Below are 54,974 nucleotides of genomic sequence, written 5' to 3'. Positions count from 1 at the left end.
CGTTGTTGAACGAGCGCTTGACACTGTTGCGGTCGCCCTTGGAGTTGATCAGCGGGAAACTGCCCGACCACGATGAGCCCTTCGGCAGGGTGTCCTGGTAATCGCCGCCTACGGTCAGCAGCGTATCGGGTGACAGGTCGAACTCCATGATGCCGTAGTACGTCGGGCTCTTGCGCGAGTAGTGGTCCATGAACGAATGCTTGTCCTGATAGGCCGCCACGGCGCGGCCACGCACGTTGCCGCTTTCGGTCATGGGGCCGCTGACATCCAGCTCGCTGCGGTAGTTGTCCCACGAACCGGCGCCGAGGGTCGCGTGGCCCTGGAAGTCTGCGGTGGGTTTCTTGCGCACCAGGTTGATCGTCGCGCCCAGTGAGCCTGCGCCTGTGAGCAGGCCGGTGGCGCCCTTGAGCACTTCGACACGGTCATAGATCGCCATGTCGCTCAGCGTGTTGCCCGCCGAGTAAGCGACGTTGCGTGCGGTCGAGGGGATGCCGTCGTATTGGAAGTTATTGATGGAAAAACCCCGGGCGTAGTAGTTGGTACGCTCGGTGTCGAAGGCCGAAACGGTGATGCCGGGCGTGTGGCGCATCACGTCGTCGACGTTGTTCAGGCCGAAGTCATCCATGTGCTGACGGGTGACAACGCTCACGGACTGCGGGGTTTCCTTGGGCGTCAGCACCAGGCGTGTGGAGGTCGCGATGGTGCCGGGCGTGTAGGAGCCGGTGCCTTCGGTGACGTTGCCCAGCTGGTTGGCGGTGACGGCGGTCGGGCTCAGTTCCATGGTGCCGTTGCCGGCGATGGGGGCGGATTGCAGGGCGTATCCCTGGACGCCTTTCACGGCGCGGTAGCCGCTGCCTTCCAGCAACCTGTCAAACCCGTCCTGAATCCCGTAATTGCCTTTCAAGCCCGGGCCTTTGAGGCCCTCCAGTTCGTGGGACTGGAACACGATGGCCACACCGGCCTGCTGGGCGAAGCGGTTGAGCGAACTGCCCAGCGGTCCGACGGGGATGTCATAGGACTGGGCGGCGACGCTGACGGCGTCCGCCTGGGCCAGGCCGATGCTCAAGGTGCCGGCAGTGAACAGGGCCAAGGAAAGCGGTGCACTTTTCAGTAGCCGAAAGCGTCCGCGTGGGTAGGAAGGGGTGTGCATGGTGAAGGCAGTCCTTTATGTGTCGAATTACCTTCCTTGACGGGCAACCTCGAAAAAACCGGAAGCAAATGCGAATAATTATTTATTGGATGCTGGCTCGGGGCCAACCACGATCAGCCATGGAGTGTAGGACTGCACCCGGATCGGCAGCGTTTGCGCGAGTAATTGCAAAGCCTGGTCGCTGTCGTCCAGGGGGATCACGGCAGACACGCGCAGGCTTTGCAGTGCGGCGCGATCAAACTGCACGCGGCCGCTGCGGTGCCGGGCGATTTCGTCCAGCACGTCGGGCAAGGGCTGGTTCTCCACCACCAATTGATGGCGGCGCCAGGCTTCGTTGATGCTGCTCGGCTCAACAGTGCCGGCCAGGCGCACTTGGTTCGCGTGCATCAGGGCTCGCGACCCTGCCTCGACTTCCAGTGTCTGCTGGCCGTCCACGCTTTGTGCCGCCACGCGAGAGTGGAGCATGCTCAGCACCGTGACATCACCTTCGCGCTTGACCACAAACCGTGTGCCCAGTGCACGCAGGGTGCCTTGGGGCGTCTGCACGACAAACGGCCGGGTGCTGTCGTGGGCGACTTCCACCAGGATTTCGCCTTGCAACAGTTCGATACGGCGCTGCTGGCTATCAAAGTGCAGGTTCGCTGCGCTGATGCCATTGAGCGTCAGTGTCGAACCGTCCACCAGTTGCAGGGTTTGCCATTGGCTCGGGCCATTTCGTACATCGGCCATCCACTGCCGCGGATAGGGGCTGATCAACAAGGCCGCTGCTGGGATCGCCAGGCTGCACGCCAATACCAGCGCGCGCAGGGCGTGCTTGCGGCGACGGGTTTTCGGCTGAGCAAAGGCCGCATTCAATGCGGCGCGGGCAGGGGCTTTTTTACCGCGCAGGGCCTGCATGCGCGAAACCATGGTTTCCATGCGTGCGGCGGCTGCAGCGTGATGCGGGCCTTGTTGCTTCCAGCGCTCGAACGCCTGCTGCTGGGCCTCGTCCCATTCGCCGTCGTGCAGGCGCAGCAGCCATTCGGCGGCTTGTTCTTCGACGTCCGACATGCTCGATCAGGTGTCCATGCTGTGGCTGCAATGCATAAGCGCCTGGATCAGGTACTTGCGCACGGTGCGTTCCGACAACTTGAGCTGCCGGGCGATCTGTTGCTGGGTCATGTCTTCGAGGTAATACAGCACGAAGGCCTGGCGCGAGTATTCGTGCATGCCTTCCAGGATAAAGGCGATCTGTTCGAGGGCTTCGAGGGTGGTGTGGATTTGCTCCGGGGATTGGAACCCTTCGAGCGTGTCCACCGTCAGCGCCAATTCCTGCAGGTAAGCCTGTTCAATCTGCTTGCGCCGCGCCTGGTCAATGAGCAAGCGCCGGGCGGTGGTGCTCAGGTACGCGCGGGGTTCGCGAATGCCGGCGACGGATTCACGCGCGTTCAAGATGCGTGCAAATGTGTCCTGCGCCAGGTCGGCGGCATTCTGTCGACAGCCCAGCTTGCGTCTTAGCCAAGTGAGCAGCCAGCCATGATGCTCGCTGTAGAGCTGGGTAATTTCCCGTTGGAAGGGCGGTTCACCTGCAGACATAGGCGTGGCTCAGGTGTTATTGAGAATGGTTTTTAATTGTGCGGCCAAGGGGCGGGTAAACGCAATAGACTCGCGTTTGAAGGCGTAGAAGCCCGTTTTTGCTGGGTTTTGTCGTACCTGAGAAAATATTTCAAATAAATTGCATTTAAATCAAGACATTGCGGATTTTTGGTGTATGATGCCGCCCACACCGAAACGAAGGGTGATTAGCTCAGCTGGGAGAGCGTCTGCCTTACAAGCAGAATGTCGGCGGTTCGATCCCGTCATCACCCACCATTCGTTTTACGTGTTACGCGCAGCGGTAGTTCAGTCGGTTAGAATACCGGCCTGTCACGCCGGGGGTCGCGGGTTCGAGTCCCGTCCGCTGCGCCATATTCGGTAACCTGGAACACTGAACGCCAGGTCACCACAAGAAGCCCGCTCATTGAGCGGGCTTTTTTTCGTCTGCGATTTCTTCTTCTTATGCCCTGCCAGTGTGCACTGCTTATTCGTCCTGAACTGTACGGGTGCGCCATGACGTGAGGGAATACCCCCATGCTCATTGGTTGATTGCGCCGTCGGACGCTTAAACGTTTATCTATAGCCACGCGAAGACTTCCAGGCGAGTGACCGGCAGCAGGATGCTGCGGGGGCTCGCTCTCCAACATAAAAATAGTCTGCAAGGGGAATGGCTCTCTATGAAATATCCACTGCGTCCGTTGGTGTTCTGGCCAACGTTCCTGATCCTGCTGGCGGCGGTGATCGCCAGCTACGTCGACCTGAATGCGTTCCTTGCGGTCAGCAAACAGCTCAACAACCTGATCCTGAAAAACTTCTCATGGCTGTTCAGTGCCGGCTCGTTCGCCATGGTGGTGCTGACCGCTGTCGTCTACTTCTCTGCACTGGGCAAGGTGCGTATCGGCGGTGAAGATGCCCAGCCTCTGCTGAGCAAATGGCGCTGGTTCATGGTGGCGCTGTGCACCACCCTGGCGGTGGGCGTGCTGTTCTGGACCACCGCCGAACCGCTTTACCACCTGTACGGCCCACCCACCAGCCTGCCGATCGAGGCGGGCAGTTCGGCGGCGAAGAGCTTTGCCATGTCGACGATGTTCCTGCACTGGACCATCACGCCTTACGCCATCTACCTGGTGCCCTCGTTGGTGTTTGCGTTGGTGTTCTACAACCGTCGCAGCAATTTCTCCATCGGCGCCATGCTTGAACCGTTGCTGGGCGAAGCGCGGGTCCGGCGCTATGCCGGGCTGATCGACACCCTGGCGATGTTCGCCCTGGTGGCCGGCATGGCCTCGTCCCTGGGCACCGGCGCGTTGACCCTGGCCGGCGGCCTGGCCCAGTACATCGGCGGTGAAACCACGCCGTTTCGCCTGGCCATCATCATTGCGATCATCGTCATCACCTTTGTCGCCTCGGCCGCCAGCGGTCTACAGAAAGGCATTGTGATGCTGTCCTCGTTCAACACCTGGATCATGCTGGCCCTGGGGCTGTTTGTGCTGCTGTGCGGGCCGACCCTGTACATGTTCAGCCTCGGCGTCGAGTCCTTGGGCGTGTACCTCGACACCTTCTTCAGCCGCAGCCTGTTCACCGGCGCCGCCAGTGGCGACACCTGGCCGCACAGTTGGACGGTGTTCTACTGGTCGGTGTGGTTTGCCTGGGCGCCGGTCAGCGCGTTGTTCCTCGGCAAGATCGGCCGCGGCTACACGGTGCGTGAATTCATCCATATCAACATGCTCTACCCGGCGTTGTTCACGGCGGTGTGGATCTGCATCTTCTCCGGCACCAGCCTGTACTTCGATGCGCTGGGCGACGGCAGCCTCAACCGTGTGCTGAACGAGCAGGGCGTGGAACACGTGCTGTACCAGATGTTCCAGCAACTGCCGGCCAGCGGCGTGATGATCGCGTTCCTGCTGTTCGTGGCGTTCATCTCTTTTGTCACTGCCGCGGACTCCAGCACCGACGTTATCGCCAACCTGTGCAGCAAAGGCGTGACGGCCGATTCTGACCTGGACGGCAACCCGCTGCTGAAGATTGTCTGGGGCCTGATCATCGGCTCGGTATCGTGGGTGATGGTCGCGTTTGTCGGCATTGACGGGGTGAAGATGCTCTCCAACCTCGGCGGTCTGCCGGGCATGATCCTGGTGTTGCTGGCCAGTACCTCGCTGATCTTCTGGTTGAAAAATCCCGCATTGCTGGATGTGAAACGCCTTCAGCGGACCCCCGAGACGGAACTGCGCGGCGCTAGCCCGGTGCCGGATTTCGCCCGCTGATCGATTGAATCGCTGTAGGAGTTACTGATGGAAATCGTCACTGAATTTGCTTACACCGTGCGCGAAATCGAGCACTGCCTGATCCCCTTGAAGGATGGTACTCAACTGGCCGCCCGCATCTGGTTGCCAGAAGTCGCCGGTGTGCAGACCTTCCCGGCAATCCTGGAATACCTGCCGTACCGCAAGCGCGATGGCACCGCCGTACGCGATGCGCTGACTCACCCGTGGATGGCGGGGCAGGGCTACGTGTGTGTGCGGGTGGACATGCGTGGCAACGGCGAATCCCAGGGCCTGATGGCCGATGAATACCTGCTACAGGAACAGGAAGACGCCCTCGAAGTGATCGACTGGCTGTGCCGGCAACCCTGGTGCGACGGCAATGTCGGCATGATGGGGATTTCCTGGGGCGGCTTTAACGGCCTGCAAGTCGCGGCACGCCAGCCCGAGGCGTTGAAAGCAATCATCACCTTGTGCTCCACCGATGACCGCTTTGCCGACGACATCCATTACAAGGGTGGCAACCTGTTGATGGAGAATTTCGGCTGGGCCGCGACCATGCTCAATTTCAGCGCAGCGGTGCCGGATCCTTTGCTGGTGGGCGACGACTGGAAAGACCTCTGGCACCAACGCCTGGAAGCCATGCCGCTGCTGGCCGAAACCTGGCTGCAACACCAGACCCGCGATGACTATTGGCGCCACGGCTCGGTGTGCGAGGACTATTCGAAGATCAAGGCGGCCGTGTATGCCGTGGGCGGCTGGGGCGATGCCTACCGCAACACGGTTTCGCGCCTGATGGAAAATCTGCCGGGCCCGAAGAAAGCCATGATCGGCCCGTGGATCCACAAGTACCCGCATTTTGCCGTGCCCAACCCGGCCATCGGCTTCCTGCAAGAGGCCAAACGCTGGTGGGATCACTGGCTCAAGGGCATCGATAACGGGGTAATGGATGACGCAGCCTGCACCTTTTACCTACAGGATATTCTGTCGCCGAAGGGCAGTTATGCCGAGCGGCCAGGGATCTGGGTGCAGACCTCGGGTTGGCCGGATCCGCAGGTGCAATGGACGGATTTCAGCCTGGGCGATCAAGGCCTGAGCGCGGGCTCACAGCCCTTGGCGGCGCCGCGCAGCCTTTGTTCGCCGCTGACCACCGGCCTGCACCAGGGCGAGTACTGCGCCATCTGGTTTGGCCCCGATGGTCCGACGGATCAACGTCGTGATGATGCCCATTCGTTGTGCTTCGACTCCGAGCCGCTGACCGAGCCGCTGGCGTTGCTCGGCGATGCACGTCTCACGTTACGCCTGGCAAGCGACACTTCCTGTGGTCAATTGGTCGCCCGGCTGAATGCGATAGCGCCGGACGGGCAAGTCACCCAGATCAGCTATGGTGTGCTTAATCTCACACTACGTGAGGATTTTTCCCAGGTAACGCCGGTAGTCCCCGGTGAACCCATGGACGTGCAGTTAAACCTCGACCACATCGGCATGCGCCTGCCCGCCGGCTACCGTTTGCGTCTGGCGCTCAGCACGGCGAGTTTCCCGCTGCTGTGGCCGAGCCGTGAATTGACCACCCTGACGTTGCTACCCACCCTGCAAAGCCTGCAACTGCCGATATTCAAAGGCGAGGCGGTGGACTGCCCGTTCGAAGCGCCGCAGTCGGCTACGCCGGTAGCGATGGAGGTCCTACGCGCCGCTGCGCCGAAACGCACCTTGATCGAAGACGTCGGCAGTGGTGAAGTCTGCGTGAAAATCGAAGATGATTTGGGGGCGGTGCGTTTTACCGACCATGGCCTGTCGGTGGACCAACGTTGCACCGAGCAATACCGCACCTTGCCCTGGGATCCGCTGTCGACGCAGGCTGACATTGAATGGCACTACCGAGTCGGCCGCGACGAGTGGGCCGTGGAGGTGGAAAGCCATTTGAGCGTGCACGCCGACGCCGAGTGGTTCTACATCGAAGCGGAGCAGACCGCCTGGGAAAATGGCCAGCTTGAGCACCGCCGGCAATGGAGTAAACGCGTGGCCAGGGTCGCACTCTGAGCAGGCAACTGGCAGGATGCTCGCCAACGTGATCTCTGCGGGCCTGGGGTAACCTGGGCCCGTTATTGCTAATGGACTTGCTCATGTCGCGCCGAAACGTCGATCTTCCTCCCCTCAATTGCTTGCAGACCTTCGAAGCGGCCGCCCGCCATTTGAGCTTTACCCAGGCGGCCCACGAACTGAATTTGACCCAAAGTGCGGTCAGCCGGCAGGTCAAACGTCTCGAAGAAGACCTGGCCCGTCCACTGTTTTATCGGCTGGCCCAGGGCTTGAGCCTGACACCCGCTGGGGTGCGTTATTTCCGTACCGTCCAACGCCTGTTGCGCGAGCTTGATCGCGAGTCCGCCGAGTTGCGCAGGCGCGGTGCCGATCGCCAGTTGACCCTGGCCAGCACGCCCACCATCAGTTCCATCTGGCTGGCCGGTCTGTTGCCGCAGTTCCAGCACGACCACCCGGACCTGGATATCCGCATCCTGTGCAGCGAAAGCCCCAGCCACCTGGATGTCAGCGAATATGACCTGGGCCTGTTCTATCACCTGGATGAATTGGCCGCGCCCCACGGCCTGGAACTGTCGCCGGTGTTCGACAGCGAGCAGGTCATCACCGTGTGCAGCCCTGGTTACCTTGAGCGTCACGGCCCGATTCGCGACCTGCACCACTTGCTGCACGCTCACACCTTGTTGATCGTCGAGGACCACCACCACGACTGGTTGACCTGGGCCGACTGGTTCACTGATGCCGGCGCCGACTACTACACCCCGCGTCATGCCTTGCGGACCAACAGCTATCAACTGTTGATGCAATCGGCGGTGATGGGGCATGGCGTCGCTTTGGGCTGGAAGCGCTTGCTGGAAAGCGACTTGGAGTCCGGCCGTCTGCAAATGGCCTTGCCCCACAGCATGCACAGTCGCGGTCGCCTGCACCTGATGCAACCGCACCACCGCAACCCGCCGGCGGCGGTGCGTAGTTTTCGTCAGTGGTTGCAGGCTCGAACGGCAGAGGCAGCACAGGCCGGATAAGCGTCAGTGCTGGCCGGTTTTTTTCTTTTTGGTCTGGCGTGTCGCCAGGTGTTCGAAGCAAAAAGAAGCGGTGCCGAACACGGCGATCAGGGTCAGTACGATCATGCCGAGGGTTGAGCTTTCCACGATGACTTCCTACGGGTGTTGGGGTAGGTGCTCAAGGTAGAGGCGAGGTGAAAACGGCTCAATAGACCCGACGCAATCCTTACGCCGTCGGGTCCATTGTTACGCATTCTTTACGGGGCGTTGCGGCTGTGGCGGTAATCGCTGACCGCCTCATACACGGCCTTGCGCAAGCGGTTGATACCGCCGATGGGACGGTGCTCCGCTACACCAAACCAAGGGTTGAACGACTGGTTGTCGCACGCCAGGTTCTGCTCGGGGGTGTCGAAATCCTGCGCCGGGATGCGTACCTTGGCCACGGTTTCATAGGGCGCATCACTCTCCTTCCATTCGATGCTGGTGTCTTCGATCGGCATGAATTTTTGTGGGTTCTGCCGCTGGATCTGCAGCACGAAACACGCAGGCTTGCGGTCGGTGGACAGCTGCTGGCTCAGGGCGCTGCGCAGGAAGTTTGGCAGGTCCTGGTTTTGCTTGGGCAACACATACTCCGGGCAACTTTGCGGGTCGGGCGCGACACGGAACTTGGCGTTGACCGCACCGAACTTGTAGGGCGACACTGAAAAGTACGTGGCTTGCGTCGGGCTGGCCGGTGCCGGCGCCAGGGTCGCCAGGGCGATAAACAGATGTCGCACCTGCCAGGTCCTTGGGTCGACCTTGGGGAAGAACGCCAGGACTTTCTTGCCGTCCGCTTGCGCGCCGATGTTCTGCGCGTACTCCGCCACATCGCTGACAAAGAAGTTCGGATGGCTGAACATCACGAAGTCCTGTTCCGTGCGCGCCTGTTGGTCGGCCAGCAGTTGCTTGCCCGGCACATCCAGCAGCTTGAGCGCCATGCCCCGCGCATCACGGATACTGTCGAACTGCGGGTAGGCGTTGCCGTTGGACAGTCGCATCATCGCCTGCCAGGTCTTGCCTGGCTCGGTGAATACGCCCTGGCGCAGCGCTGGGTCGAGGTCGGCCAACACGCTGACTTCGGCCTTCACGCACCCATGGGCCTTGGCATGGGCATCGCGCAGGTAGCGCGTGCCTTCACGGTGCTGGTCAACGATGCGCACCGCCGTCTGGATGATGCCTTGGGTCATCGCCGCCTCACCGGACGGAATTTGCTCGTTCGGTGACACCGGGCCGCTGTGCTGCCAGGCGTACCAGGCACTGGCGCCCAGCCAACCGAGCAGGCCGAGGCCCACCAGCCACAGCAGGGTCTTGCCGAGGAACGCGCCGATGCGCAGCCACAGGCGGGCGAGCAGGGAAGGTCGGTCGTAGGGTGATCGAATCATCATGGCAGTTGTTGCTCCAGCGGGCCGCCCAGCACTTTGAGGTATTCCAGCAGCGCCCAGCGTTCCTGCGGCAGCAGGCCACGGCCGATTACGCCGTTGCCACGCTGGCCAGCGCGGAATTCGTGACCGCTGTTGTGGTTGCCGGTGATTTTGGTATCGAACACAAAGGCATTCTTGAACGCACCGGTCTCGAAGCCGAGGTGGCGCGGGTCGTAGTTGAATGTGCCTTTATAGAAGGTGGTGCTGCGCTCGTCCTGGGGCGAGAGCAACTGGTAGATCGTCGGCACCGAACCGTTATGCAGGAACGGCGGCGTCGCCCAAACGCCTGCCAATGGCCGCGCCTTGTAGGCACGCAACTCGCGCACACCGATGGGCAGGCCGTAACCGTCGAGGCGCGGGCGCTCGGCCGGGGTCACACCAGCGGCGCGGTAGGCATGTTCTTCGACGAAGGCGGTGACGTAGGCGAGGCCCTTGGCCACGGACATCTTTTTCAGGTCCAGTGGCTCGGTCGGCGTCGGGTGCAGCTCGACGTTGAGCTTGGCCAGTTCCGCCAGGTCCCATTGCAACGCGCTGAGGTCATAGCGCTGATCGGCGATGTTGCTGGCGGTGCCGGGGTCGGTGCCGATGTAGTCCACTGGCAGCATTTTCAGCTGTTGCACCGGGCGTCCGCCTTCCTGGATGACGCTGGGCACGTGGCAGCCGGCGCAGTTTTCGGCGAACAGTGCACGGCCTTGGGCGGCGAGCGGCTTGTCGATACTGCCGAACAGGTCCTCGGGCCAGGTCGGTGGCTTGAGGCGTTGCAGGGTTTCTTCGATCAGGTTGAGGTCGCGCACCCTTACGCTGGACGGGTAACGCGCATCGCCCTGAAGCGGCTGGCCGGCGGCGTCGAAAAAAGTAAGCGTCGCACCGACACCCAGGGCTTCACCGATATTGCGTGCCATGGGTTGCTGGGCCGAACCGTTCCACTGCACCCAATCGAACGTCCAGATATCCCACAGCTGCGGGTAGTCCACCGGTGCGTTGGCGACGCGATAGTTGTCCGCAGAAATGGCATCGCCAAAGCTGGCATTGGCGATACGGCCAAAGGCGTCCGTGCGGCCGGGGCCTTCTTCGGTGGGGTAGAGGCCGCGGTGGGTATCGTTCCAGGCCACCTTGAGGAACTTGTTCAGCGACTGCTTGAAGTCCTGGCGCAATTGCTTGTGCTCGGCGTCGTAGCGATCCCCCAGCACCTGCCGGGCGAAACGCTCGAACTTCCACGGGTTGTAATAGGTGGCGGCGAGGCTGGCAACCAGGGCCTGGCCAAAACTGCCGCCGCGCAAGGTTGGCACGCTGGACGGCAATACGTGCTGGGCGGAACCGCCATCGATACGCAGGGCCTGGTTTTTGTAACGCAGTTCGCCGGTGTGGCAGGCGGCGCAGGTGATATCCAGGTATTCGGCGTTGCTGTCGGCGTTTTTATGCCGGGCGAAACCCACTGGCAGGTTGCCGGGGTTTTGTGCGGTGGGCACTTGTTTGGGGTCGACCAGGAAACCGAAGCGCGCCAGATACGCCGGCGTAGCAAAACGCTGCTCGGAAAACGGCAATTCGAGGGCGGTGAACCAGTCGTAGTGCAGGCCTTTTACCTGGGTGCCCTGGGGCGTGAAGTAATAGGTCTGGCGGTCGGCGGCACTCCATTGGTCCTGGTAGTGCACCTGCTCCACGGGCACGTAGTCCGGCAGCTTGGGGTTGACGGTGTAATAGAGCACCACGGCCAGTACTAGGACCAAAATGGCGAATATCAGGAGTAAAACACGGGAAAAAATGCGCAAGATAACTATCCTTGTCGAGTTGTAGCGCTGTTATGCCACTACGGCACAAGTGCGGCAAGTGGCCATGAGCCCGGTAGTGGGCGGCCCCGCGATCCGTCGCGGGCCTCCATCATGAATGAAAATGCTTTTAAACACGTGAACTTATCAGAAGTTTCCCGCTCACATGCCGGTAGCCATTGGTCGTGGCCGCCTGATAAGCTCGCGACTTTATTCGAATGCCCTTTTGGCGCATGAACAAGGAAATAGCATGAAACAGCATCGGTTGGCGGCGGCGGTGGCCCTGGTTAGCCTGGTACTTGCGGGTTGTGATTCGCAGACCAGCGTAGAGCTGAAAACCCCGGCGCAGAAAGCTTCCTACGGCATCGGCCTGAACATGGGCAAGAGCCTTGCCCAAGAAGGCATGGATGACCTGGACTCCAAAGCAGTAGCCCAAGGCATCGAAGATGCCGTCGGCAAGAAAGAGCAAAAGCTCAAAGACGACGAGCTGGTTGAAGCGTTTGCCGCACTGCAGAAGCGTGCTGAAGAACGCATGACCAAAATGAGCGAAGAGTCGGCAGCCGCCGGCAAGAAATTCCTCGAAGACAACGCCAAGAAAGACGGCGTAGTCACCACCGCTTCCGGTCTGCAGTACAAGATCGTCAAGAAAGCCGACGGCGCCCAGCCTAAGCCGACTGACGTGGTGACTGTGCACTACACCGGCAAACTCACCAACGGTACTACCTTTGACAGCTCCGTGGATCGCGGTAGCCCGATTGACCTGCCTGTCAGCGGCGTGATCCCAGGTTGGGTCGAAGGCCTGCAACTGATGCACGTCGGCGAGAAGGTCGAGCTGTACATTCCTTCCGACCTGGCCTACGGCGCACAAAGCCCAAGCCCAGCGATCCCAGCCAACTCCGTGCTGGTGTTCGACCTGGAACTGCTGGCCATCAAGGACCCAGCCAAGGCTGACGCTCCTGCTGCACCGGCTGCCAAGAAGTAACAGGCGCCTGAACACACAACGCCCCGTCTCGACGGGGCGTTGTTGTTTCTGGGAGGTGCACATTTCTAAATGTGGGAGCTGGCTTGCCTGCGATAGCGGTGGATCAGCCAGCCCCTCTATGACTAAAACGCCGCAATCGCAGGCAAGCCAGCTCCCACATTGAAGCCAGTGCAGATCCAAACGAACGTCTGTGGCAGGTAGCAGTCTGATATAAGACTCGAGTACGGGTAGCCGCACATCAATGCCAAGTCAATGAAATCTTGGGTTTTTTTTCAGTGCGCAAAAAACGCCCGATCTGACTGCAAGCCTTGTAGTACGTGGCTTTCAGCGCAGAAAATAGGCTCTGTTCACAAGGTTATCCACAATTTGTGTGGATAACCTTTTATGTCGCCTGGAACTGGAGTGACCGATGAAACCACCCTTCAATTTCACCCGATTCCTGCCCATGGCTGCACGTCTCCTGGGCCGTGGCCGCTTGCCGACACTGCTGTTCGCCGTCGCTGCCAAGGGCTCCAGCCAGGGTAATCGACTGGGCAAGCTCAAGGATGACCTCAAGTTGCTCCAGGCCTTGTGCCTGGCTTACTGGCGCGGCGAGTACCGGGCGATCAGTCCCAAGGCACTGATCTCGGTGGTGGCAGGCTTGATGTACTTCCTTAGCCCGATTGATGCGATCCCGGACTTTATCCCCATGTTTGGCATGCTGGACGACATTGCCGTGCTGGCATGGGTCATGAAGACCCTGGACGGCGAACTGAGCGCTTTTCGCGCCTGGCGCGACGCCCAGCGTCCGGAAAAGCTTGCCGTGGTTGAGCGCCTACCTGCGACGCCCGCGCTGCTGTCCAAGGAAAGACCGCAAAAAAACGGATGATGTGACTATCCCCCTGCGACCTTTGTGGCTGTTAGGATTACACTCCTAAGGAAAGAGCTTACTCAGTAAGTGTTGTTATCCTACGGGGCGGTCATGGATATTCAGATAATTTCACGCAATGGCGAACCCGAATACGCGGTGTTGCCATGGGACCAGTACCAGGCGCTGCTAAAAGCTGCCGGTCAGCAACAGCCAACGCTACCTCCTCTTTCATCGACTGCCCAAGCTGCCCCTGATCAGGACCTGCGCCCGCTCGCAGCCCTGCGCGGCTTGCGCGAAGCCAAAGGCCTGGCTATCGAGACCCTGGCCCGCACCGTGGGTATCAGCCCCTCGTATCTTGGATTGATTGAAAGTGGTGAACGCCAGCCGGATGCCGCGATCCGCCGCAGCCTGGCCTGGGAATTGGGCGTTGCAGGTTGGAGGGATGAATCTTGAGCCTACGTATCAGCCGTCAACACTGGGATGGGTTACTCAACGAACTGGACCAGGCGCGCCGCCAGCGCCATCTGCTGACCTACCGCGCGCTGCTGGAGCGCCTGCAATTCCCTACACCGGCCATGCAAACCCTGGCCGCCGCCCTGGAACACCTGGCGGCGCTGGACGCCAAGGCCGAGCAGCCGCTGCGCAGCTCGCTGGTGATCAGTCAGGGCGCCAGTCGCCTGCCGCGTACCGGTTTCTTTGAATGTGTCGAGCGCTTGGGCCGCTTCAGCGGGCCGTCCGATGGTGTGGCCGCGGCCTCCTGGCACGCCTCCGAAGTGGTGCGGGTGTTCGAATACGAATACCCGGAATCCGCAGAGGCCTAAAGCGCTTGGGGCAGCGCGTCCATGCTGTCGATCACATGGATGCTATAGCCGGCCATGTCCTTGGCATGGTGCTTGGCCTGCGAGGCCAGCTCCGCCAACTGGCTGGCATCGAGTTGTCCACAGGCCTGTGGATACAAATGCACCACGCCGATGGACAGTGACAGCAGCGCAAACTCCTGGCGCACGCCCTGGCGGTTGAGCGCCACGAAACAACCTGCTTCAAGGTGTTCGGCACGGTAGAAGCGCCGGCATTGGGTGTGGAAGTCATCCAGCAGCTGATTAAGGCGTTTGCGCCAATCCTGCGGGCCCAGCACCAGCAAAAAGTCGTCGCCGCCGATATGCCCGACAAAATCGCGGCTGGGGTCCACGCGGTCATTCAAGCACTGCGCCAGGCACAACAACACCTCATCCCCACGCCCATAGCCGTAGATATCGTTGAATGGCTTGAAACTGTCGATATCCACGTAGCAGATCACCGATTCACGCTGTTGCTGCAACAGGCGCGTCAGGCACTGCTGGATCGGCACGTTGCCGGGTAGCAGGGTCAGCGGGTTGGCGTAGCGCGCTTGTTGGATCTTCAATTCGGTGATCAGCTTGAGCACATCGATCACCCGGCCGAGGCCCAGATAATCGCCATTGAGCGTGATGATGAAGTCTTCTTCGATGCGTTGCCGCGCGCGGCTGGTGAGCAAACGGCTGACTTGTTGCAGGGACTGGGTCAGCTCCACTGCCAGAAAGTCGGTGCTCATCAAGCGACTGATGGGCTTGCGCGCAAACAGGTCCGTGGCGAAGGGTTTCAGCAGCGCATCCGACAGTGAATGCCGGTGGACGATACCGATCGGGTGCCCACGCCCATCCAGCACCGCCAGGGAATTGAGGTTGGCCTGGCGCCGGAACGCTTCCAGCACCTGGGCGGTGGCGGTGTCCTGATCCACCGCAGGCTGTTCGCTGAGTAAGGCGCTCAGGTCGCTGCCTTCGTCGTTCAGCGCCACGTTGGCGCTGTCAGGCTTGGGCAGCATCAGGCGCGCTTCCTGCGGCGGCTGCTCCTGCGGGCGGCAGAGCAGGTAACCTTGGACCAGGTCCACGCCCATCTCCGTCAGTACCGCCAACTCTTCAGGCAACTCGATCCCTTCGGCAATCACTTGGGCACGCGACGCCTTGGCGATTTGCAGGATGGAGCCGACAAATTCCCGTTTGAGCGCGTCCTGATGGATGCCGTCGATGAAGTGTCGGTCGATCTTCACATAATCCGGGCGCAACTCCGACCATAGGCGCAGGCTGGAATAACCGGCGCCCAAGTCATCCAGGGCAATTGAGAATCCCATGTTGCGGTAGTGGTGCAGGGCCGTTTGCAGCAGGTCGATATCGTTGGTGGGGGTTTGCTCAGTGAGTTCGATCACCACTTGGCTGGGTGGGATGCCGAAGTCACGCAGCAATTGCAGGGTACGCCCCGGTTGATGCGCGGTTTCCATCAGGGATTGTGGCGAGACGTTGAGGAACAGCTTGCCCGGCAGCTTCTGTTCACTGAAGCGTCGGCACGCGCTTTCGCGGCAGGCGATCTCCAGCTCACTGAGTCGCCCCGCCTGGCTGGCCACCGAGAAGAGGGCGATGGGGGAGTGCAACGGGCTGTTGGAAGGACCACGACTGAGGGCTTCATAGCCGAGAATGCGCCTTTCAGACAGGCTGATGATCGGTTGGAACAGGCTGTGCAAACTGCCTTGAGCCAGGATAACGCCCAATGCATTCAGCTGTTCGGTCATGGTCATGGCGATCTCGATCGAAAAAAAAGGACCGCAGGCTGGAAACCTGCGGTCCTTCATTTCACGACAGAATGATGTCTATATGATGACACTCTGCTGAGCGATCACATTAAATCGCCATCATTTATTGCTTGGCCACCTGCTTAGTGATCTTCAGGTAGTCCAGCAGGATCCGGCCCGTCTCGGCCAGGTAGGCGTCGTCTTCCGGCTTGGTTTTATCCGCTTCGGTCGGCAACGCATCTTCGTCTTCTTTCTTCAGCTCCTTGAGTGGATCTTCACCCTTGGCCTTGCGGCGGATGTTTTCCAGTGCAAGTTGCTTGTTTTCGATGTCGGTGTGCTGCGCGCGGCGGTCCACTTCGTTGAGGCTGACGGTTTTTTCTTCCATCAGCTTCTTGGCCAGGGCCAGCTTGTCGCGGATGAACACGAACTCGGCATCCTTGGCGGAGCGGGTGTCGTGGTCAGCCTTCAACTGCGCCAGGAATGGCTTGAACGGATCCGAAGCGGGCTTGATCGCCGGGCGGATGGTGTCCCACGGCATGGCTTCCGGCAGGGCGCTTTCGCCGATTTCCTTGGTGTCGATGATCGACGGGAAATCGATGTCCGGCAGTACGCCCTGGTGCTGGGTGCTCTGCCCGGAAACCCGGTAGAACTTGGCCAGCGTCAGTTTCAGTTCGCCATGGTTCAGCGGCTGGATGGTCTGCACGGTGCCTTTGCCGAAGGTCTGGCCGCCGATGATCAGGGCGCGGTGGTAGTCCTGCATGGCGCCGGCGAAAATCTCCGAAGCCGAGGCCGAGAGGCGGTTGACCAGCAGCGCCATCGGGCCTTTGTAGAAGGCGCCCGGGTTCTCGTCTTCCAGCACATCCACACGGCCGTCAGCGTTGCGCACCAACACGGTCGGGCCCTTGTCGATGAACAGGCTGGTCAGCTCCGTGGCCTCCTGCAGGGAACCGCCGCCGTTGTTGCGCAGGTCGATCACTACGCCGTCGACTTTTTCCTTCTGCAGTTCTGTCAGGATTTTCTTAACGTCGCGGGTGGTGGACTTGTAGTCCGGATCGCCCGCACGGAACGCCTTGAAGTCCAGGTAGAAGGCCGGGATTTCAATCACGCCCAGCTTGTAGTCCTTGCCATCCTGCTTGAGGTTGAGGACTTTCTTCTGCACGGCCTGGTCTTCGAGCTTCACCGCTTCACGGGTGATGGACACGATCTTGCTGGTCTGGTCGTTCGGTGCATTGGTGTGCGGAATCACTTCCAGGCGCACCACGCTGCCTTTCGGCCCACGGATCAGCTTGACCACTTCGTCCAGGCGCCAGCCGACCACGTCGACCATTTCTTTGTCGGCCTGGGCAACACCGATGATCTTGTCGGCCGGAGCCACTTGCTTGGTCTTGTCTGCCGGACCTGCCGGCACCAGGCGCACGATCTTGACCTGGTCATTGTCGCTTTGCAGGACGGCACCGATGCCCTCCAGCGACAGACTCATGTTGATATCAAAGTTTTCCGCGTTATCTGGCGACAGATAATTGGTGTGCGGATCGTAGGACATCGCGAAGGTGTTGATGTAGGCCTGGAAGATATCTTCGGCACGGGTCTGGTCCAGACGTGCCAGCTGATTCTTGTAGCGCTTGGTCAGCAGCTCCTGGATGGCCTTAGGCTCTTTGCCGGCGATCTTCAGGCGCAGCACCTCGTCCTTGACGCGTTTGCGCCACAGGTCATCGAGGGCGGCGGTGCTGGTCAGCCAAGGCGCGTCCTTACGGTCGACCAGCAGGCTTTCCTTCTGGGTGAAGTCGAGCTTGTCGACGCCTTTGTCCAGCTCACCCAGGGCGAAGTCCAGACGCGCTTTGACGCGGTCCAGGTAACGCTTGTAGATGGTGAAGCCGGGTTGCAGGTCGCCGCTCTTGAGGAAGTCGTCGAACTGCGTCTTCCACTTGTCGAACTCGGCGATATCACTGGCCAGGAAGTAGCTGCGCGACGGGTCCAGCAGCTTGAGGTAGCTGTCATAGATGATCACCGAGCGCGCGTCGTCCAGCGGCGGCTTGCTGTAGTGATGGCGCTTGAGCAGTTCGACGACGTTAAGGCTGGCAATCACCTCATCGCGATCCGGCTGAAGGTTGTCCCAGCTGTTGGCTGCGAACGTATTGGTCGATGTCGACGCGAAGCCGAGACCAATGAAAAGAGCGAGGGCGGTGCTGGGGAACAAATGCTTCATGCTGATTCGACGCGGGGGCAATTGATAACGCATATTAGGCCGTCTTTGAGGGAGCCGGTTCCATATGGTCCGGTCGCATAATGCAAAAAGCCCGGCGATACAGCTACGGGCTCAGTCCAGACTCACTATGGAGGCACTGTGAAAGCATTGCAAGGCGTTGACGGTCATGTGGAGTGGTTGGAAGAACCCAGTCCTACCTGCGATGTAGGGCAAGTTCGCATTCGCGTGGCGGCAGCGGGCCTCAATCGCGCCGATTTATTACAGCGCGCCGGGCTTTATCCGCCGCCGCCGGGCGCGAGCCAGGTGTTGGGCCTGGAGTGTTCCGGGGTGATCAGCGAAGTGGGGTCGGGCTCATCCTGGCAGGTTGGCGACCGTGTCTGCGCGCTGTTGGCCGGCGGTGGCATGGCTGAAGAAGTGGTGGTGGATGCGCGTCATGTATTGCCGGTGCCAGAAGGTTTGTCGCTGACCGAAGCGGCGGCATTGCCTGAGGTGTACAGCACTGCGTGGCTCAACCTGTTCCAACTGGCCGGTCTCAGGCCTGGCGAAAAGGTGTTGCTGCATGCCGGCGCCAGTGGTGTGGGCTCGGCGGCGATCCAGCTGTGCAAGGCGTTCGGCAGCCCGTGCTGGGTCAGCGTCGGCTCGGCGGAGCGCCTGGCCTATTGCGAAGAACTCGGCGCCCAGGGCGGCGTGGTGCGCACCGATGGCCTCGAAGGGTTGCGGGATTTCGGGCCGTTTGATGTGATCCTCGACCCGGTCGGTGGCAACTATGCGGCGCTGGACCTGAAGCTGCTGGCCCTGGATGGGCGCTGGGTATTGATCGGCTTGATGGGTGGCCGTGAGGCGCAGTTGGACTTGGCGCAGGTACTGGGCAAGCGTATCCAGTTGTTGGGCTCGACCCTGCGCAGCCGCAGTGATCAGTTCAAGGCCGACCTGTTCAGTGACTTGAGCCAGCATGTGTGGCCGTTGTTTGTTGAAGGGCGGCTGAGCCCGCAACTGGCCAAGACCTTCCCGATCAAGGATGCCGAGGCGGCGTTTGCCGAGCTGGCGACCAACCAGATTTCCGGGAAGTTAGTGTTGGTGATCGACGAATCTTTGGCCTGAATTGCAACGCGATCAAAACTGTAGGAGCCGGCTTGCCAGCGATGGCGGTGTATCGATGAAGAATGTTTCATCTGACACACCGCCATCGCTGGCAAGCCGGCTCCTACAGGGAGTGGTGTGTCAGGTCCAATCGTGGATTGGCCAGCCAGCTTTTTCGGCGTGCTCGCGCAATACCGGGTCCGGGTTCACCACCTGCGGATGATCCACCTTCAACAGCAACGGCAAATCATTGCGCGAATCCGAATAGAAATACGCGCCCTCCAGCGTTTCACCTTCCTTTTCCAACCATTCCAGCAACCGAGTGATCTTGCCCTCGCGATAGGTCAGCACACCCACGGTGCGCCCGCTGTACACGCCATGGCTGACATCCAATTCAATACCCAGCACTTCATCAATCCCGATCCGCGCCGCAATCGGCGTGACCAGGTGCGTGCCCGACGCCGAGATCACCAGAATCCGATCACCCTTCGCGCGGTGACGGGCGATGGTCTTGGTGGCGTCGCTGTAGATCAGCGGCTCGATCACGTCCTCGACCCACGGCTCCACCAGATGCTCGATTTCCTCCGGCGTGCGGCCGATCATCGGCTCCAGGCTGAAGTCCATGAAGTCTTCCATCTTCAGTTTGCCCTGGCTGTAGGCGTCCATCAGTTCGTGGTTCTTGCGCATGAACGATTCAGGGTCGACCCAGCCCAGGCGGCCCATCTGCTCGCTCCACAGGGTGGCGCAGTCGCCGTGGATGAGGGTGTCGTCCAGATCAAAAATTACCAATGCCATCGGTCATGCTCTCTCAATCAATCGTTGCATCAGGCTACTTCACACAGGGCGCTTGGGTCGATGGAAAGTGCCAGGCGTTGTCCGTCCGGGTGCAGGTCGTCGGCCGAGCGGTTGAGCACATCCACCACCAGTTCCACGCCGCGCGCTTCGATGCGGTAGCGAATCACGTTGCCCAACAGGCTGTGGCTGCGCACCAGGGCATCCAGTTCGCCGTCGCGGCTCAGTTCGATGGCCTCCGGGCGAATGGCGATGCGGCTGTTGATCGGGCGTTGCAGCAACTGGGTGGCCTTGTCGGCGTCCAGCAGGTTGTAGTTGCCGATGAAACCGGCGGCGAACACATCGACAGGCGCGGTATAGAGGGTTTCGGCATCGCCGCTCTGCACGATCTTGCCCTGGTTCATCAGGAAGATCCGGTCGGACATGGTCAGGGCTTCTTCCTGGTCATGGGTCACGAAGATGGTGGTCAGCCCCAGTTCGCGCTGGATCTGGCGGATCTGTTCACGCAGGTGCTTGCGAATGCGTGCATCCAGCGCCGACAGCGGCTCATCCAGCAACAACAGGCGCGGGCGGGTGACCAGGGAGCGGGCGAGGGCGACGCGCTGGCACTGGCCGCCGGACATCTGGTGCGGGTAACGACCGGCCAGGTCCTTGAGTTCCACCAGTTGCAGCACTTCCTGCACGCGCTTGTGGCTGTCGTCGGCATTGACCTTCTGCATGCGCAGGCCGAAGGCGACGTTCTGCTCCACGGTCATGTTGGGGAACAGTGCATAGCTCTGGAACACCATGCCGATGTGACGTTTCTGCGGGCTCAACGGGACGATGTCCTGCCCATCCAGCAGGATTTTCCCACTGTCCACCGAGGTCAGGCCGGCGATGCAGCGCAGCAGCGTGGATTTGCCGCAACCGGACGGACCGAGCAGGGTGACGAACTCACCCTTGGCGATCTCGCAGTTGATATCACTGAACACCGGAGTGCCGGCGTAGCCTTTTTGCAGGTGTTGGACGCTGACGAAGCTCATTGGCTTTTGTCCTTGTTCAAGATATTGGCGGCCCAGGTCAGCACCAGCACAAAGAAGAAATAGGAAATCACGACGGCACTGGTGAAATGGCCGCTGCTGTTGCGCATGTTGTTCAGGTAGACCTGCAGGGTTTCGTAGCGGGTACCCACCAGAATGTTGGCGAACACGAACTCACCGAACAGGAACGAGAACGACAGCAGCAACGCCACCATCAAGCCTTTGCGCAGGTTCGGCAGCACCACCAGGATCGCCGCTTGCCAGGTGCTGGCGCCGAGCAGTTGTGACGCGTCCATCAGGTCGCGCAGGTTGATCGCCTGCAGGTTGTTGGTGATCGCCCGGTACATGAACGGCAGCGCCACGGTGAAGTAGCAACCGATCAGAATCCACGGCGTGCCGACCATCGCCATCGGCCCGGAGCCATACAGTTGCAGCAGGCCCACTGACGACACCACCGGTGGTACCGCGAAGGGCAGCAGGATCAGGATGTTCATCAGCGCATCGAGCTTGGGGAAGTGGTAATGCACCACAAACAGCAGCGGCAAAATCAGCACCACCGACAGGATCAGCGCGCCGACACACACCAGCAACGATTGCCCGAAGGCCATCAGGAAGCGCGGGTCGCTCCACAGCTGCACGTACCATTTCACCGTGAAGCCGGCGGGCAGGATGGTCGCCGACCAACTGCTGGCAATGGAGTAGACAAAGGTGCCTATCAACGGCAGTACCAGGATTGCAAACAGCAGCCACACCACCACCCGATGGTAGAGGGAGGCCGGGCCGGCTTCAGCGCGAGACATGGTAGCTCCTCTTGAGCAGCAGTTGATGGACCACGGTGACCACGGTCATCAGCGCCACCAGCACCACGGCCAGGGCGCTGGCCAAGTTCGGGTCGAGGGACACATCACCGGAGACCAGCCCGGCGATACGGATCGGCAGCACGTTGAAGTTACCAGTGGTCAAGGCGTACACCGTGGCATAGGCGCCCAAGGCGTTGGCCAACAGAATCACGAACGTACCGAGCAGGGCCGGGGTGAGCACGGGCAGGCCGATATGCCGCCAGAACTGCCAGCCATTCGCGCCGAGCAGTGCAGCCGACTCACGCCAGTCTTCGCGCAACGCATCGAAGGCCGGGTACAGCAGCAACACGCCCAGGGGAATCTGGAAGTAGGTATAGAGGATGATCAAGCCGGTCTTCGAATACAGATTGAAGTCCTGAATGATCCCCGCCTGCTTGAGCATGATCGTGATGCTGCCGTTGAAGCCCAGCAAAATGATGAACGCGAAGGCCAAGGGCACACCGGAAAAGTTGCTGGTCATGTTGGCGAAGGCGGTGACGAAATTGCGCAGCGGCGAATCCACCCGGCGCAACGAGTAGCTGCCCAGCGTGGCGATGATGATGCCGAAGATGCTGGAGTAGAAGCTGATTTCCAAACTGAACTGGATGGCTTGCAGGTAGAACTTCGAGCTGAAGATGCGTACGAAGTTTTCCACGCCCCAACCGGCTTCTTCAGTTTGCAGGCTGTTGATCAGCACCCACACCAGCGGGGCAATTTCAAACACGATAAAGAACAGCGCGAAGGGCACCAGGCACAGCAGCGCCAACCATTTGCCACGGATCATTTCAACAGCTCCCGGCAGACAGGTTTGTCGTGGGGCACGCCCAGCAACTCGCAGACGGTGCCGCAGAGGTCGGTCTGTTTCGGTGTGGCGTTGGGGTCGAGGCTGAAGGCATTGCCGAGAACGAACAGCGGCACTTCTCGCTCTTCCGGCAACAGGCCGTTATGGGAACGGTCGTTGTTCATACCGTGGTCGGCGGTCACCAGCACTTGGTAACCGGCGTCGAGCCAGACTTGCAGGTAGTCGGCCAGGATAATGTCGGCCGAGCGTGCGCTGTTGCGGTATTGCGGGGTGTCGAGGCCGTGCTTGTGGCCGGCGTCGTCGATGTTCATCGGGTGCACCACCAGGAAGTTCGGCGCGTGTTTGAGGCGCAGGCTCTCGGCGTCGGCAAACAGGTGGGAATCCGGGTAATGGTCATTCCAGTAGAAATGCCCGTGCTGGATCGCCAGTGACTTGTCGTCGGTATGACGGTCGCGGGCGGCGATGAAGGGCGTACGGTTGTACAACTCGCTGACCCAATGGTAAGCCGCCGCTGCCGTGGTCAGCCCGGCGTCGGTGGCGTAATGGAAAATGCTGCGCTGGTGGGACAGGCGCGAGACGTTGTTGTGCACGATGCCGCTCTGGATTGGAGGCACGCCGGTGAGGATGCATTCATACAGCGGGCGGGACAGGGCGGGCAGTTCACATTCCAGTTTGTAGAGGGCTGCGCGTCCTGCGCCGACGTAGGCCTGCAAGTGCCCCATGGCGTGTCGGGCAACCTCGAAGTTCAGGCCGTCGAGCACGACAAGGATGACAGTGTGCTTCATGGGGGCTGGGGCTCCGCGACAGTAGGTTTGACTCAATTTTTCTGACTTAACTGGGTCAAAATGTGGGAGCTGGCTTGCCTGCGATAGCGGTCTGACATTCACCATCTATGTCGACTGATACACCGCTATCGCAGGCAAGCCAGCTCCCACACTGACTGCATTTCAGACCTTTACTTCATCTCTACGATGACCTGCTCGTTCCACAACTGAGGCAGCTTCTTGGACGTGGCTTCCCAGGCATCCGCATCCTTGATCGGCTGCGGGTTGGCCTTGGTGTACTGCTCGCCCGGGATCAGGTTCTTGGCGATGTCGGCCGGCAGTTTCAGGTCGGTTTCAGCGCGAATCGGGCGCGCATTGCCTTTCGCCAGGTTGAGCTGGCCGGCGTCGCTGAAGATGTATTCGCGGGTCAGCTTGGCGGCGTTCGGGTGCTTGGCGTATTTGTTGATGATGGTGGTGTAGCCGGATTTCACCGAGCCGTCCGATGGGATCAACACCACGTAGTCATCCGGGTTGGCCATCTTGGCCTTGTAGCTCAGGCCGTTGAAGTCCCAGACCACGCCCACTTCGACTTCGCCTTTTTCCATGGTGGCGATGGTCGGGTTGGACAGCGAGAGACGGCCTTGCTGAGCGATCTTGGTGAAGAACAGCAGGCCGGGAGCGATGTTCTTTTCGTCGCCTTTATTGGCAATGGCCGCTGCCAGTACACCGTTGGCTGCTTGTGCCGCGGTGCTCACGTCGCCGATGGAGACCTTGTACTTGCCGTTCTGCAGGTCCGCCCAACTGGTTGGCACTTCAGAACCGTGCAGCAGCTTCTTGTTGACGATAAACGCGATGGTGCCGGTGTAGGCCAAGGCCCAATGACCGTCTTTGTCTTTAGCCCAATCCGGAACCTGGGCCCAGGTGGACGGTTTGTACGGTTGGGTGACTTCCTGCTTCACCGCGATCGGACCGAACGCTGCGCCCACGTCGCCGATGTCGGCGCTGGCGTTGTCTTTCTCAGCCTTGAACTTGGCGATTTCCTGGGCCGAGCTCATGTCGGTGTCGATGTGCTTGAGGCCGTAGGTCTTGGCCAGGTCTTCCCAGGTGCCTTTCCAGTTGGCCCAGTCATCGGGCATGCCGACGCTGTTTACAGCGCCTTCTGCCTTTGCGGCAGCTTCCAGGGTTTTTAGATCGGTATCAGCGGCCATGGCGGCGGTGCACATGGCAATGGTCGAGCCTAACAGTGATGCCAGGAAAAGCTGTTTCATCCGAAGCTCCTTTGGGCGTTTTCAACGCGGCGGTTTTTTCTGCTGTGTTGTTGGTCTAGGTCAGAGCAATACCTGAGCCAATCTAGACGCGATGGATGACAGTTTCATGTCGATGTCGTTTTCAAAGCGTAGATGTCGCTAAGTTCAGGATGAGCGTAGACCATGTCCAAGTGCCCGCATTGATTGGACTTGGCCGATGTATTGCAGGGTGTGCTGCGGGGGATCGACGCGGACTGTCATCTGTCGGTCATCTGCAATGCCTAGGCTGGCATGCAACCGTAACAGCCCAAATACAGCGCGGTTTATGCACCCGAACGGTGCTGGTCTAGTCCAGATAGGTAACGTTGATGCGTGATGAGGCAATCAAGGCGGTGACATCCATTGGCCTGGCGCTGCAAGAGCAGATCGACCACGGTTTGTTGCCGCCTGCCAGCAAACTACCCGCCGAACGCAAGCTCAGCGAGTTGTTTGGTACCACCCGGATTACCGTGCGGGAAGCCTTGTTACAACTGGAAGCCCAAGGCCAGATCTATCGCGAGGAGCGGCGCGGCTGGTTTGTTTCGCCGCCACGGCTGGCCTACAACCTGATGCAACGCAGCCACTTTCACGCGATGGTCAGCGACCAGGGGCGCGTGGCGTCCACCGAAGTGATTTCGGCGCGCTTGCAGCCGGCGTCGGCTGCGGTGTGTGCGTGGTTGCAGTTGCCGGCGCTGTCCAGTGTGATCCAGATCTGCCGGGGCCGGCGGATCGATGGGCGCTTGGTGCTGTATGTGGAGCACTACCTGAACCCGCAGTATTTTCCCGGGATCCTGGCGTGTGATTTGAATCAGTCGATGACTGAGCTGTATGCGCGCAAATACGATTTGCACTACGGGCGCGTGCGCTTTGAAATCGTGCCGACCTCACTGCCAGTGGAAGCCGCCGCCGCGTTGCGCGTGTCGGTGGGCAGCCCGGGCTTACGGATCGCCCGGGTCAATTATGACCAGCACCAGCGGTTGATCGATTGCGACCTGGAGTTCTGGCGGCATGATGCCATTCATGTCGGTGTGGATGTTACGGGGTCAGCGCCTTGATCACCTGATCCACATTGGTTTCCAGCTCTGTCACCGGCTCCGCACCGTCCACATTCAACACCAACAGCTTCGACCCCCCGGCGCTCACCGCCGCCTTGACCGCCTCACTCGGCTGCCGATGATGCAGCACCACCGCCACCTCGTTGTCCTTCAACTCGGCACTCAGTTTCTGCAACGCCTCAGGCGTCCAATCCGCGTCGGGCCGTGCATCGGTGCTGAGCACTTCCAGATTCAAACTGCTGACCAAGTACGCGAAGTGATCACTCAAGCTGACCACGCTCAGGTTATCCGCCTTGGCCAGTCGTGCTTCGCTGTCGGCGGTGAGCTTGAGCAGGCGCTGTTTGAGGGCGGCGAGGTTGGCGTCGATCTTCGGCTTGGCGGTGGGGGCGAGGCGGCTCAGGTCGGCGGCCAGCACATCGGCCATGCGTCCCATGTTGTTGCTCGATTGCCACGGCTGGCTGTTCAAACCATCGGTGACGCCCGGCTGCACCGCGATGCCAGGCAGACCGCCGTCCACCGGGCGTGCAGCATCGACTTCGACGATGCGGATATTGCTGCGCCGCGCCACCGGGTACAGCGGGTCGTCGGCCCACAGCGAACGCAGGCCGATGGCGGCGTCGGCATCCAGCGCCAACTTATTCAGGGCGGGGGCGCCACGGCCGGTGAAGTAGGACACTTGTCGCGAACCGGGCAGATTGGCCGGCGCGGCGCGTTCAAGCTGCACGTCGGTGCCTTTGAGCAGCACTTCAGCCAGGCCGTAGGTGATCGGCAACGAGGCCAACACTTTGACCGGCTTTGCCGCGTGGGCAGCCGGTTTGGTCGCTTCAGCCGCCATCAATGGCGTGGTGAACAGACAGGCGATGGCCAGGGCCAGAGGACGAAGAACAAAGCGCATTATCCAAGATTCCCTTTAAGGCTGGGCACCGTGCCGCGCGCGATGGCGGCCAGGGCGAAGGCGATACCGGCGACCAGGATGATCGCGGCGCCGGACGGCACGGGCAGGTCGAAGATGATCGGCAGCAGGATCCCGCACAGGGTGCTGATGGTGGCAATCGCGACGGAGATCCAGAAGAAGCCCTTGAGCGACTGGCTCAACAGGCGCGCCGCAGCGGCGGGAATCACCAGCAGCGCACCCACCAGGATCGCGCCGATGACCTTGACCGCCGCGACGGTGATCAGCGTCACCAGAATCACGAACAGGTAGTCCAGGGTCTTCACCGCTACACCGCGTACCGCCGCCAATTGCGGGTTGAAGCTGGCCAACATGATGCGGTTGTACAACGGCAGTGCCAGGGCCATCACCAACGAGCCGACCACCGCCAGCACCAGCAGGTCGTTGCCGTTGACCGTCAATACCGAGCCGAACAGTACGTTCTCGAGGATATGCACGTTGATCTTGCCGGCCAGGATCAGCAACAGGCTCGCACCCAGCGCCAGGGACACCGACAGGAACACGCCGATCAAGGTGTCCGGCGCCAGGCCGGTGCGGTTGCGCAGGTAGTTGAGCAGGATGCCGAACAGCAGGCAGTAGCCGAACAGCGCGCCATACGGGCCGGTGTAGGGTTCACCGAGCAGGATGCCCACCGCCACGCCGGTCAGCGCCGCATGGCCGACCGCTTCGGAGAAAAACGCGAAGCGCTTGACCACCACCAGAGTGCCCAGGCCGCCGAGTACCGGGCCGATCAGCAGACCGGCGAGCAGGGCGTTGACCACAAAACCGTAGGCCAGCGCCTCCGGCAGATAACCGGCAGAGGCCCAGCCCTGGACCATCAAGCGAAAGGCTTCATAACTCATTGCGCCGGGCTCCGAGGGTGGGTAGAGAACAGGGTCAGCAGGCGATCCGGGGTCAGCGCCTCTTTAGGCGTAGCGTCGAACAGCACGCGGCGGTTGAGGCCAGTGACGCGGTCGGCCAGGCGGCCCACAGCTTCCAGGTCATGTTCGATCCATAGCACGGTGATTCCCGCCAGGCGCCAGTCATTCAGCAGGCGCTCAAACACCTGGATACCGGCTTCATCAAGCGCCGACATCGGTTCATCCAGCACCAGCAGCTGCGGCGCCGGGATCAGTCCCTGGGCCAGCAACACGCGCTGGCGCTCACCGCCGGACAGCGCGCCCATGCGCCGCTTGCGTTTGTCTTGCATGCCGACGCGCTCCAGCGCATCGCCAATCGCGCCGGCGTAATGCTTGGACAGGCCCAGAAACGCCGGACGCCGTTGGCACATGGCCGCCATGAAATCATCCACGGTCATCGGCAAGCCCCGGTCGAACTCCAGGGCCTGGGGCACATAGCCAATAGTGCCGGGCGTGGCCGGCCAGTGCAGGCTCAACCGTCCCTGATGAGGTGTCTGGCCCAGCAGTGTCTTGATCAGCGAGCTTTTGCCGCCGCCGTTGGGGCCGACCAGCGCATGAATGCTGCCCGGCTGTACCTGGAAGCTCACGTCATCAAGGATCACGGTGCGACCGAGCGTCAGCGCAATCTGGTCGAACTCAAGTGTCGGGCCGACGCTGACTGCACTCAGTTGTTCCGCCGCCGTCATGACCCGGACTCCTGAATGGCTCGCACCACCGTGTTGAGGTTGCCGGTCATCTCGACTTCGTACTTCTCGGCGCTGTATTCGCCGTAGGAAATATGCGACAGCGGGTACAGTTTGACCCCGGACTCACGTTGGATGGTGTCGACGTAGGTGGACGGGAAATCCATCTCCGAGAAGATCACCTTCACGTCCAGGGCGCGCAGTTCATCGATGGTCTTCTTCAACTGACTCGGGCTTGGCTCGATGCCGTGGGCCGGTTCGACCACAGCGGTGACTTCCAGGCCGAACTCGCGCAGCAGGTAGTCATAGGCCGCGTGCACGGTGGCCACGCGCAGGTCCGGGTTGGGCGCGCTGGTCAACTTGGCGAGGGCATCAGCGCGCATCTGGCGCAGGCGCTTGCCGTAGGCGCGAGCGTTCTGGGTGTAGGTCTTGGCGTTGTCCGGGTCGAGCTTGCCCAATTCGCGGGCGATGTTGTTGACCTGGGCAATCGACGCACTGATCGACAGGAAGGTATGCGGGTTGACCACCTTGCCCGCGCCGCGCGCGGCGTTACCGGTGGCCGCCAGCAGCGGTACGTTGGCGTTGGCCTCGATCACCGGGATGTCCGGGCGTTCGCTGGTGGCGATCATGCGGTCGGCAAAATCATCATGGCCGACGCCGTTGAGCACAATCACGTCCAGGGTGCCGATGCGCTTGATGTCTTCGGCGCGTGGCTCGTAGGCATGCGGGTTGAAACCGGCCGGAATCAGCGGCACCACTTCGGCCTTGTCGCCGACGATATTCGCCACGTAGCTGTAATAAGGGTGCAGGGTGATACCGATACGCAGGCGTTTGGCAGCCTCGGCGTTAGCCAATGGAGCGAGCATCAGGCTGAACAGGCCAACCAGCAACAGGCGCAACAGGGGAGATGAAATAGACATGGGCAATCGGTCTTCTCGTTCAGTGACGGTGCTGGCGGGTGACGCCGGCATCGAATTGCGCAACCACTTGCTGCCAGCCGGCCGCAATCAGCGCCTGGTCAGTGAGGTCGGAAGGGGCGGCGAGGTTGGCCTGGCGATTGAGCCAGATATCCGGTTCGGTACCGTGCACGCGCATCAGCAGCGAGCCGGCGGTGGCCGGTGCCTGGCTCAAGCCCAGGTAGGCCGAGGGCTCAAGCAATCGCCAGCGATGATCGCCACGGCTGACCGAACTGGCATCCTGGGCAAAGGGCGCGAAGCCTTCTTCGGCCAGTTGCGCCGGGCTGGGCAGCGCGCTTTGCTCCTGCTGCAACAGCTGGATCTCATCCAGGGTCACCCGCAGGTCGGCGTAGATGCCTTGCTCGGCGGCGCTCAGGTCGCGGCGCGCATCCAATTGATGGCTGGGCACGGCCGCCACTTCCTGGGATTCACCGTGCAGCGCGATCACCGAGCCTGCCACCGCGAGGATGATCAGGCACAACAGCAGCACGTAGAGGGTTTCATGACCGGCGCCGGCGGGGCGTACAACCTGTGTGGTCGTCATTGCGGCTGGATATCCGCTTGGTCGATTTCCACCACGTGGCCGGGGCCTGCATCAAACAACACGTAGAACTCGGCAGACGGTTTCTTGAAGGTCAGGGTCGAGTCCTCACCCAGCTTGCCGGGCACCAGGATGGTTTCGTCATAGCCGATCACATCGAGGGTCACGCCGGGTGCGCCGCTGCCGTCGGAGAAGCCGCCTTTGCACTGGATCTGCTCGCCGGGGATTTCCTTGCATTCACACATCGGGTTGTGGGCCAGGGCGACGGTACTGAAACCGGCGCACATCAGCAGGACGCCACAGGCGCGGGTCATGCGCATCAAAGTCATGGTTTAACTCCTTGCTTGTTCAGCCAGGCAATAGTGGCAGGCGAGGCCTGGCTCAACGGGATGGAACCCTGGTGCATCGTGCCGTCCCAGCCTTCCATGGTGACCCACAGTTCGGCGTCGGCGGGTGTGCGTTCCGGGATCGGCAGGCCAGCGCCCATGCGGTATGGCGTGCCAAAGAAGATCACCCCGGCGGCGCGCAGGCTGCGCGGCTTGCCGATGCGCAGGTAGGTGGCCTTGACCTGTTCGGCACAGGTGTCGCACAGGGCGGCATTGAAGAACTTCATTGGCCCGGCTGGGTCGGGGCGCGGGCCTTCATTGCGGAACTCCGCCAGGGTCAGGCTCCAGGGCCCGACCTGCACCTCACCGGCCACTCGCTCGCCGATGCCGGTGTCGCCACGAAACAGCGCCGCGTCAGCGAAGTACTTGGGCATGAAGCCCAGGGGGATCAGCAACAGCAGCACATTGATGTGGAAGCGCCATTTCAGCCAGAAGGCCCGCAGCGCCGAAGGTTTAGCAGCAGCGACCTTGCTCATGGGGTGACCTCCGAGGTTTCAGCCTGCCTGGCGGGGGCGGCCGCCGGCTTGTGTTGGGTCTTGGCTTCACGCTTGAGGGCATTGAGGGTGGCCAGGGCGGTGCGCTTGGTCCAGATCAGCAGGCCGCTCAACACCATCATGCTCATGATCAGGCCAAAGAATGCCCAGATCAGCTTGATCCAGATCCCACCAAAGTCGCCGGTGTGCAGCGGGCGCATGGATTCGGTGACGAACTCCAGCTTCGAGCGGTCGGACAGCAAGTGCGCCGCCGCGACTTCGCCGTCATAGGGGTTGATCTGCGCGGTCTGGAACATCAGCGGATACCAGCCGCGCCCGCCGATCTGCAGGTGGCTATAGGCATTGAGCGGCAGGCTGATGAAGCTCGCCTCCAGGCCAGGAATGCGCTGTGTGGCGATCTTGATCGCCTCGTCCACAGGAATCATGGGAGCCGGCACGCCGGGTGCCGACATCGGCACTTTTTCCCGTGCAATCACCGGGATGACCGGCTCGGTGGAAATCGAGATCTGGTTATCCCCCAGGATCGCCCGGATCAGGAACCAGATGCCGGTGACGGAGATCACCGCGATGAACCAGATCGACCAGATACCGCTCAAGCGGTGGAAGTCGCCCCAGAAGATCCGCGCACCATGGCGAATACGCAGGGTAGGGCGCAGGAATCCTTTCCAGAAACGCTTGTACACCACCAGCCCGGTGACCAACGACGCCAGCAACGGAATACCCAGTGCCGAGACCAGATACCAGCCCCAGCTGTAGCCATTGGTGAACGGCACTAGCCACCAGCCGTGCAGGGCACGGGTAAAGGCCTGGAAGTTGAACGACGGGCTGATGCCCTGGATCGCGCCGGTGTACGGATTGACATAGACCTCGACGGAGCGCCCGTCGGGGTAGCTGAGGTCGACGCTGAGGGCGAAATGGGATTCGTCGGGGCGGCTGATCGACTGGACGAACACCTGGGGTTCTTCGCGTTTGATCGCGGCGATCACCTGGTCATAGCTCAGCGGTTCGGCGTCGTCCGTCGGCTTGCTCGCGCGGATATCCGGGTTGGCCAGCCAGACGATCTCCTGGCTGACCACCGCCAGGGTGCCGGTGACGCAGACGATCAGTACAAAGAACCAGATGGGCAAGGCCAACCAGCTATGCACTAGAAACCAGAGTTTGGAGCGTGACTTCTTCGACATGTGAATGAGGGTCTTGATCGGAGGGGGGCAGTGAAGGCCCGGAAAAGGCCAGTCGTAGCTTTTGCTGACGCGACAGGCTGTATCTAAGTTAAGACGGATGAGAATGAGAAATCCCTAACCCGGATATGAAAGAAAATGTTTCAGGTTCACATTCAGGCCGATTAAACGCCTTGATCGAACACGAAACATGTTCCAAGCCATCACCCAAGCGGCATTGATGGGGCCCGGGCGCTGCGTAGGATGGGCTCATACCGTTGAGTGAGCCTAAGAAATGACTGCCAGAACCCTCTACGACAAACACATCGACTCCCACACGGTGTGCCCCCTGGATGACCAGGGCCATGTCCTGCTCTATATAGACCGCCAGGTGATCAACGAATACACCAGTCCCCAGGCCTTCAGCGGCTTGCGCGAGGCCGGGCGCACGGTGTGGCGTCCGGGCACGGCGTTGGCCGTGGTCGACCATGTGAACCCCACCACGCCCCAGCGTATCGCGGCGATGCCGGATGCAGGCGGCGCGCGCCAAGTGTCGTACCTGGCGGAGAACTGCCGGGACTTCGGCATCGAGCTGCTGGACATCCTCGACAAGCGCCAAGGCATCGAGCACGTGATCGCCCCGGAACAGGGTTTTATCCTGCCCGGCATGGTGATTGCCGCTGGAGACAGCCATACCACCACCTACGGCGCCCTCGGGGCCTTTGGTTTTGGCATCGGCACCTCGGAAATCGAACACCTGCTGGCTTCCCAGACCCTGGTCTACAAACGTCTGAAAACTATGCGCGTGACCGTAGACGGTGACCTGGCGCCAGGTTTGACCTCAAAAGACGTGATCATGGCGCTGATCGGCAAGATCGGCGCGTCCGGCGCAACGGGCTACGCCATCGAATTTCGCGGCTCCACCATCGACGCGCTGAGCGTCGAGGCGCGCATGACCATCTGCAACATGGCGGTGGAAGCCGGTGCGCGGGGGGCGTTCATGGCGCCGGACGAAAAAGTCTTCGCCTACCTCAAGGGCAAACCACGTGCACCTCAAGGCGAGCTGTGGGAAAAAGCACTGTTGGAGTGGCGAAAACTCCACACCGATGACGACGCGGTGTTCGACCGGGAGGTGCAACTCGACGCCACCACCCTGGAGCCCATGGTCACTTGGGGCACCAGCCCCGACCAGGCCGCGCCCATCGGCGCCCGCGTGCCCGACCCGCAGGACGTCAGCGACCTGATCCTGCGCCAGGACATGCGCCGTGCCCTCAACTATATGGGCCTGGAAGCCGGCATGCCGCTGAGCGAGATTGTCATCAGCCACGCCTTCATCGGCTCTTGCACCAACGCCCGTATCGAAGACCTGCGCGACGCCGCCAGCGTGGTACGTGGCAAACACGTGGCCGGCCACGTCCGCGCGATGATCGTGCCCGGCTCCACCGAAGTCCGTGACCAGGCCGAGGCCGAAGGGCTGGCGGCGATTTTCATCGACGCTGGCTTTGAATGGCGCCAGTCGGGCTGCTCGATGTGCCTGGCCATGAACGACGACGTGCTCGCCCCCGGCGACCGCTGCGCCTCCAGCACCAACCGCAACTTCGAAGGTCGCCAGGGCGCGGGCGCACGCACCCACCTGATGAGCCCGGCGATGGTCGCCGCCGCTGCCATTAGCGGCCACCTGACTGATATCCGCCACTTTGGAGCGCGCCCATGAGCCTGCAACCCTTCACCCTGGTCACCGGCAAGGCCGCGCCGATGCTGGCGGCCAACATCGACACCGACGTGATCATGCCCAAGCAATTCCTCAAGGGCATCGACCGCAGCGGCCTGGACCGCGGGCTGTTCTTCGACTTGCGCTGCTTGCCGTCCGGCGAGCCCAACCCCGACTTTGTGCTGAACCAGCCGGCCTGGCAGGGCGCGAGTTTCATGGTAGTAGGGCCGAATTTCGGCTGCGGTTCCAGCCGTGAACATGCGGTATGGGGCTTGAAGCAAATGGGCATCCGCGCGTTGATCGGTAGCAGCTTTGCCGGGATTTTCTATGACAACTGCCAGCGCAACGGGGTGTTGTTGATTACCCTGGACGAGGCGGTGCTGCAGACGTTGGGCAAGACCGTCAGCCAGGCAGACCAGGCGCAGATCAGCGTGGACCTTGAAGCCCAGGCGATTCGCTTGGCGGATGGTCAGGTGATTCCGTTCCAGATCGATACCCTGCGCAAAACCGCGTTGCTACTTGGCCTGGACGCCATTGGCACTACCTTGCAACGTAGTGAAGAGATCAGGGCCTTCGAACGCCAGCACCTGCAAGCCAACTCCTGGCTCAGCTGACACACAGCAGGACAAAGTGTGGGAGGGGGCTTGCCCCCGATTGCAGGGTGTCAGTCACTCAAAAGTTGACTGACCCACCGCCATCGGGGGCAAGCCCCCTCCCACATGTTCAATTGGGTTTGCAACGTCAGATCGACAACCCTTTGAAATGCTCCTGCAAAAACTCCACGCAGGCGCGCAGCTTCCCGGAATACGCCAACCGTGTCGGGTACACCGCCCACACGTTGGCGCTCTGGGTATACCCGTGCAGCACCTGCACCAGCTTGCCTTGTTCCAATAAAGGTTTCACATCCCACATCGAGCGCAGCAGCACCCCGCGCCCATCCAACGCCCACTGCAACACAATCTCGCCATTGTTCGACGACAACGGCCCGCGCACGCGTACGCTTTCCTGGGCGCCGTTGTGTTCCAGGTTCCAGATGCCAAACGCGTTATCGCGCTCCTTGAGCACCAGGCAGTCGTGCTGCTCCAGGTCACTCAACTGTTGCGGTGTTCCGCGGCGCTGCAGATAGGCCGGCGCTGCGCACAGTACGCGGCGGTTGCTCACCAGTCGGCGGCCAATGTGCTGGCCAGGAATGTCGTCGCCCACGCGGATCTCCAAATCGAAGCCTTCGCTGACGATGTCCACCACGCGGTCGAACAGGTCCAGGCGGATTTCCAGGTCCGGATACTGTTCCGCCAGCAGCGACAGGGCCGGCGCCACATGGTTGCGGCCGAAACCAAAGCTGCTGCACAGGTGCAGACGGCCACGGGGGCTGTCGTGGGCGTCGGAGAGTTCATCGGAAAGTTGCTGGAAGTCTTCCAGGATACGCACAGCCCAGCGCTGCACCCGCTCGCCGTCTTCAGTCAGGGCGATGCGCCGGCTGGTGCGGTGCAACAGGCGGGTGGCCAGGGTGGTTTCGAGGATCTGGATGCGCTTGCTGACATAGGCCGGCGACAACCCGAGTTCGTCGGCAGCCGCCGCAAAGCCGGCCTTGCGGATCACGGTCAGGAACACCCGCAGGTCTTCGGGTAGGGGCACGGTATCTTTCTTATTCGTCATCAGAAACAGGGCTGGCGGCATGAGCCGCCAGAATAGCACCGGATCGGTGTGCCTTCCGGCACACCCGGCCTTCTTCGGTTACTCGGCAGCGATCTTCGCTTGGGTGGCCGCGCGGGCATGTCGTCCGTGCTTGAGCGCGATAGGCGCCATTTTTTCGCGGTCCAGTTCACCTTCCCAGGCTGCCACCACCAGCGCGGCCACGGCATTGCCGATGATATTGGTCAGCGAGCGGCATTCAGCCATGAAGCGGTCCACGCCGAGGATCAACACCATCGCTGCCACCGGCACGGTCGGCACCACCGCCAAACTTGCCGCCAATGCGACAAACCCCGCGCCGACCACCGCCCCGGCGCCCTTGGACGTCAGCATGGCCACCGCCAGCAGCGTCAACTGCTGTTCCAGCGGCAAGTGGATATTGGTGGCCTGGGCCAGGAACAACACCGCCAGGGTCATATAGATGTTGGTGCCGTCCAGATTGAAGGTGTAGCCGGTCGGCACCACGATGCCCACTACGCCCTTGGAGGCGCCCAGGCTTTCGAGTTTCTGGATCAATTGCGGTAGCGCCGATTCCGACGAACTGGTGCCCAATACGATCAGCAGCTCCGACTTGATGTACCCCATCAGCTTGAAAATGCTGAACCCGGCGTAGCGGGCGATGCTGCCCAGCACCACGGCAATGAAGAAAAACGCGGTGATATAGAAGGTGCCCACCAGTTTCAACAGCGGCAGCAACGAACCGACGCCGTATTTGCCGATGGTGAACGCAATCGCGCCAAAGGCCCCGATCGGCGCGACCCGGCTGATGATGCCGACGATGCGGAAAAACACTTCGCTGGCCTGGTTGATTAAAGCCACCAACGGCCGGCCCTTTTCACCGACCATCACCAGGCCGACGCCAAACAGCACGGAAACGAACAGCACCGGCAGGATTTCACCCTTGGAGAACGCATCGAAAAACGTTGCGGGGATCACATGCAATAGGAACCCGACGATGCCTTCTCCATGTTCGGCCTGGCCGACAAAACCGGCGATGGCCGAGCTGTCGAGGGTCTTCACGTCAATATTGAAGCCGACGCCAGGATGCAGCAGGTGCGCGGCGAGAATGCCGATCAACAGGGCAATGGTCGAGACGACTTCGAAGTACAGCAGCGCCTTGCCGCCGACGCGGCCGACCTGTTTTACGTCGTGCATGCTGGTGATGCCGGACACCACCGTGCAGAAGATGATCGGGCCGATGATCATCTTGATCAGCTTGATGAAACCGTCGCCCAAGGGCTTGAGGTCGATGCCGATCTGCGGCCATTGATGGCCGATCAACACGCCTAGCGCGATCGCGATGAGCACCTGGATATACAGGGTTCCCAGCAGTTTTCTGATTGTCATTGTTATTATCTCGCAGTCTTTTTTGGGCAAGCAGACCCCGTCGCAGGCGTTGGCGCGCCTGCGTGGGGGAGTGAATCAGGGGGTCAGCGAAGGAAGGTCAGGACTTCGCCCAGCAACAATTCGGGAGCCTCTTCGGCAATGTAATGGCCAGCCGGCAGGGCCTTGCCGCGCACGTCGGTGGCGACTTTCTGCCATTCCTTGAGCGGCTCGAAACAGCGGCCGACGGTGCCTTCGGCGCCCCATATCACCAGCAACGGCAGGTTCAGGTGTTTGCCGGCGTCGATATCCGCCTGGTCGTGCTCAAGGTCGATACCGGCGGCAGCCCGGTAGTCTTCGCAGATGCCGGTGGCGGCGCCCGGCAGTTTCAGGCAGCGCAGGTATTCAGCAAAGGCCTCGTCGGTGAACGGCTTGAGCCCGGCACTGCGACTGCCCATCACGCTGCGCAGGTACAGCTCCGGGTTGCCCTCGATCAAGGATTCCGGCAACGGTGCCGGGCGGATCAGGAAGAACCAGTGCCAGTAGGCGCGGGCGAAGGCTTCGTCGGTTTGCGCATACATTGACAGGGTGGGGGCGATGTCCAGCAGCACCATGCGTTGCACGGCGGTCGGGTGGTCCAGGGCCAGGCGATGGGCCACGCGGGCACCACGGTCATGGGCCAGCACCGAGAACTGCTCAAAGCCCAGGGCTTTCATGAGTTCAACGCCGTCCCGGGCCATTTCGCGTTTTGAGTAGTTGGTGTGGTGGTCATTGGCCGGCGGCTTGCTGCTGTCGCCATAACCGCGCAGGTCGGCCGCGACCACGGTGAAGTGCTCGGCCAGTTGCTCGGCGATTTTGTGCCAGATGACGTGGGTTTGCGGGTGCCCGTGCAGCAGGAGCAGACCGGGACCTGTACCGCCTTTGCGGTAGCTGATGTCCACGCCGTTGACGTGGCAGCTGTCTTTTTGGAATCCGGCGAACATGGAATGACTCCTTGTGATGAGTGCCTGCATCCTGGAATCACGCGGCGTTCGGGGCAAGGGCGAAAACGTGGAGGGGTTGTTCATGAAGTGTGTAGGAGCCGGCGGGCCGGCTCCCGTCGATCAGCTTTGCTTGAACATATCCTCGGCGCGCTGGCGAATCTGCGCTTCGGTCAGGTCTTCCTTGTGGGTGGCCAGGAACCATACGTGGCCGAATGGATCCTTCAGCGTGCCGGAGCGATCGCCGTAGAACTGGTCCTTGGGTTCGGAGATCGGTGTGCCACCGGCTGCGATGGCTTGTTTGTATTGCGCATCGACGTCATTGACATACACATGTAAACCGACGCTGGTGTGGCCATCACGCGGGCTGCCAAACGCGCTTTCATCGCAGGGTGAACCCAGCATGATCGGCGAGTCACCGATGCGCAGTTCGGCGTGGCCGACTCTACCGTCGGGCATGTCCAGGCGCATGGCTTCGATGGCGCCAAAGGCTTTCTTGTAGAACTCGATGGCTTCGGCAGCTTTTTCGACGCCCAGGTAGGGCGTGACGCTGTGGAAACCCTCGGGAATGGGTTTAACGCTCATTTCGTTCTCCTTGGGTTGTTGTGGTTGTGGAGGCACGGCCTTTTCACTATAGGCCACGTATGGCGTGGCCTGCAGGCAACCGACGAGGTGTCTGCCAGGCAACAGCGAACAGGCAGATTGCTGCGCCATAAGCGGGCCGGGGCGTGTTTGTACCGGCAAACTGCCGGTTTCCGTGCCCGGCACAGAAGCTGCAATACCTCTGGCAAACCATTCGCCCGAGAGCGTTGTATGTCTGTACTGCCTGTGTCTGCCGATTACCCGATCCACACGCCCCATGCCGCATTGATCCGCGATGCAGCCGAGGCGATTGCCGTCGCCCACCGCGTCGCCGCCGTCCTCTTGGAACAGGACGCCGAGCGCGACCGCACTCGCCAGGTGCCCGCCGAGGTGGTGGACCTGTATTCCAACAGCGGCCTGTGGGGCATCAGTGTGCCGCGCGCGTTCGGCGGGGCGCAGGTGTCTTACGCGGTGCTGGCCCAGGTGATCGCAATTATTTCGGCGGCCGACCCGTCATTGGGGCAGATCCCGCAGAACCACTACTGCCTGCTGGAAGATATCCGCCTGCAAGGTACGCCCGAGCAACAGGCACACTTCTTTGGCCTGGCGTTGCAAGGTCACCGGTTTGCGAATGCGCTGTCGGAAACCGGCGGCAAGCACGTGCAGGACATCCAGGCCACTATTCGCCGCGAAGGCGACGGCTATGTGATCAACGGGCGCAAGGGCTATTGCACCGGCTCGCTGTACGCCCATTGGCTGGCGGTGCTGGCGCTGGATGAACAGCAAAATGCCCAGTTGGCCTTTGTGCCGCGTGGCACCGAAGGGCTGGTGGTGGTTGACGATTGGGACAGCATGGGCCAACGCACCACTTCCAGCGGGACGGTACTCGCGCAGGATCTGCGGGTGCCGGCATTCAATCTGTTTCCTACGCACAAATCCTACGATTCCCCAACGTTGGCCGGGCCTTTCGCACAACTGACCACTGCCGCCATCGACGCTGGCATTGCCCGCGCCGCGCTGCGTGACACGGTGCAGTTCGTGCAGCAATTCGCCCGGCCATGGATCGACGCCGGGGTGGAAAAAGCCAGTGAGGATCCACTAACCATCATTCAGGTCGGTGCCCTGGATATTCGCCTGGAAGCCGCCGAAGCCTTGCTCGACCGCGCCGGTTTTGCCCTGGACGCCGCGCGTCCGGCCCCAGATGAAGACAACGTCGCCCACGCGTCTCTGGCCGTCGCCCGCGCCAAAGTGCTGACCACTGAAATCGCGATTGAAGCCAGCAACAAACTGTTCGAACTGGGTGGCACCCGTTCTACCTTGAAGAAGCACAACTTCGACCGCCACTGGCGCAACGCGCGGGTCCACACCTTGCACGACCCGGTGCGCTGGAAGTACCACGTGGTGGGCAATTGGTTGCTCAACGGTGCCAAGCCGCCGCGCCATGACTGGTCGTGATCCATGGCCGAACTGTTCAAGAACATCTACTGGGCCGACATCGGCCAGGCCTGCCTGGAAACCCTGAGCATGCTCGTGGCTGCGCTGGGTTTTACCGTGCTGCTGGGGTTGCCCCTGGGCGTGCTGCTGTTTCTCACCGGCAAGCGCCAGTTGCACGAGGCGCTGGTGGTGTATCGGTTGTTGTCGGTGGTGGTCAATGTGCTGCGTTCGCTGCCGTTCATCATCCTGCTGATCGTGTTGATCCCGCTGACTACCTTGCTGGTGGGCACCTCCCTCGGCGTGCCGGGCACCATCCCGCCGCTGGTGGTGGGCTGTACGCCGTTCTTTGCGCGGCTGGTGGAAACCGCGCTGCGCGAGGTGGATCGCGGCGTGGTCGAGGCCACCCAGTCCATGGGCGCCAGCACCTGGCAGGTGATCCGCCACACCCTGTTGCCGGAGGCCCGAGGCGGGCTGCTGGCCGCAGTGACCGTGACCGCGATTGTGCTGGTGGACTACACCGCCATGGCCGGCGTGATCGGTGGCGGTGGTTTGGGTGACTTGGCGATTCGCTATGGCTACCAGCGTTTTCAGACCGACGTAATGGTGGTCACCGTGGTGCTGCTGTTGGTGCTGGTGCAGGCGCTGCAGATGACCGGTGACCGTTTGGTGGCGCGTTACAGCCGCCGTTGATTCCTATAACAACTGCCTTCGGAGCATGTATGAAAAAGTCCCTGGCCATTTTGGCCGCTGTCCTGTCGTTGAATGCCGTTGCCAATGAAAAGCTGGTGGTCGGTGCGACCCCAGTGCCCCATGCGGAAATCCTCGAGTTCGTCAAACCGGTGCTGGCCAAGGAGGGCGTGGACTTGCAGATCAAAGTCTTCACCGACTTCATCCAGCCCAATCAACAACTGTCGTTGAAGAACATCGACGCCAACTATTACCAATACCGCCCGTTCCTCGATGATTACAACAAAACCCGTCACACCGACCTGGTGCCGGTGGTGGGCGTGCATATCGAACCCTTTGGTGCGTATTCGACCAAGATCAAAAACATCGCGGAGCTGAAGGACGGTGCCACGGTGTCGATCCCCAACGACCCGGTCAACACTGGCCGCGCCCTGGTGCTGCTGGATGAAGCGGGCCTGATCAAGCTCAAAGACCCGAGCAACACCCTGAGCACGCCGCGCGATATTGCGGATAACCCCAAGCACTTGAAGATTCGCGAACTGGAAGGCGCCTTGCTGGCCCGTTCGGTGAGCCAGGTGGATTTGGCGTTTGTGTTTGCCAACTACGCCCTGGAAGCGGGGATCGATACCAACAGCGCGTTGATCGTGGAGAAGGGCAAGTCGCTGTACGTCGAGTACCTGGTGGCGCGGCCGGATAACATCAACGACCCGCGCATCCAGAAACTGGCCAAGGCGTTGAATTCCGATGAGGTGCGCCAGTTCATCCTGACCCGTTACAAAGGCCAGATTGCCCCTGGGTTCTGAGTCCAACACCGATCAACTGTGGGAGCTGGCTTGCCTGCGAAAGCGGTGGGTCAGCTTGCACATCTGCTACTGATACACCGCTTTCGCAGGCAAGCCAGCTCCCACATTGATTGGATTGTCACTTCAGGATTTGGGGGTGGGCTCCAACAACTGTGCACCTGGCCCGCACTCGCCGAGCTTGTCATCCTGATTACGCAACGGGCACGCCTCCATCGACAGGCACCCGCACCCAATACAGCCATTGAGCTTGTCCCGCAGCAGCATCAGTTTATTGATGCGCTCATCCAGGTCTTCCCGCCACAGTGCGGATAAACGATCCCAATCCTGCGCCGTGGGCGTACGCCCATTCGGCAAGGCCTGCAACGCCTCGCCGATCGTTGCCAGTGGTATGCCCAAACGCTGGGCAATCTTGATCACCACCACGCGCCGCAGCACATCCCGCGGATAGCGCCGCTGGTTGCCGGCATTGCGATTGCTCTTGATCAGCCCCTTGGTTTCATAGAAATGCAGGGCTGTGACCGCCACACCGCTGCGGGCGGCCAGTTGGCCGACGGTAAGCTCTTTGTTGAGCATGAAAAAACTCCCAGACAACGCTTGACCTTGACTTAACTAGAGGTTTTACCCTGCGTGGCATCGAATCGCAAGATTCTGCCTACAGAGGAAGGGGAGTGTTCATGCAGGTATCAGAGAAAAATCGCAGCTTCACTCAATTGATTGAATTTCAGATCGAGCCCCAGCAGCAAGTCGCCCTGGTGGCGGCCTTGACCACCCAAAGCGAACGCCTGGCCCAGGGCCACGGCGGCTTTATCAATGCAAGTGTGCAGGTCAGTGATGACGGACGGCGGGTGCTCAACTACCTGCAATGGCGCTCGCGTGAAGACGGCGAGGCGGCTTTCCAGTGCTTTGAGCATGGCGAGGAAGATTTCTGGACGCTGATCCGCGCCCATCAGGCCACGGCGGTGACCTTCGGTTCGTTCCAGGTGCTGCGCAGTTTCGAGCGCAGCCATGACAACGCGTTGCACTGCCGCCTAAATGGATAAATGCAGCATGCGCTCGCCTTGCACGTTTTCACCGGGTCGGCGCTTGTTCACTGCCAGCTCGCCGATCTTGATCAGGCGCGTACGTGTGACGTTGCGGCTCAAGCCCAATAGGTTGGCGGTGTGTACCTGGTTGTAATGGCTGAAACGATAGGCGGCACGTAGCAGGGCGTCCTCGACCTTTTCGTGCAGGGCGCCGGCCTGTTCCTCGAACAGCTTCTGGAAGGCGCGCGCGAGCAAGGCTTCTGCGCTGTTGTCGGTGCCATGCTGGCTGTCGTCCTGGCGTTCGATGCGCATGTTCGACAGGCGCAGGTCGTCCCGTTCGATCACGCCGTTACGGCAGATCAACAAGGTATGGTGAATCACGTTCTCCAGCTCGCGGATGTTGCCGGGCCAGCTGTAGGTCTTGAGTTTGTGCTCGGCCTCACGACTGATCGTGATCGGGCCGTAGCCCAGGCGCTGGCTGTAGGCTTCGATGAAGTGCCGGGTCAGCGGCAGGATATCGCCGGGGCGCTCGCGCAACGGGCTGAGTTCCAGGCTGACCACGTCGAGGCGATAATAGAGGTCTTCACGGAAATGCCCGGCATTGATGGCCTTTTCCAGTTGCACGTTGGTCGCGGCCAATACGCGCACATCAATCGGAATGCTCTTACGCGAACCCAGGCGTACGACTTCACGCTCTTGTAGCACGCGCAGCAGCTTCACTTGGATTGCCATCGGCAAATCGCCGATCTCATCCAGGAACAGGGTGCCGCCGTCTGCCTCTTCAAACCAACCGGCCTTGGCACTGAGGGCGCCGGTGAAGGCGCCTTTTTCATGGCCGAACAGCTCGGCTTCCACCAGGGATTCGGAGAATGCCCCGCAGTTCACCGCCACAAACGGTCGGTTGCGCCGCGCGCTGAGGTTATGGATGTGGCGCGCCACCAGCTCTTTACCAGTGCCGGTCTCGCCGATGATCAGCACGCTGGCTTCGCTCGGCGCCACTTGCTGGATATGGTCGAGCAACGCCTGGGATTTCGGGTCTTCGAAGACCTGGGCCGTGGCGCGGATCGACGTCGCGAGTGCGGGCGAGGGCGGTAGGGTCAACAGCTGCATGGGCACCTCTCTTAGGAATAGAACGTAGGAATTGGCAGGGATTGGTTCAACGCCCAATCCCCCAGTTCGTGAAGTTTGTAGTCCACCGGATCGTGCAGGGTCTGCGTACGCAGGTTGCGCCAGTGGCGGTCCAGCCGTAGCGAGGCGTGGGTGGAGCGCGCGCCAGTGACTTCGAACAACCGACTGCACAAGTCCAGCCCCTGACGGGTGGCGGCGACTTTGGCGGTGGCGATGGCAATGGCTAGCTGGCCGCGCTCGGTTTCGCTGAGGTTCGGGCCCTTGGCCCAGGCTTGGTCGAGCAACTCTGCGGCGTGCTCCACCAGCAGGCGGATACCTTCCAGGGCAACCCAGAACTCACCGTAGTGATGCAGCACGTAAGGGTCTTGGCGCACGTCTTCAGCCGAGGACTTATGCCAGGCGCGGGTTTCGGTCAGGGTGTAGTTGCGCGCTTCTTCGAAGGCGCCTTCGGCAATGCCGAGAAACATATGTGTGAAGGTCAACTGGGCGATCAGCGGGCGCAGGCAGGCAAAGGGCGTACTCAGTGGGCCGGGATCGAGCAGCAATTCGGATTCTTCGACGCGCACCCGTTCGAAGCTGGCGCTGCCGCTGTCGGTCTGGCGCTGGCCGATATTGTTCCAGTCGTTGTGCAAGGTGATGCCGCTGCGCCCGCTCGGGATTGCGGCGATCAGCAGCTTGCCGCCGGCGGTTTCGTCCACCGCCGAGGCGATCAGCATTTCCGAGTCGCTGGCGCCGGAGCAGAAGCTCTTTTTGCCGGAGAACTCGCGCCAGCCGCCGAAGTCCTTGACCACCGTGCGGGTGTCCAGCGGGTTGAGGGCGTTGCCCCAGAACCAGTTTTTGCGCGCGGTCTGTTCGAACCAGGGTTGCCATTGGTCCGGGCGCGCAAAAAGGCGCACGGTGGCAAGCATCAGGTGGTGGAAGCCGAAGACATGGGCGATGGAACTGTCGACCTTGGCGAATTCGCGCACGATGCCCAGGGTTTCGCTCCAGCGTGCGCCGAGGCCGCCGTATTGGGTGGGGATGCTCAGAGCCAGCAGGCCGCTGTGGCGCAGGGCGTCACGTTCGGCTTTGGGCGTGCCGCCGCGCTCGTCGCGCTCGACGGCGGTGAGGGCGAATTCGGCGGCCAGCAGTTTGGCGGTCTGCAAGGGGGAGGGCAGGACGCTGTGGGGTTTGGCTGTCACGGGGTTTCCTCTATTTTCCTTGTAGGAGCTGGCTTGCTGTGGTGAGCAGGCTTGCCCTGCGCTGGGCTGCGAAGCTGCCCCCCTTGCGTCGGCGGCGAACCCGTCGGGGGACAAGCCCCACTCACCACAACAAGCCGGCTCCTACAGAAGAGCAGCGGTTCAGGCCTTTGTCGTTGGCAGTACATCGTTGGCAATCATTTCGCCAAACGGGCCCGTGAGGTTCGTGACGCCACGTCCGGCCAGGCTGGCGTAGGGTTCCGGTAGCAGCGGGAACACCAGTTCGGCGAAGCGATACGCCTCTTCCAGGTGCGGATAGCCGGAGAAGATGAAACTCTCGATCCCCAAGTCCGCGTATTCCTTGATGCGCTCGGCGACTTGTTGCGGGTTGCCCACCAACGCCGTGCCGGCACCGCCGCGCACCAGGCCGACGCCGGCCCACAGGTTGGGGGCGATTTCCAGGTTGTCGCGGCGCCCGTCGTGCAGGGCGGCCATGCGCCGCTGACCTTCGGAGTCAAAACGCGAGAAGGATTTTTGCGCGGCGGCGATGGTTTCGTCGCTGATGTGTTCGATCAGTTTGTCGGCGGCTTTCCAGGCGTCCTCTTCGGTTTCGCGCACGATCACATGCAGGCGAATGCCGAATTTCACCGTGCGCCCGTGGCGTGCGGCGCGCTCACGCACGTCCGCGAGTTTTTCTGCGACGGCGGCAGGCGGTTCGCCCCAGGTCAGGTAGACGTCGACCTGCTCGGCGGCAAGGTCGTGGGCGGCGTCGGAGGAACCGCCAAAATACAACGGTGGATAAGGCTTCTGCACCGGTGGGTAAAGCGCCTTGGCGTTCTGCACGCGCAGGTGTTTGCCTTCGAAATCTACCGATTCGCCCTGCAACACACGACGCCAGATCCGTAGGAATTCATCGGAGACTTCGTAACGTTCACTGTGGTCGAGGAAACTGCCGTCGCCACGGTTTTCATCCGGGTCGCCGCCGGTCACCACGTTGATCAGCAAGCGGCCGTTGGACAGGCGATCCAAGGTTGCCGCCATGCGTGCAGAAACAGTCGGCGAGATGATGCCCGGACGAATCGCCACCAGGTAACGCAGGCGTTCGGTCAGCGGCACCAGCGCCGAGGCGATGACCCAGGAGTCTTCGCACGAACGCCCGGTTGGAATCAGCACGCCGTAGTAGCCGAGATTGTCAGCGGCCTGAGCGACTTGTTTCAGATAATTGAGGGTGACCGGCCGTGCACCTTGAGTGGTGCCCAGGTAATGCCCGTCGCCATGTGTGGGTAGAAACCAGAAAACATCCATGACCAATCCTTAAGCGATTTTCAGCAGAGAGAGGGAGTGCGCTGCAAACAAAGGCGCTGCACGTTCTGCCGCCAGTTGAATACGGGCTTTTAATAGTTCACTGGTTATTTGGTAGTCGGTGAAGTCGGCTTCGGTGGCGTACACACCGATCGGCAAGGTCAACGCCTGGAAAAAGCTGAACAGCGGACGCAATTGGTGATCGAGCACCAGCGCATGGCGTTCGCTGCCGCCGGTGGCGGCAAGCAGTACCGGCGTGTTGATCAGGGCATTGAGGCCGATCAAGTCGAACAGATGCTTGAGCAGGCCGGGGTAGGAGCCGCGATACACCGGCGCGGCAACGATCAGCAGGTCGGCCTGTTCGATGGCCAACAGTTGGGATTCGACGTCTGCCGGCAGTTCGTCACGGGACAGCGCACCTCCCAGAGGCCGGGCAATGTCGCCCAGTTCGATCAGGGTGGTCTGGATCGGCAACAACGTAGCCAGTTCGGCGAGCACCGCTTGGGTCAGCACCAGGGTGCGTGACGGGCGCCAGGTTCCACCGGAGAGGGCAACGACATTCAGGGGACGGGTCATGAACAGTTCCTTTTTCAACAGAGGTGCAGAACGGGTGGGTGCAACCTGTTGAGCAAGAGCTATACCAACGGGCGCGAGCCTTGATTGGCGTGGGTTGCAGGCTTGCTGCCGAAAAGTGTCGCTGTTGTCTGGCTGGTGATTTGTTGATTGGCTGTTGCGCTGGCAACAGTTGCGTGGGCAACAGTGCCGATGCGGCGTAGCACCCGTTATAGAGGGTTGGATTTATTCCGTAAATGAACGTATTTCCATATTTATAGATCATAAAGAAATATGGAGGTCTTGCTATTGGAGGTGTCTTGGCGGTTGATAGCGACTATCAAGGCAGGTGATTTTTCACCGTGCGGGGCCGGGAGTAGCCTGTGTTCATTGACTCGAAACCTCCTTTGCAGGGCCACCGCCATGAACCGATTTCTCGCTGTTTCCTTATTGATTGTCAGCTCAGTCCTCGCCGGATGTGCGACCCATCCTTCGCCAGAATTGCGTCCCTACACGGCGGAAGAAACCAAGCAGTTGGCCCTGGAAGCATTGAGTCGTCGTGGTTTATCGTTTGATGAATACCAACAACAGCGCGCCGCGCTGACCGGCCAGCCACAGAAGCCTTTCGGCTTTGATCGCCAGGGCGAAATGAATGCCGAACGCAGCGTGACCCTGCATGGTCGTCCCAGTTGAGCCCGCGCCTGACGGCAAAAAGCCCGAGGATTCCCCTAAGGAACCTCGGGCTTTTTGTTTGCCATGGTGCGACTTCAGCCTGTTAAGCTGAATTTCAGGAGCGTTCCTACGCACATTTACATAAAGTGGTCCTTCTTTAATGGCATTCGATCGGTTAAACCTGACGACCTCTGTTCCGGTCCGTGCCCCTGAGACGCTGCTCTCGGGAACCTGCTCTGCGAGTTTTTAACGTCATGAATAAACGTCCGCTGTATTTCGACTACGCCGCCACCACCCCGGTGGATGAGCGGGTCATCCAGGTAATGGTCGAGTGTCTGGGCTTCAATGCCAATTTCGGTAACCCCGCGTCCAGTTCCCATGCGTTCGGCCAGGCGGCCCGGCATACGGTCGAGCAGGCGCGTCGCCAGGTGGCCGAATTGGTCGGTGCCAACCCCGAGCAAATCGTCTGGACCTCCGGCGCCACCGAATCCAACAACCTTGCAATCAAGGGCGTGGCCCAGGCACGAGGCGTGGCGGGTGGGCATATCATCACCAGCCAGATCGAACACAAGGCCACGTTGGATACCGCCCGGCAACTGCAGGAAGCCGGCGTGGCCGTCACGTACCTAGTGCCGGATGCCGATGGGCTGATCAGTGCCGATGCCGTCAGCGAAGCCTTGCGTGAAGACACGTTCCTGGTCTCGCTGATGCTGGTGAACAACGAACTGGGCACCCTCAACGACATCCCCGCCATCGGCGCGCGAGTGCGTGAACACGGCGCGTTGTTGCATGTGGATGCGGCGCAGGGCGCGGGCAAGGTGGCAATCGATCTGGCGCAATGGCCAGTGGACCTAATGTCGTTTTCGGCCCACAAGTTGTATGGCCCCAAAGGGATCGGCGCGTTGTACGTCGGCCCACGGGCGCAGCAGAAGGTGTTGGCGCAGATTCACGGCGGCGGTCATGAAGGCGGCCTGCGCTCCGGCACTCTGGCGACCCATCAGATTGCCGGCATGGGCACCGCGTTTGCCTTGGCTGCGGCGTCTTTTACTGAAGAAAAGGCGGTGATCGTCGCCTTGCGTCAGCGCTTGCTGGATCAATTGGAAGCGGTGGCCGGCGTGCGCCTCAATGGCAGCGCGACGCAGCGTATTCCACATACCCTGAGCCTCACGTTTGGCGAAGGCGAATTCAACGCCGCTGCGTTGAGTGCGGGGATCGCGTTTTCCGCGACCTCGGCCTGTAATTCGGCGAGCAATGCGCCGTCCCACGTGCTCCTGGCGTTGGGCCATGATGCACGCAGCGCCGGCCGCACCATTCGCTTGAGCCTCGGCCGGTTTACCACCGAGCAGGATATCGACCAGGCGGTGCAATTGATCAAGGCAGCCCTGGCCAGTGCACCGGCGTTCTGGGCGGTCTGATTCATTTATCGCAATACATAATAATTATTCGTGGTTAGCAGGAGACACAATGAGTACGCAGCCTTTGACCCATGGAACGGTTCCCCAGCGCCTGGCGCACACCCGTGAACTGATGAACCGCGAGGGCATTCACGCCCTGCTGGTGCCGTCGGCCGACCCGCACTTGTCCGAGTACCTGCCGGGTTATTGGCAGGGGCGGCAATGGTTGTCGGGGTTTCATGGTTCGGTGGGGACGCTGATTGTTACTGCGGATTTCGCCGGCGTGTGGGCCGATAGCCGTTACTGGGAACAAGCGACCAAGGAACTCAAGGGCAGCGGCATCGAATTGGTGAAACTGCAGCCGGGCCAACCCGGACCGCTGGAGTGGCTGGCCGAGCAGACGCCGGAAGGTGGCGTCGTCGCGGTGGACGGTGCAGTGATGGCCGTGGCCTCGGCGCGTACCTTGGGCGGCAAGTTGGCAGAGCGCGGTGCACAACTGCGTACTGATATCGACCTGTTGGATGAAGTCTGGAAAGACCGTCCGACACTGCCGAACCAGCCGATCTATCAACACCTGCCGCCTCAGGCCACCGTCAGCCGTGGTGAGAAACTCGCCTCGCTGCGTGCGGCCTTGAAAGAGAAAGGCGCCGACTGGCACTTCATCGCGACCCTGGACGACATCGCCTGGCTGTTCAATCTGCGTGGAGGGGATGTTTCGTTCAACCCAGTGTTTGTGTCCTTTGCGTTGATCAATCAACAGCAGGCCACGTTGTTCGTGGCGCTCGGCAAAGTCGATGCCGAGCTGCGGGCGGTGCTGGAACAGGATGGCGTGACGCTGCGCGACTACAGCGAAGTGGCGGATGCCTTGCGTAGGGTGCCGGCGGGCGCCAGTTTGCAGGTCGACCCGGCTCGCGTTACCGCTGGCTTGCTGGAAAACCTCGATACCGGTGTCAAGCTGATCGAAGGTCTCAACCCAACGACACTTGCCAAGTCGCGCAAGAGCCTGGCCGACGCGGAACATATCCGCCAAGCCATGGAGCAGGATGGCGCGGCGCTGTGCGAATTCTTCGCCTGGCTGGACAGTGCGCTGGGTCGCGAACGTATCACCGAACTGACCATCGATGAACACCTGACCGCTGCGCGCACCCGTCGCCCCGGTTATGTGTCGCTGAGTTTCAACACCATCGCCGCCTATAACGCCAACGGTGCGATGCCGCATTACCACGCCACTGAAGAAGAGCACGCAGTGATCGAAGGCGATGGCCTGCTGCTGATCGATTCGGGCGGCCAGTACCTCGGCGGCACCACGGATATCACGCGGATGGTGCCAATCGGTGCGCCGAGTGAGGAGCAGAAGCGCGACTGCACCCGTGTGCTCAAGGGCGTGATTGCCTTGTCCCGTGCGCATTTCCCGAAAGGCATCCTGTCACCGCTGCTGGACGCCATTGCTCGCGCGCCGATCTGGGCCGAAGGCGTGGACTACGGCCACGGTACCGGGCACGGCGTAGGCTATTTCCTCAATGTGCATGAAGGTCCGCAAGTGATTGCCTATCAGGCGGCCACTGCGCCGCAAACGGCGATGCAGCCGGGGATGATCACTTCCATCGAACCGGGCACTTACCGCCCGGGACGCTGGGGCGTGCGTATCGAGAACCTGGTGCTGAACCGCGAAGCCGGCAAGACTGAGTTCGGCGAGTTCCTCAAGTTCGAAACCCTGACCCTGTGTCCGATCGACACGCGCTGCCTGGAACCGTCGCTGCTGACGGCAGACGAGCGTGAGTGGTTCAACGCTTACCATGCCGAGGTACGTGAGCGTTTGAGTCCATTGCTCGACGGTGCCGCGCTTGAATGGTTGCAGGTGCGCACTGCGGCTATTTGACCGCCTGCAGTTCCGGGGCCTGGGCCAAAGCGTCGGCCATATAGTCGACGAATGCCTTGACCCGGGCCGACTGGCGGCGATTGGGTGCTGACACCGCATGGATCGGCAGTGGTTGCGGGGTGTAGTCCTGCAATAACGCAATCGCGCGGCCGGCTTTCAAATCGTCATGGAACAACCACAGGGGCGACAGCGCAATGCCAAGCCCCGTCAACACCATCTCCCGCACCGCTTCGGAGTTGTTGCTCTGGGCGTTGCCGGTGATGCGCACGCTGTGTCGCGTGCCATTCTTTTCGTAAACCCACTGGTTCTGGCTGCTGAGCAGGTTGAACAGCAGGCAGTTGTGCTGGCAGAGATCCTGCGGGGTTTTCGGTGTGGGATGTTTGGCCAGGTAGGCCGGGCTGGCCAGGGTGACGCGGTGGGTAGTGCCGATCTGCCTGGCGATCAAGCCGCTGTCGCGCAGTTCACCGATTCGCAGGGTTACGTCCAAGCCTTCGCTGACCATGTCCTGCAGGTGATCGTTGAGTTGCAGGTCTACTTGTACGTCAGGGTATTTCTGCAGGAAATCGCTCAAGCGTGCAGCAATCTGCAGTCGCCCGAAACTCACCGACGAACCCACTCGCAATGGGCCGGCGATCGCCTCTTTGCCGGTCTGGAAACTGTGTTCGGCGGCGTCCACGGCGGCGAGGATTTCACGACAATGGCTGTAGTACCGCTGACCTTCGTCGGTCAGGGACAGTTGGCGTGTACTGCGGGCAATCAGCTTGCCACCCAGTTCGGTTTCCAAGGCACGCAGGACTTTGCTGATGGTGGGTTGGGTAGTTTGCATTTCCCGGGCGACGGCGGAAAAACTGCCGCGTTCGATCACTCGAACGAAAACCGCCATTGCGTTGAGTTTATCCATTGGGGGTTCCAATTCATGCCTATTTAGCATAGGCACTATAGTCTTTTGGTGTCTTATCGGCATGAGTTGGCTGGCGGATCATTGATTTCATTCTTCGATGACGCGAGATCGCCAACATGACTGATATGCACGCTTTGATTGTGGATGCCGTGGACGCGCCGTTCCGGCTGACGACAATTCCCAAACCGGTAGCAGGCGTTGGCCAAGTCCTGGTCCGAATCAGCGCCAGTGGCCTTAACCCTTTGGACGGGAAAATCCGCGCAGGCCAGGCTGCCCACGCCCGGCAGCCATTACCGGCAGTGCTCGGCATGGATTTGGCAGGCACCGTGGAAGCGATAGGTCCTGACGTCGGTGATTGGCATGTGGGCGATGATGTCTATGGGTTGGCGACCGGCATTGGTGGCGCACAGGGCTCGTTGGCCGAGTACGCGGCCGTCGATGTCCGCTTGCTGGCGAAGAAACCTGAGGTGTTGAGCATGCGTGAAGCGGCGGTATTGCCGCTGGTGCTGATCACTGCGTGGGAGGGCTTGGTGGACCGGGCGCATGTAGGCTCCGGGCACAAAGTACTGATACAAGGCGGCGCGGGGGGTGTAGGGCATGTCGCAGTGCAGTTGGCGATTGCTCGCGGAGCGCAGGTGTATGCCACGGGTTCCGCCAGGCATCGCTCAGTAATCGAGGGGCTGGGTGCGACGTTTATCGACTATCAGCAGCAGACGGTCGAAGAGTACGTCGCGCAGCACACCGCGGGCGAAGGCTTCGACATTGTGTATGACACTGTCGGCGGCGAAACGCTGGATGCATCCTTTCGAGCCGCCAAGACCTATCACGGTCATGTGGTGAGTTGCCTGGGATGGGGACAACACAGCCTGGCCCCACTGTCGTTTCGTGGGGCGACCTACTCGGGTGTGTTCACCTTGCTGCCGTTGCTGACCGGTAAGGGGCGTGAGCATCACGGGCAGATTCTTGCCGAGGCAGCGCGCTTGATCGATGCCGGTAAGCTCAAGCCGATCCTGGATGGGCGTGCATTCAATTTGCACAGTGCGAACGCCGCCTACGATGTGCTCGCAAGCGGCGCGCAAGGGCGCTTGGCGATTGAGATTTAAGTCAGGGCTTCACGCACAAAATCCAGACGGTCCTGACCGAAGAACAGCTGGTTGCCGACAAATAGGCTGGGCGCACCGAACACACCGCGTTGAACGGCCTGTTCGGTGTTGTCCTTGAGGGTGGCCTTTACCGTCTCGTCATTGGCCAAGGCCAGAACCTCTTCGGGATTAAAACCGTGTTCGGTAAGCACGGCAGCAACAACGGCAGGGTCTCCCAAGTGACGGCCATCTACCCAGAGGGCAAGGAACAGGCAATCCACAAAGTCATCGAAGCGCTCGGGTTGGCGCAATTGAATGCCGGTGACCGCTCGCATCAACAGCAGGGTGTTGATGGGAAAGTGCGGGTTGAACTTGAGCGGTACGTTGTAGCGGCGGGCATAGCGCGCCAGGTCATCAAACATGTAGCGACCTTTGGCGGGTATGGTGATGGGAGAGGCGTTGCCCGTGGCCTTGAACACGCCGCCCAATAACATGGGCTTATAAATCAGCTGCGTACCGGTTGAAGCGCACAGTGCGGGTAACTGGGTGTAAGCCAGGTAGGTGGCGGGGCTGCCGAGGTCAAAGAAGAATTCCAGGGTTTTACGCATGGTCGATGCTCGCTGCTTATTATTGTGGGGTCGTGCTTACCAGGGTTCATTCCAGGGACGCAGGTCCAGTTCAAATGTCCAGGCGTCGCGTGGCTGGCTGTGCAGGTACCAATAGTTCTCGGCGATGTGCTCGGGGTTGAGGATACCGTCCTGGTCCTTGAGCGCGTATTTCTGCGGGAAATTGTCACGAATGAAGTCGGTGTCGATGGCGCCATCGACCACCACATGGGCGACGTGGATGTTCTTGGGCCCCAGTTCCCGCGCCATGCTTTGCGCGAGTGCCCGGATACCGTGCTTGGCGCCAGCGAAGGCGGCAAACCCTGCCGCGCCACGCAATCCTGCGGTGGCACCCGTGAACAGAATGGTGCCTCGATTACGCGTGACCATACGCTTGGCCACTTCGCGTGCATTCAGGAACCCGGAGAAGCAAGCCATCTCCCATATCTTGAAATACTTGCGCGCGGTTTCTTCCAAGATGCTGCACGGCACGTTGGCGCCGATGTTGAACACGAAGGCCTCAATTGGACCCAGCTCGGTTTCGATCTGTTCGATCAGCGTAATGACGTCTTCTTCTTTACGGGCATCGCAGGCAAAGCCATGGGCTTCACCGCCTGTCGCGTGGATGCTGTCTACCAGCGGCTGCAATTTATCGGCGCTGCGGCGGGTGACACACGCCACGTAGCCTTCGCGGGCAAAACGTTTGGCAATGGCGCCACCCGTTGCGTCTCCGGCGCCCACTACCAATACGATTTTCTTGTTGTGCGTCATGGGAACTCTCTTGGCTCGATGGTCGAGCAGGAGTTTAGACGCAGCGGCGAGAAGGGCTGGGTTTGTAGCTGGAATTTAATGAGAGCAGTTAGGGGGTGACTGCTCAAGCGACTACTTGCAGATGACGATCATGCTGCGGCTGGTGTAGCCAGCAGGGTTGAGGCCGAAGGGGTAGTCCCCTGGTTCCTCGGAATTGTCGCCGGACTTTGCGATAACCCGGTAGCCCTTGGCGCCGCAAGAGTTGGTTGCGCTGGTGTAGCACTGGTCCCAGGAAGAAGACAGGCCGGAACAGTTGATATGCAGCCCTTTTTTGCCACGTTTCACTTCTGTCTTGGTGGTCGCGGCACAACCGGTAATCGCCATGACCATTAACAGTATCAAAATTCGCTTCATTCCTATCCTTAATAGCCGGCCCGCAATACTACAGGCTGGCTTTACTCGCTCTCGGGTGTAGCGTTCGCGCTGTCCTTGTCGAAATTCTCCATGAATGACATTCGTTTACGGCTTAAACATGGCCTAAATGAGTGGTAAATACCAGAGCTAGATTCAAACAGCCTTCAATCCGCTGGTACCAGCGGCTTTGACTCGCTGCGCATCGTCACAGTAGCGCCTACGGAGGCCAGGATGATGCACGTGATCGCCAGCCACTGTGCGAGTGACAGGTGTTCGTGAAGGAACAACAGGCCGGAGAGGGCGCCGAACGCCGGTTCGATGCTCATGAGTGTGCCGAAAGTTCGGGCGGGGAGGCGCGTCAGTGCAACCATCTCCAGAGTGTAGGGGAGGGCGGTGGACAGAATGGCGACTCCGATGGCGAGCGGGATCAGGGCAGGCGTCAGCAATGCGCTGCCTGCATGGACGATACCGATAGGGGCAACAAACAAGGCCGCGATCATTACGCCAAGGGCGGCGGTCTGTACGCCGTTGTCATTACCGGCTTTCTGACCATACAGAATGTAGAGCGCCCAGCAGACCCCTGCACCCAGGGCGTAACCCGCACCCAGTAAATCGATACCGCTGCTCGCTTCGCCCATCGGGATAAGTAAGAGCAAGCCGACGATCGCCAGGGCAATCCAGAGGAAGTCGACCGCGCGCCGAGAGGCATAGATCGCAACGGCAAGCGGGCCTGTGAATTCCAGGGCGACCGCAATCCCAAGAGGTACGCTGCGCAAGGACATATAGAAGAGGAAGTTCATGCCGCCCAATGCCATTCCGTAGACGATCACCGTCCGCAGGGACTTTGCCGTCAACTTGGCGCGCCATGGGCGTAATAGAAGCAGCATGATCACGCTGGCGAAAATCAGGCGCAGTGCCGTGGTGCCTTGTGCGCCGACGATAGGGAACATGCTCTTGGCCAGCGAGGCGCCGGACTGGATGGAGGCCATGGCGATCAGCAGCAGGCCGACGGGGAACAATGTCGAGGCCAGGCTGCGGGGGGAGGTGGTCATTTGGGAGTGTTCGTCCGAAGTCATATTAAGAGAAACGTCGGCGCTATGATGCTTAACTGTTTGAGGTTGGGCAATATATTGCTCAATTATCCTTGTCGAGAGGTTAAAAAAGGCGGATTTAGCGGTTTTCAGCCCCGTTGATAGAAAAAACAAATTAAGGGTTGACTGCAGATTTTAGAAGTCTATAATTCGCCCCACTTCCGGCGCAATCGAAACGGAAAACTCCTTGGCAAACAATGAGTTATGTAAGTTTCGGCGGC

Annotated in this window: 55 protein-coding genes and 2 tRNA genes (1 of these 57 running past the window's edge); 21 read left to right on the top strand and 36 right to left on the bottom strand. The window is 60.9% G+C overall.

What is annotated here, in order from left to right; translation table 11 throughout:
- From WH299_RS24130 to WH299_RS24120, 3 genes are all read right to left on the bottom strand, one after another.
- The coding region annotated (locus tag WH299_RS24130; RefSeq protein WP_339551492.1) for a TonB-dependent siderophore receptor crosses the window boundary (this coding region is incomplete at its 3' end): on the bottom strand, window positions 1–1,150 show 1,150 of its 2,391 nt. Its footprint begins 1,241 nt before the window's first position.
- A gap of 78 nt (window positions 1,151–1,228) precedes the next feature.
- Window positions 1,229–2,200, bottom strand: a complete 972-nt coding sequence (locus tag WH299_RS24125) for a FecR family protein (protein ID WP_339551490.1) — start codon at window positions 2,198–2,200, stop codon at window positions 1,229–1,231.
- 6 nt (window positions 2,201–2,206) lie between these two features.
- Window positions 2,207–2,725 carry a sigma-70 family RNA polymerase sigma factor gene (locus WH299_RS24120; protein ID WP_028615770.1) on the bottom strand — a complete coding sequence of 173 codons (519 nt, stop codon included), beginning with the start codon at window positions 2,723–2,725 and terminating at the stop codon, window positions 2,207–2,209.
- A gap of 200 nt (window positions 2,726–2,925) precedes the next feature.
- Here WH299_RS24120 and WH299_RS24115 point away from each other — a divergent pair.
- The 5 genes from WH299_RS24115 to WH299_RS24095 all read left to right on the top strand — a co-directional run bounded on the left by WH299_RS24115 (window position 2,926) and on the right by WH299_RS24095 (window position 8,042).
- Window positions 2,926–3,001 (top strand) — tRNA-Val (locus WH299_RS24115).
- A gap of 19 nt (window positions 3,002–3,020) precedes the next feature.
- Window positions 3,021–3,097: transfer RNA gene (locus WH299_RS24110), tRNA-Asp, on the top strand.
- Window positions 3,098–3,402: 305 nt separating this feature from the next.
- Window positions 3,403–4,986, top strand: a complete 1,584-nt coding sequence (locus WH299_RS24105; RefSeq protein ID WP_068932507.1) for a BCCT family transporter — start codon at window positions 3,403–3,405, stop codon at window positions 4,984–4,986.
- A 27-nt stretch (window positions 4,987–5,013) separates the two neighbouring features.
- On the top strand, window positions 5,014–7,023 hold the full coding sequence (locus WH299_RS24100; protein WP_339551489.1) for a CocE/NonD family hydrolase: 2,010 nt from the start codon (window positions 5,014–5,016) through the stop codon (window positions 7,021–7,023).
- Window positions 7,024–7,106: 83 nt separating this feature from the next.
- Complete coding sequence (locus WH299_RS24095; protein WP_339551487.1) at window positions 7,107–8,042, top strand: LysR substrate-binding domain-containing protein; 936 nt, start codon at window positions 7,107–7,109, stop codon at window positions 8,040–8,042.
- Between the two features lie 3 nt (window positions 8,043–8,045).
- Here the strand turns inward: WH299_RS24095 and WH299_RS24090 are convergent, their stop codons facing one another.
- From WH299_RS24090 to WH299_RS24080, 3 genes are all read right to left on the bottom strand, one after another.
- Entirely contained in the window at window positions 8,046–8,168 is a 123-nt protein-coding gene (locus tag WH299_RS24090) for a hypothetical protein (RefSeq protein ID WP_256348291.1), read from the bottom strand.
- Window positions 8,169–8,278: 110 nt separating this feature from the next.
- Window positions 8,279–9,445, bottom strand: a complete 1,167-nt coding sequence (locus WH299_RS24085) for a catalase family protein (RefSeq protein ID WP_339551485.1) — start codon at window positions 9,443–9,445, stop codon at window positions 8,279–8,281.
- Window positions 9,442–11,250 (bottom strand): di-heme-cytochrome C peroxidase, encoded by a 1,809-nt coding sequence (locus WH299_RS24080; protein ID WP_339551484.1) that lies wholly within the window; start codon window positions 11,248–11,250, stop codon window positions 9,442–9,444. The genes WH299_RS24085 and WH299_RS24080 overlap by 4 nt, the downstream gene beginning before the upstream one ends.
- Window positions 11,251–11,497: 247 nt before the next feature.
- On the opposite strand from WH299_RS24080, the gene WH299_RS24075 reads away from it, so the two are divergent.
- The 4 genes from WH299_RS24075 to WH299_RS24060 all read left to right on the top strand — a co-directional run bounded on the left by WH299_RS24075 (window position 11,498) and on the right by WH299_RS24060 (window position 13,900).
- On the top strand, window positions 11,498–12,229 hold the full coding sequence (locus tag WH299_RS24075) for an FKBP-type peptidyl-prolyl cis-trans isomerase (protein ID WP_028615781.1): 732 nt from the start codon (window positions 11,498–11,500) through the stop codon (window positions 12,227–12,229).
- 409 nt (window positions 12,230–12,638) lie between these two features.
- Window positions 12,639–13,097 carry a YkvA family protein gene (locus WH299_RS24070; RefSeq protein WP_339551483.1) on the top strand — a complete coding sequence of 153 codons (459 nt, stop codon included), beginning with the start codon at window positions 12,639–12,641 and terminating at the stop codon, window positions 13,095–13,097.
- Window positions 13,098–13,190: 93 nt separating this feature from the next.
- Window positions 13,191–13,532, top strand: coding sequence for a helix-turn-helix domain-containing protein (locus WH299_RS24065; protein WP_028615783.1), 342 nt, complete (start codon window positions 13,191–13,193; stop codon window positions 13,530–13,532).
- Window positions 13,529–13,900: a hypothetical protein gene (locus tag WH299_RS24060; protein ID WP_005786715.1), complete on the top strand. Its 372-nt coding sequence runs from the start codon at window positions 13,529–13,531 to the stop codon at window positions 13,898–13,900. Before WH299_RS24065 ends, WH299_RS24060 begins: the two co-directional genes overlap by 4 nt.
- Here the strand turns inward: WH299_RS24060 and WH299_RS24055 are convergent.
- The gene (locus WH299_RS24055; RefSeq protein WP_339551482.1) at window positions 13,897–15,666 is read right to left on the bottom strand and encodes a bifunctional diguanylate cyclase/phosphodiesterase; all 1,770 of its coding nucleotides are present in this window, start codon (window positions 15,664–15,666) and stop codon (window positions 13,897–13,899) included. The two genes, WH299_RS24060 and WH299_RS24055, sit on opposite strands and share 4 nt — an antisense overlap.
- Window positions 15,667–15,784: 118 nt before the next feature.
- Complete coding sequence (locus WH299_RS24050) at window positions 15,785–17,866, bottom strand: carboxy terminal-processing peptidase (RefSeq protein ID WP_185035885.1); 2,082 nt, start codon at window positions 17,864–17,866, stop codon at window positions 15,785–15,787.
- Between the two features lie 138 nt (window positions 17,867–18,004).
- On the opposite strand from WH299_RS24050, the gene WH299_RS24045 reads away from it, so the two are divergent.
- The gene (locus WH299_RS24045; protein WP_339551481.1) at window positions 18,005–18,967 is read left to right on the top strand and encodes a zinc-binding dehydrogenase; all 963 of its coding nucleotides are present in this window, start codon (window positions 18,005–18,007) and stop codon (window positions 18,965–18,967) included.
- 120 nt (window positions 18,968–19,087) lie between these two features.
- On the opposite strand, the gene WH299_RS24040 is transcribed toward WH299_RS24045, so the two are convergent.
- The 6 genes from WH299_RS24040 to WH299_RS24015 form a co-directional block, all read right to left on the bottom strand.
- The gene (locus WH299_RS24040; RefSeq protein ID WP_339551479.1) at window positions 19,088–19,741 is read right to left on the bottom strand and encodes an HAD family hydrolase; all 654 of its coding nucleotides are present in this window, start codon (window positions 19,739–19,741) and stop codon (window positions 19,088–19,090) included.
- A 29-nt stretch (window positions 19,742–19,770) separates the two neighbouring features.
- Window positions 19,771–20,760: an ABC transporter ATP-binding protein gene (locus WH299_RS24035; RefSeq protein ID WP_016980251.1), complete on the bottom strand. Its 990-nt coding sequence runs from the start codon at window positions 20,758–20,760 to the stop codon at window positions 19,771–19,773.
- A complete protein-coding gene (locus WH299_RS24030) occupies window positions 20,757–21,557 on the bottom strand; it encodes an ABC transporter permease (RefSeq protein WP_028615789.1) in 801 nt (266 codons plus the stop codon). Before WH299_RS24030 ends, WH299_RS24035 begins: the two co-directional genes overlap by 4 nt.
- Window positions 21,544–22,380 (bottom strand): ABC transporter permease, encoded by an 837-nt coding sequence (locus WH299_RS24025; RefSeq protein WP_122725413.1) that lies wholly within the window; start codon window positions 22,378–22,380, stop codon window positions 21,544–21,546. The genes WH299_RS24030 and WH299_RS24025 overlap by 14 nt, the downstream gene beginning before the upstream one ends.
- Window positions 22,377–23,183, bottom strand: coding sequence for an alkaline phosphatase family protein (locus tag WH299_RS24020; RefSeq protein ID WP_123476184.1), 807 nt, complete (start codon window positions 23,181–23,183; stop codon window positions 22,377–22,379). The genes WH299_RS24025 and WH299_RS24020 overlap by 4 nt, the downstream gene beginning before the upstream one ends.
- Before the next feature lie 170 nt (window positions 23,184–23,353).
- Window positions 23,354–24,430 carry an ABC transporter substrate-binding protein gene (locus tag WH299_RS24015; protein ID WP_028615792.1) on the bottom strand — a complete coding sequence of 359 codons (1,077 nt, stop codon included), beginning with the start codon at window positions 24,428–24,430 and terminating at the stop codon, window positions 23,354–23,356.
- Window positions 24,431–24,777: 347 nt separating this feature from the next.
- Here WH299_RS24015 and WH299_RS24010 point away from each other — a divergent pair, with 347 nt between their 5' ends.
- A complete protein-coding gene (locus WH299_RS24010) occupies window positions 24,778–25,503 on the top strand; it encodes a UTRA domain-containing protein (protein WP_038844847.1) in 726 nt (241 codons plus the stop codon).
- On the opposite strand, the gene WH299_RS24005 is transcribed toward WH299_RS24010, so the two are convergent.
- The 8 genes from WH299_RS24005 to WH299_RS23970 are packed head-to-tail and all read right to left on the bottom strand — an operon-like array spanning window position 25,484 to window position 31,595.
- Window positions 25,484–26,398 (bottom strand): metal ABC transporter solute-binding protein, Zn/Mn family, encoded by a 915-nt coding sequence (locus tag WH299_RS24005; RefSeq protein ID WP_122725418.1) that lies wholly within the window; start codon window positions 26,396–26,398, stop codon window positions 25,484–25,486. The genes WH299_RS24010 and WH299_RS24005 overlap by 20 nt on opposite strands.
- Window positions 26,398–27,297, bottom strand: a complete 900-nt coding sequence (locus tag WH299_RS24000) for a metal ABC transporter permease (protein WP_028615795.1) — start codon at window positions 27,295–27,297, stop codon at window positions 26,398–26,400. Before WH299_RS24000 ends, WH299_RS24005 begins: the two co-directional genes overlap by 1 nt.
- A complete protein-coding gene (locus tag WH299_RS23995) occupies window positions 27,294–28,040 on the bottom strand; it encodes a metal ABC transporter ATP-binding protein (RefSeq protein WP_122725421.1) in 747 nt (248 codons plus the stop codon). Before WH299_RS23995 ends, WH299_RS24000 begins: the two co-directional genes overlap by 4 nt.
- A complete protein-coding gene (locus WH299_RS23990) occupies window positions 28,037–28,957 on the bottom strand; it encodes a metal ABC transporter substrate-binding protein (protein WP_016980243.1) in 921 nt (306 codons plus the stop codon). Before WH299_RS23990 ends, WH299_RS23995 begins: the two co-directional genes overlap by 4 nt.
- Before the next feature lie 19 nt (window positions 28,958–28,976).
- Window positions 28,977–29,537 (bottom strand): DUF6162 family protein, encoded by a 561-nt coding sequence (locus tag WH299_RS23985; RefSeq protein WP_028615798.1) that lies wholly within the window; start codon window positions 29,535–29,537, stop codon window positions 28,977–28,979.
- The gene (locus WH299_RS23980; RefSeq protein ID WP_016980241.1) at window positions 29,534–29,863 is read right to left on the bottom strand and encodes a hypothetical protein; all 330 of its coding nucleotides are present in this window, start codon (window positions 29,861–29,863) and stop codon (window positions 29,534–29,536) included. Before WH299_RS23980 ends, WH299_RS23985 begins: the two co-directional genes overlap by 4 nt.
- Window positions 29,860–30,396, bottom strand: coding sequence for a hypothetical protein (locus tag WH299_RS23975; RefSeq protein WP_025859107.1), 537 nt, complete (start codon window positions 30,394–30,396; stop codon window positions 29,860–29,862). Before WH299_RS23975 ends, WH299_RS23980 begins: the two co-directional genes overlap by 4 nt.
- Entirely contained in the window at window positions 30,393–31,595 is a 1,203-nt protein-coding gene (locus WH299_RS23970; RefSeq protein WP_016980239.1) for a PepSY-associated TM helix domain-containing protein, read from the bottom strand. The genes WH299_RS23975 and WH299_RS23970 overlap by 4 nt, the downstream gene beginning before the upstream one ends.
- Before the next feature lie 271 nt (window positions 31,596–31,866).
- Here WH299_RS23970 and leuC point away from each other — a divergent pair, with 271 nt between their 5' ends.
- A complete protein-coding gene (gene leuC / locus WH299_RS23965; RefSeq protein WP_122725433.1) occupies window positions 31,867–33,285 on the top strand; it encodes a 3-isopropylmalate dehydratase large subunit in 1,419 nt (472 codons plus the stop codon).
- Window positions 33,282–33,896 (top strand): 3-isopropylmalate dehydratase small subunit, encoded by a 615-nt coding sequence (leuD, locus tag WH299_RS23960; protein WP_122725435.1) that lies wholly within the window; start codon window positions 33,282–33,284, stop codon window positions 33,894–33,896. The genes leuC and leuD overlap by 4 nt, the downstream gene beginning before the upstream one ends.
- 127 nt (window positions 33,897–34,023) lie before the next feature.
- Here leuD and WH299_RS23955 read toward each other — a convergent pair whose 3' ends face one another.
- From WH299_RS23955 to WH299_RS23940, 4 genes are all read right to left on the bottom strand, one after another.
- Complete coding sequence (locus WH299_RS23955; protein WP_204937098.1) at window positions 34,024–34,938, bottom strand: LysR substrate-binding domain-containing protein; 915 nt, start codon at window positions 34,936–34,938, stop codon at window positions 34,024–34,026.
- Between the two features lie 78 nt (window positions 34,939–35,016).
- Window positions 35,017–36,321 (bottom strand): dicarboxylate/amino acid:cation symporter, encoded by a 1,305-nt coding sequence (locus tag WH299_RS23950; protein WP_339551478.1) that lies wholly within the window; start codon window positions 36,319–36,321, stop codon window positions 35,017–35,019.
- Window positions 36,322–36,404: 83 nt separating this feature from the next.
- The gene (locus tag WH299_RS23945) at window positions 36,405–37,280 is read right to left on the bottom strand and encodes an alpha/beta fold hydrolase (RefSeq protein WP_122725440.1); all 876 of its coding nucleotides are present in this window, start codon (window positions 37,278–37,280) and stop codon (window positions 36,405–36,407) included.
- A 120-nt stretch (window positions 37,281–37,400) separates the two neighbouring features.
- Window positions 37,401–37,862, bottom strand: a complete 462-nt coding sequence (locus WH299_RS23940) for a VOC family protein (RefSeq protein ID WP_122725443.1) — start codon at window positions 37,860–37,862, stop codon at window positions 37,401–37,403.
- Between the two features lie 228 nt (window positions 37,863–38,090).
- Between WH299_RS23940 and WH299_RS23935 the strand changes: the two genes are divergently transcribed.
- From WH299_RS23935 to WH299_RS23925, 3 genes are read left to right on the top strand one after another with little or no spacing between them, the layout of a single operon-like run.
- On the top strand, window positions 38,091–39,314 hold the full coding sequence (locus tag WH299_RS23935; protein ID WP_095015385.1) for an SfnB family sulfur acquisition oxidoreductase: 1,224 nt from the start codon (window positions 38,091–38,093) through the stop codon (window positions 39,312–39,314).
- Window positions 39,315–39,317: 3 nt separating this feature from the next.
- A complete protein-coding gene (locus tag WH299_RS23930; protein ID WP_099493837.1) occupies window positions 39,318–39,983 on the top strand; it encodes a methionine ABC transporter permease in 666 nt (221 codons plus the stop codon).
- A 29-nt stretch (window positions 39,984–40,012) separates the two neighbouring features.
- Window positions 40,013–40,783, top strand: a complete 771-nt coding sequence (locus tag WH299_RS23925; protein WP_068932470.1) for a MetQ/NlpA family ABC transporter substrate-binding protein — start codon at window positions 40,013–40,015, stop codon at window positions 40,781–40,783.
- Between the two features lie 123 nt (window positions 40,784–40,906).
- Here the strand turns inward: WH299_RS23925 and soxR are convergent, their stop codons facing one another.
- Window positions 40,907–41,356, bottom strand: coding sequence for a redox-sensitive transcriptional activator SoxR (gene soxR / locus WH299_RS23920; protein ID WP_323624968.1), 450 nt, complete (start codon window positions 41,354–41,356; stop codon window positions 40,907–40,909).
- A 101-nt stretch (window positions 41,357–41,457) separates the two neighbouring features.
- Here soxR and WH299_RS23915 point away from each other — a divergent pair, with 101 nt between their 5' ends.
- A complete protein-coding gene (locus WH299_RS23915; protein WP_026000062.1) occupies window positions 41,458–41,823 on the top strand; it encodes an antibiotic biosynthesis monooxygenase in 366 nt (121 codons plus the stop codon).
- Here the strand turns inward: WH299_RS23915 and WH299_RS23910 are convergent.
- The 4 genes from WH299_RS23910 to msuE all read right to left on the bottom strand — a co-directional run bounded on the left by WH299_RS23910 (window position 41,812) and on the right by msuE (window position 45,989).
- Window positions 41,812–42,915 carry a sigma-54 interaction domain-containing protein gene (locus WH299_RS23910; protein ID WP_126571450.1) on the bottom strand — a complete coding sequence of 368 codons (1,104 nt, stop codon included), beginning with the start codon at window positions 42,913–42,915 and terminating at the stop codon, window positions 41,812–41,814. The genes WH299_RS23915 and WH299_RS23910 overlap by 12 nt on opposite strands.
- Window positions 42,916–42,926: 11 nt before the next feature.
- Window positions 42,927–44,114 carry an acyl-CoA dehydrogenase family protein gene (locus WH299_RS23905; protein ID WP_122684572.1) on the bottom strand — a complete coding sequence of 396 codons (1,188 nt, stop codon included), beginning with the start codon at window positions 44,112–44,114 and terminating at the stop codon, window positions 42,927–42,929.
- A gap of 159 nt (window positions 44,115–44,273) precedes the next feature.
- Window positions 44,274–45,416, bottom strand: a complete 1,143-nt coding sequence (ssuD, locus tag WH299_RS23900) for an FMNH2-dependent alkanesulfonate monooxygenase (protein WP_339551477.1) — start codon at window positions 45,414–45,416, stop codon at window positions 44,274–44,276.
- A gap of 9 nt (window positions 45,417–45,425) precedes the next feature.
- Window positions 45,426–45,989 carry an FMN reductase gene (gene msuE / locus WH299_RS23895; RefSeq protein ID WP_028615810.1) on the bottom strand — a complete coding sequence of 188 codons (564 nt, stop codon included), beginning with the start codon at window positions 45,987–45,989 and terminating at the stop codon, window positions 45,426–45,428.
- Between the two features lie 399 nt (window positions 45,990–46,388).
- Between msuE and WH299_RS23890 the strand changes: the two genes are divergently transcribed.
- The 3 genes from WH299_RS23890 (at window position 46,389) to WH299_RS23880 (ending at window position 49,910) form a co-directional block, all read left to right on the top strand.
- Window positions 46,389–46,658 (top strand): hypothetical protein, encoded by a 270-nt coding sequence (locus WH299_RS23890; RefSeq protein WP_028615811.1) that lies wholly within the window; start codon window positions 46,389–46,391, stop codon window positions 46,656–46,658.
- Between the two features lie 233 nt (window positions 46,659–46,891).
- Window positions 46,892–48,052: an aminotransferase class V-fold PLP-dependent enzyme gene (locus WH299_RS23885; protein ID WP_122725459.1), complete on the top strand. Its 1,161-nt coding sequence runs from the start codon at window positions 46,892–46,894 to the stop codon at window positions 48,050–48,052.
- A 49-nt stretch (window positions 48,053–48,101) separates the two neighbouring features.
- A complete protein-coding gene (locus WH299_RS23880) occupies window positions 48,102–49,910 on the top strand; it encodes an aminopeptidase P family protein (protein WP_339551476.1) in 1,809 nt (602 codons plus the stop codon).
- Here WH299_RS23880 and WH299_RS23875 read toward each other — a convergent pair.
- Window positions 49,903–50,811: a LysR family transcriptional regulator gene (locus tag WH299_RS23875; protein WP_339551475.1), complete on the bottom strand. Its 909-nt coding sequence runs from the start codon at window positions 50,809–50,811 to the stop codon at window positions 49,903–49,905. The two genes, WH299_RS23880 and WH299_RS23875, sit on opposite strands and share 8 nt — an antisense overlap.
- 116 nt (window positions 50,812–50,927) lie before the next feature.
- Here WH299_RS23875 and WH299_RS23870 point away from each other — a divergent pair, with 116 nt between their 5' ends.
- Window positions 50,928–51,914: a zinc-dependent alcohol dehydrogenase family protein gene (locus WH299_RS23870; protein WP_122725466.1), complete on the top strand. Its 987-nt coding sequence runs from the start codon at window positions 50,928–50,930 to the stop codon at window positions 51,912–51,914.
- Here WH299_RS23870 and WH299_RS23865 read toward each other — a convergent pair.
- From WH299_RS23865 to rhtA, 4 genes are all read right to left on the bottom strand, one after another.
- Window positions 51,911–52,501 carry a 2-hydroxychromene-2-carboxylate isomerase gene (locus WH299_RS23865; RefSeq protein ID WP_339551474.1) on the bottom strand — a complete coding sequence of 197 codons (591 nt, stop codon included), beginning with the start codon at window positions 52,499–52,501 and terminating at the stop codon, window positions 51,911–51,913. The two genes, WH299_RS23870 and WH299_RS23865, sit on opposite strands and share 4 nt — an antisense overlap.
- Window positions 52,502–52,537: 36 nt before the next feature.
- Entirely contained in the window at window positions 52,538–53,269 is a 732-nt protein-coding gene (locus WH299_RS23860; protein ID WP_339551473.1) for an SDR family oxidoreductase, read from the bottom strand.
- Window positions 53,270–53,380: 111 nt separating this feature from the next.
- The gene (locus WH299_RS23855; RefSeq protein WP_028615818.1) at window positions 53,381–53,662 is read right to left on the bottom strand and encodes a hypothetical protein; all 282 of its coding nucleotides are present in this window, start codon (window positions 53,660–53,662) and stop codon (window positions 53,381–53,383) included.
- A 164-nt stretch (window positions 53,663–53,826) separates the two neighbouring features.
- Window positions 53,827–54,714: a threonine/homoserine exporter RhtA gene (gene rhtA, locus WH299_RS23850; protein WP_126571457.1), complete on the bottom strand. Its 888-nt coding sequence runs from the start codon at window positions 54,712–54,714 to the stop codon at window positions 53,827–53,829.
- Between the last annotated feature and the right edge of the window lie 260 nt (window positions 54,715–54,974).

It is taken from the genome of Pseudomonas sp. MYb541 (assembly GCF_037479595.1).
Classification (GTDB): domain Bacteria; phylum Pseudomonadota; class Gammaproteobacteria; order Pseudomonadales; family Pseudomonadaceae; genus Aquipseudomonas; species Aquipseudomonas canadensis.
Note: the sequence above shows the minus strand (reverse complement) of the source record. Positions and strands in the feature narration are given on the sequence as shown.

What these genes read in the sequence shown, in the direction of transcription:
- WH299_RS24125 (WP_339551490.1), bottom strand. Translation starts at nt 2,200, where the DNA reads ATGTCGGACGTCGAAGAACAAGCCGCCGAATGGCTGCTGCGCCTGCAC.
- WH299_RS24120 (WP_028615770.1), bottom strand. Translation starts at nt 2,725, where the DNA reads ATGTCTGCAGGTGAACCGCCCTTCCAACGGGAAATTACCCAGCTCTAC.
- WH299_RS24105 (WP_068932507.1), top strand. Translation starts at nt 3,403, where the DNA reads ATGAAATATCCACTGCGTCCGTTGGTGTTCTGGCCAACGTTCCTGATC.
- WH299_RS24100 (WP_339551489.1), top strand. Translation starts at nt 5,014, where the DNA reads ATGGAAATCGTCACTGAATTTGCTTACACCGTGCGCGAAATCGAGCAC.
- WH299_RS24095 (WP_339551487.1), top strand. Translation starts at nt 7,107, where the DNA reads ATGTCGCGCCGAAACGTCGATCTTCCTCCCCTCAATTGCTTGCAGACC.
- WH299_RS24085 (WP_339551485.1), bottom strand. Translation starts at nt 9,445, where the DNA reads ATGATGATTCGATCACCCTACGACCGACCTTCCCTGCTCGCCCGCCTG.
- WH299_RS24075 (WP_028615781.1), top strand. Translation starts at nt 11,498, where the DNA reads ATGAAACAGCATCGGTTGGCGGCGGCGGTGGCCCTGGTTAGCCTGGTA.
- WH299_RS24070 (WP_339551483.1), top strand. Translation starts at nt 12,639, where the DNA reads ATGAAACCACCCTTCAATTTCACCCGATTCCTGCCCATGGCTGCACGT.
- WH299_RS24065 (WP_028615783.1), top strand. Translation starts at nt 13,191, where the DNA reads ATGGATATTCAGATAATTTCACGCAATGGCGAACCCGAATACGCGGTG.
- WH299_RS24055 (WP_339551482.1), bottom strand. Translation starts at nt 15,666, where the DNA reads ATGACCATGACCGAACAGCTGAATGCATTGGGCGTTATCCTGGCTCAA.
- WH299_RS24050 (WP_185035885.1), bottom strand. Translation starts at nt 17,866, where the DNA reads ATGAAGCATTTGTTCCCCAGCACCGCCCTCGCTCTTTTCATTGGTCTC.
- WH299_RS24040 (WP_339551479.1), bottom strand. Translation starts at nt 19,741, where the DNA reads ATGGCATTGGTAATTTTTGATCTGGACGACACCCTCATCCACGGCGAC.
- WH299_RS24035 (WP_016980251.1), bottom strand. Translation starts at nt 20,760, where the DNA reads ATGAGCTTCGTCAGCGTCCAACACCTGCAAAAAGGCTACGCCGGCACT.
- WH299_RS24030 (WP_028615789.1), bottom strand. Translation starts at nt 21,557, where the DNA reads ATGTCTCGCGCTGAAGCCGGCCCGGCCTCCCTCTACCATCGGGTGGTG.
- WH299_RS24025 (WP_122725413.1), bottom strand. Translation starts at nt 22,380, where the DNA reads ATGATCCGTGGCAAATGGTTGGCGCTGCTGTGCCTGGTGCCCTTCGCG.
- WH299_RS24020 (WP_123476184.1), bottom strand. Translation starts at nt 23,183, where the DNA reads ATGAAGCACACTGTCATCCTTGTCGTGCTCGACGGCCTGAACTTCGAG.
- WH299_RS24015 (WP_028615792.1), bottom strand. Translation starts at nt 24,430, where the DNA reads ATGAAACAGCTTTTCCTGGCATCACTGTTAGGCTCGACCATTGCCATG.
- WH299_RS24010 (WP_038844847.1), top strand. Translation starts at nt 24,778, where the DNA reads ATGCGTGATGAGGCAATCAAGGCGGTGACATCCATTGGCCTGGCGCTG.
- WH299_RS24005 (WP_122725418.1), bottom strand. Translation starts at nt 26,398, where the DNA reads ATGCGCTTTGTTCTTCGTCCTCTGGCCCTGGCCATCGCCTGTCTGTTC.
- WH299_RS24000 (WP_028615795.1), bottom strand. Translation starts at nt 27,297, where the DNA reads ATGAGTTATGAAGCCTTTCGCTTGATGGTCCAGGGCTGGGCCTCTGCC.
- WH299_RS23995 (WP_122725421.1), bottom strand. Translation starts at nt 28,040, where the DNA reads ATGACGGCGGCGGAACAACTGAGTGCAGTCAGCGTCGGCCCGACACTT.
- WH299_RS23990 (WP_016980243.1), bottom strand. Translation starts at nt 28,957, where the DNA reads ATGTCTATTTCATCTCCCCTGTTGCGCCTGTTGCTGGTTGGCCTGTTC.
- WH299_RS23985 (WP_028615798.1), bottom strand. Translation starts at nt 29,537, where the DNA reads ATGACGACCACACAGGTTGTACGCCCCGCCGGCGCCGGTCATGAAACC.
- WH299_RS23980 (WP_016980241.1), bottom strand. Translation starts at nt 29,863, where the DNA reads ATGACTTTGATGCGCATGACCCGCGCCTGTGGCGTCCTGCTGATGTGC.
- WH299_RS23975 (WP_025859107.1), bottom strand. Translation starts at nt 30,396, where the DNA reads ATGAGCAAGGTCGCTGCTGCTAAACCTTCGGCGCTGCGGGCCTTCTGG.
- WH299_RS23970 (WP_016980239.1), bottom strand. Translation starts at nt 31,595, where the DNA reads ATGTCGAAGAAGTCACGCTCCAAACTCTGGTTTCTAGTGCATAGCTGG.
- leuC (WP_122725433.1), top strand. Translation starts at nt 31,867, where the DNA reads ATGACTGCCAGAACCCTCTACGACAAACACATCGACTCCCACACGGTG.
- leuD (WP_122725435.1), top strand. Translation starts at nt 33,282, where the DNA reads ATGAGCCTGCAACCCTTCACCCTGGTCACCGGCAAGGCCGCGCCGATG.
- WH299_RS23955 (WP_204937098.1), bottom strand. Translation starts at nt 34,938, where the DNA reads ATGACGAATAAGAAAGATACCGTGCCCCTACCCGAAGACCTGCGGGTG.
- WH299_RS23950 (WP_339551478.1), bottom strand. Translation starts at nt 36,321, where the DNA reads ATGACAATCAGAAAACTGCTGGGAACCCTGTATATCCAGGTGCTCATC.
- WH299_RS23945 (WP_122725440.1), bottom strand. Translation starts at nt 37,280, where the DNA reads ATGTTCGCCGGATTCCAAAAAGACAGCTGCCACGTCAACGGCGTGGAC.
- WH299_RS23940 (WP_122725443.1), bottom strand. Translation starts at nt 37,862, where the DNA reads ATGAGCGTTAAACCCATTCCCGAGGGTTTCCACAGCGTCACGCCCTAC.
- WH299_RS23935 (WP_095015385.1), top strand. Translation starts at nt 38,091, where the DNA reads ATGTCTGTACTGCCTGTGTCTGCCGATTACCCGATCCACACGCCCCAT.
- WH299_RS23930 (WP_099493837.1), top strand. Translation starts at nt 39,318, where the DNA reads ATGGCCGAACTGTTCAAGAACATCTACTGGGCCGACATCGGCCAGGCC.
- WH299_RS23925 (WP_068932470.1), top strand. Translation starts at nt 40,013, where the DNA reads ATGAAAAAGTCCCTGGCCATTTTGGCCGCTGTCCTGTCGTTGAATGCC.
- soxR (WP_323624968.1), bottom strand. Translation starts at nt 41,356, where the DNA reads ATGCTCAACAAAGAGCTTACCGTCGGCCAACTGGCCGCCCGCAGCGGT.
- WH299_RS23915 (WP_026000062.1), top strand. Translation starts at nt 41,458, where the DNA reads ATGCAGGTATCAGAGAAAAATCGCAGCTTCACTCAATTGATTGAATTT.
- WH299_RS23910 (WP_126571450.1), bottom strand. Translation starts at nt 42,915, where the DNA reads ATGCAGCTGTTGACCCTACCGCCCTCGCCCGCACTCGCGACGTCGATC.
- ssuD (WP_339551477.1), bottom strand. Translation starts at nt 45,416, where the DNA reads ATGGATGTTTTCTGGTTTCTACCCACACATGGCGACGGGCATTACCTG.
- msuE (WP_028615810.1), bottom strand. Translation starts at nt 45,989, where the DNA reads ATGACCCGTCCCCTGAATGTCGTTGCCCTCTCCGGTGGAACCTGGCGC.
- WH299_RS23890 (WP_028615811.1), top strand. Translation starts at nt 46,389, where the DNA reads ATGAACCGATTTCTCGCTGTTTCCTTATTGATTGTCAGCTCAGTCCTC.
- WH299_RS23885 (WP_122725459.1), top strand. Translation starts at nt 46,892, where the DNA reads ATGAATAAACGTCCGCTGTATTTCGACTACGCCGCCACCACCCCGGTG.
- WH299_RS23880 (WP_339551476.1), top strand. Translation starts at nt 48,102, where the DNA reads ATGAGTACGCAGCCTTTGACCCATGGAACGGTTCCCCAGCGCCTGGCG.
- WH299_RS23875 (WP_339551475.1), bottom strand. Translation starts at nt 50,811, where the DNA reads ATGGATAAACTCAACGCAATGGCGGTTTTCGTTCGAGTGATCGAACGC.
- WH299_RS23870 (WP_122725466.1), top strand. Translation starts at nt 50,928, where the DNA reads ATGACTGATATGCACGCTTTGATTGTGGATGCCGTGGACGCGCCGTTC.
- WH299_RS23865 (WP_339551474.1), bottom strand. Translation starts at nt 52,501, where the DNA reads ATGCGTAAAACCCTGGAATTCTTCTTTGACCTCGGCAGCCCCGCCACC.
- WH299_RS23860 (WP_339551473.1), bottom strand. Translation starts at nt 53,269, where the DNA reads ATGACGCACAACAAGAAAATCGTATTGGTAGTGGGCGCCGGAGACGCA.
- WH299_RS23855 (WP_028615818.1), bottom strand. Translation starts at nt 53,662, where the DNA reads ATGAAGCGAATTTTGATACTGTTAATGGTCATGGCGATTACCGGTTGT.
- rhtA (WP_126571457.1), bottom strand. Translation starts at nt 54,714, where the DNA reads ATGACCACCTCCCCCCGCAGCCTGGCCTCGACATTGTTCCCCGTCGGC.